Genomic DNA, 57671 nt, shown 5'->3' on the forward strand with positions numbered 1-57671 from the left:
AACCAAACAGCAGGTTTTAACATAGCCGCTTATCTTTGAAGCATCAGTTCGTATTTAATCCTCCGCCATTCAATCCTTCTTTGATATAGGCGTTGACTTGGCTATTAGAAAGCAATCCAATATGTCCAATGCCATACAGTTGGATGTTTCTGGCTCCTTGTAATCGAGACAAGCTATTGATGACAATTTCATCATTCAGACTGTAGATCGATGTATAGAGGATCTTTTGATTAGGATCTGTACCCGGCAGCGCAACAGATGACACTAAACCATTAGCCCCTCCGAGCGTGACAACATTTTGAATCTTATTGCCCCCGCCTAAATATTTTATAGCATACAGCGTATTGGCTCCTCCCATACTATGAGCCACAATATCTACTTTCTTAGCTCCTGTTTCTTTTAAAACGCGATCAATATATGCTGCAAGCTGCGGGCCGTTATTTAGGTTATTCCCTGTTTTATCATAAAAATCAATCGCATACAGTTTATTGCTTTGCCAGCCCTGAGAGATTAAGTAATTTTTAATAGCAAAAAAATTGTATGATGCACCGCTAATCCCATGAACAAGAACAACAGGGTTATGTGCTGTTTCTGCCTTCGCACTTGAAGGCGGAGCTGCTAGAATAGACAAAATCATTGATAGACAAATAGTTGATGCAATAAGTAATCTTTTCATTTGACGTTTCTCCTCAATTATGTATTTACCAGAATGATTATACAATTAAATTTAAACTTGGTAAATATAAACTTATCAGAATCTTCAATTTACCTATTATTTTGATTAAATCCTAATTCTGTCGATTGGCAGTTGTCTGCAGTACACTTGATCCATATACTCGAAAGAAACTTGAAAGGACAATAAGCGTAGGAGACATGCGGTTGTGTTCCCAGTCTCCCTTTCCTATAATATAGGGAACAGATGAAAGCTAAACATAAGATGGCATTCACTATTTTATATAGGACGAGTATCAAGAAGGAATTCAATTTTGTTTTCCGTATAAGAGAAAAGAACGATACGATTTTGCGGCAGGGCATTTAAAAAACTTCTGGTTTGCAAAAACAGCCATAGACACGGAGGACAGCATGAGAGTATTAAAATACGCCATATTAGGGCTTTTACGAAAAGGCGAATTGAGCGGATATGATATTACAAGTTATTTCAAAGCGGAGCTCGGCCAGTTTTGGAGCGCCAAGCACAGCCAGATTTATCCGGAGCTCAAAAAGCTGACAGATGAAGGCTTTATCACATTCCGGACAACGATTCAGGGCACAAAACTTGAGAAAAAAATGTATACCCTGACAGACAGCGGAAAACAGGAGCTTCACGTGTGGCTGACCCGCCACCACCCTATTCCGGAAACAGTGAAGGATGAATTTATGCTGAAGGCTTATTTCATTTCTTCTCTGTCACGCCAGGAGGCAGCCGACTTGTTTACAGACCAGCTGCTGAAGCGCAAGGAGAAGCTCGCTGATCTGCAAGGCAGTTATGAAAAGCTAATGGCCTCAGCGGAGCCAATGTCGTTTTCTTCACCGGATTTCGGCCACTATCTGGTACTGACAAAAGCACTGGAACGGGAAAAGAATTACGTATCCTGGCTGGAGCATATTTTAGCCATGATACAAGAGAATACCCAGGAGCGGCCTTAATCGAAGGTGACTGGCCGTCCGGCAAACAACACTTGGAACAAAGACTGAACCTGACAGAACACACGATATAATGATAAAAGCATCTGCCCGGAGGCGGATGCTTTTACGTTCGGAGCGCTTTCAGCCCCGCTGTGAAGGTGACGGCGGCAAAAGCAAGCAAGATGCCGCAAATGCCGAGTATATCCGTGATGGTTGCCCCGTTAGCGATAATTTCTGTCAGTCCGCTCATCGCCCACTTTTGCGGGAGAAAGTCAGCAATGGACTGCATCAGCTTCGGCTCAATTTCTATCGGCCAATACATTCCGCTCACCATACACGTCGCAATAACGAACAAGTTGCCGAAAGCAAGCTGCTGTTCTGGCGTTCTGACATGGGCAGCAATCATCAGCCCGATGCCAACGACTGCAAACAGAAAAAAGGATACTAACACGATCAGCGCAGCCGGATTGCCCCAGCTGATTCCAAACAGCCAATGGGATGCGAGAAGCAGCATTCCAAATTGAATCCAGCCAATCACAAAGAATGACAGCACATACCCCGCTCCGATTTCCGCGCGGCTGACAGACGCGGTGAGCAGTCTCGGCCAGACGCCGCTTTTTCGCGCTTCTAATATCGTGCCGGCTGCCCCCATTATTGTCAGCATCACAAACAGAATGGAAAAGCCTGCAGCTCGTGAAGCTGTGCCACTTACACCCTTGCCTTCTTTTTTATCATTGAGAGATTCCCGTTTTACAGCTGGGGCGCTATCTCCATGATCTTTGGCGATTACCGTTTTATAAGCCGATTTCCAGCTCTCCCCCGCCGCCTCGGCCGCTGTTTTTGCCGCGGTTACCTGAATGTTAAGCTTTGCCAGCTTGCTTTCGGCATACTGTTTAGCGACTGGCGCTTCTGTCAGCTCTGGACCGTGGCTGAAGACCAGCTCCGGCTTCTCTCCTTTTTCCAGCTTCTCTTGGAAAGAGCGGGAAATGGTGATGACTCCGGCAATTTTCTTTTGTTTCAGTTTTTCTGAAGCTTTGCTTTTAGTCATCGTTTGAAATGTATACATATCATCATGTTGCTTGAGCTCCCGGATATAATGCTGTGAAAGAAGCGTATCATCCTGATCGACGATCGCAAGCCGCATCTTATCATCATTTCCGCCGAGCAGACCGCCGAACACAAAAGTCAGCAGCAGCGGGGCAGCGAACATCATTAAATAGTTCTGCGGCTTCTTAAAAATGAGAGAAAGCTCAACGCCGCAAATGGCTATGATTTTTTTCACCGTGTTTTACCTCCTTATCTTGTGTGAAGCCTTCTGATGCCAACAGCCAGTGAACAAAGACCGATTGCCGCAAAAAGAAGGACCGGCGTTTGAAGTTCAGCCCAGCCTCCCCCTTCCATTAAGGAAAGAAAGCCTTCGAGCGCCCATCGATTTGGCACCGCCTTTGAAACAGATTGCAGAAAATCCGGAAATTGATAAAACGGAAGCATAGAACCGCCGAGAACGGCAAGCACCTGAATTCCAAAACCGCCTAAAACATCTGCTGACTTCATATCGCTGATGCACGAAGCAAGAAGCATTGAAATGCCGGATACAGCTGCTGCGTAGGAAAGCCCCAGCACGCACACAAACAAGAGATTGTCTCCCCAGTCCACATCAAATATATTGATGGTCACAATAAGAAAAATGAAAAATTGTATAATGGCAAACAAATAGGTTCCGAGCCACTTCCCGAAGAGAATGGCGTATTTTTGTGCAGGCGTCATCAGCAGTCTGGCAAGGGTTTCTGTTTCCTTTTCCAGCAAAAATGATTTCGCGCCGACCGTCATATGAAACAGCATAAACATGCAAAGCATTGCCGCCGAATAGTATTGAAAACTGGTAACTTCTTTTGCGCCGACTGATTTCTCCGTAACAGCAAGCCTGGCACCCGCTTCTTTTTCAAGCGTCTTAGCAAAATTTTCTGCAATGAGGGCAGGATTGAGCTTTCCTTGTTTTACAGCTTCCGTCTTGGTGACATATTCCATCGAGGCGGATGCCGCTTCTCGTACCGCCTTGTATTGATCTATAAAAGACACTGCAGCCGTTTCTATGATAGAGCCTTTTAATTCCTGATCAGTGCCAGCATAAACAGCGGCCGGTTTCTTGCCGGATCCCCAATGTGCCGGGACGGCAATTCCGACATCAATTTTCTTTTCCGCCAGCAGCTTTTTCATTCCCTTTTTACTGCCGGCTTCTGCGACCTTGATCATCTTCATTTTTTCAAGTACGTCTGTTTTAAACATCTTCGACGCGCCTGACTGATCAGACTGGACATAGCCGACTTTGATTTCATCAATCTCGCTGCCTCCGCCAAGGATTGATCCAAGAGCGGCCCCTAATATGGCTGTTAAAATCAGCGGCATTAGGATAAGCATCATAAACCCTTTTTTGTCCGTGATTCTGATTTTGACATCTTTCCATGCGATCCATATTGCTTTTTTCATCGCCGCCCCTCCTAATCCCGCAATGTGCGGCCTGTCAGATTCAGAAACAGCCGTTCCAGATTCGGTTCCTGAACCTGAAGAGACAGGAGATTCGTTTGATGGGCAGCGGCTTCCGCGAGCAGGCTGGTGACTACTTTCTCATGGTGCGCCGCAGCAACCTCAATTTTGAGCTCTGATTCATTCACTGTTACATCATTCACATGGGCAAGCGAGCGGATAGCTGAAAGAAATCCTTCATCTGCCCCGCTGACAGTCATCTGGATGATCGTGTCTCCTCCAAGACGGCTGCACAAGTCGTTTTTTGTGCCGATCGCAATCATTTCTCCCTGATCAATAATGCCGATCCGGTCACATAAATACTCGACCTCTTCCATGTAGTGACTCGTATAGATCACGGTCATGCCTGTTTCGTTGAGCTGTTTGACTGTTTCTAAAATATGATTTCTCGATTGAGGGTCGATGCCGACGGTCGGTTCATCCATGATAAGCAGCTCAGGCTTATGCATAAGGGCGGCGCCGATGTTAATTCTCCGTTTCATTCCGCCGGAGAATGTTTCGATTTTATCTTTAGCCCGTTCAGTAAGCCCTACATATTCAAGGACTTCTGCTGATCTTTTTTTGGCCTCTCCATGCGTGAGTCCATACATTTTCCCCCAGAATACGAGATTTTCTTGAGCCGTCAGTGTCGGGTACAGGGCGATTTCCTGCGGGACGATGCCGATTTTTTGTTTGGCTTTGTTCGTGTCTTTGCCGATGACATACCCGTCGACTGTAATCTCCCCTCCGTCAAGCGGCACAAGTCCGGAAATCATAGAAATGGTTGTGGACTTCCCCGCTCCGTTCGGTCCGAGCAGTCCGAACGACTCACCCTTTTTCAAGGAAAAAGAGATTCCTTTGACAATTGTTTTTTTTCCGTATGCCTTTTTGATATTTTCTGCTTGAAGCACGCCGATTCACTCCTTTTTTTATCCCATTGCCATTGTAGAAGAGATTGAGGCGTGAAACATGTGGCGCCGGATAGAACATCGGGCATAAAAAAAAGGCCTGTGACAGGCCTTTTCAAGGTAACGCATATGCCAAACGTCATCTATCAAAAGACAGATACGCCATGTCTGACGGAATAAATGGCGGCTTGGGTTCTGTCTCTGACCGACAGTTTGCTGATAATGTTTGACACGTGATTTTTCACTGTTCCTTCTGTAATGTACAGCTTTTCGGCAATTTCTTTATTGTTCAGTCCGTACCCGAGCTCAGCCAGCACTTCCATTTCACGCTCGGTCAGGTCGAGCAGTTCCTTCGGTTTTTCTTTCTCTTCCGTTCCTTTCAGCTGTTTTTCTCGTTTCCATTCATTCAGCATTTGGGCTGTGAGTTCCGGCGGGAGCACCATTCCTCCTGATTGAACAGTCATCACCGCTTTCACAATCGTATCGGCTGACATGTCCTTTAACAGGTACCCGCTTGCCCCTTCTTCAAGCGCTTCGGCAATCAGCTCTGAATCTTTAAAGGTCGTCAGCATCAGCACCTTTACGCCCGGCAGCGAGCTGGTGATCAATTTTGTTCCCTCCACCCCGTTGGACACCGGCATGCGGATGTCCATCAATACGATATCCGGTTCCAGCTCTTTCGCCTTTTCAAAGGCTTCCTGTCCGTTTCGCGCCGTGGCGATGACATCGAGCTCTTCCCGGAGCTGAAGCAGAGACGCCAGCCCTTCTCTGACGATATCCTGATCGTCGGTAATGATGATTTTAATCATGATAAACTCTCCTTTTGCTGTGCGGGCCCAAAGCTCCATTTTTTATTAGCCAAAGAAAATTCCGCAATCACGGTAAATCCTTGATCCCGCTCGCTTTCAAAACGGATCATCCCGCCATGCTCGGCCGCCCGCTTTTTCATATTCAAGAGACCAAATCCCAGCGCGGCCTCAGGATTTCCTTTTCCGTCATCTTTAATTAAAAGACTGACTGTTTCCGGTGAACACGTGAGCTGAATCGAGCAGGCAGTGGCGCCGCCGTGACGTTTTGCATTGGTCAGCGCCTCCTGCACCGTTCTGATCACAGTCGGATGCAGAGACAGCGGGACCAGCGCAGGATCGCCGCTGACCGTCAGTTCGGATGTGACGCCCGCATTTTTGTAAAAGTCTTCTGTCAGTTGTTTCAGCGATTCAATGAATGAGGGATCGTTCTCCGTTTGCAGGGTTCGGACTGATAAGCGGATATCGCCGAGTGCTTCACGGGCGAGCGTTTCACAGACGCCGACTGTCTCATCTGCTTTTCGGCTGTCTCTTTTTTGCCATTCACGCAGAAGCTGCAGCTGGACAAGAAGCGCCGTCATTTTGTGCCCTACTGTATCATGGATGTCCCGTGCCATTCTGTTCCGCTCGTGAATGGCAGTGAGTTCTTCGACCTGCTTCGCATATAAATGCAGCTCCTGGTGTGCTGCTGACAGCGCCCGATGCGAATCCGTCAGTTCCTGAAACTGCTGTTTTGCCGTTTCTTGTGCTTCAAGAAGTTTGCGGATTAATTTGCCGACCACCCCGCAGAACACCACAAATGTCATGCTGGTGATGTGATCCATGACGTATTCATTGCCGGCTAGCAGATATGTACGTATGAGGACAATTGAAAACAAAATTGAGCAAAGACATAACAAAAACCATGCCATTTTTCTATTGAACCCGCGCAGAAAAAATGCGACAGCTACCGGGCATAGCATAATAATGAACAAACCATTGCCGGGAAACATGAATCCAAACGAAAAGCCGACCGTAAGATCAATCAGACAAAACCAGACGTCATACTTCTCTGTTTTCAGCAGAAAATGATTGGCTGCATACACGGCAGCTCCTAACGCTATAAATAGATATTCAAACCAGTTATCATCCTTTACGAGGGACAGATACATCGAACAGCTCACCATCAAGGTGAAAATTCTTGTAAATAAAAGAGCCTTCACGCTCATCACTCCTATAAGCAATTCCTTTCTTATCATACCTGCCTCTTGTTATTTTTTACAGATGTTTCTGGAAAATAAAAACCGCATATGAACTTTATGTCATATGCGGCGCTTCCACTTATTTATTCGAATAATGGATGTAAAATGAGGCATTATTTTGCTCTATTTAAGGCGATTGTGCCCGTTACAAGATGGTTCAGTTCCATGTCAAACGCTTACAGGTTGATTCTCTCACCATAACAAGGCGGACAGAAATAAAAAATCCCCCTGCCGTTTTTTACGGCAAAGGGATGACAGTTAAATCACAAATTTGATATGTGTTCCGGAGACAGGGTCTTTCACAAGAAAATGGTTTTCCGTTTCTTCAAGCGAATATCCAGCGTTTTTGACTCGGTCCGCCACACGTTTGAGTTCCTCCTGATAAGGCAGGACAACGGTGTAATAGTCGAGCCCGCTCGCATTTGCCGGCTTAGGCGGCGCATGTTTCCCAGCCCAGATGTTTAAGCCGATATGGTGGTGGTAGCCACCGGCTGAAATGAAGAGAGCAGACATGCCCGCATAGTCTCCGACAATGTCAAAGCCCAGCACATCTGTGTAAAACGCTTTTGCTTCTTTCAGATCGCTGACATGCAGATGAATGTGCCCGATGACCGTACCGTTTGGAAGCGTTGTTTTCCGCTCTTCTCCGGCCTCTTCCAAAAGGCCCTCGGTGTCGACAGCAGTTGTTGTCATGACGTAGTTTCCTTCACGATCCCGCTGCCAAGTGCTGCGGGGACGGTCAGCGTACATTTCAATTCCGTTTCCGTCAGGATCAGAGAGATAGAGCGCCTCGCTGACAGCGTGGTCTCCCTGTCCGAGGGCAATCCCGTTTGCAATCAAGCGGGCGAGTGCGATACCAAGTTCCTTTCTGTTGGGAAGCAGAATCGCAAAGTGATAGAGGCCCGTTACCGTGCGTTCAGGCAAGACGACAGCGCTTGGATTTTCTTCCAAAATAAGCAGGGGGCGTTTTCCGTCAGCCGTTAATTCAGCTTGGCGGTCCGTCTTATTCAAGACTTGAAAGCCGATCACGTTGCAGTAGAACTGAAGGGAACGCTCCAGACTGCGGATTGTGAGTTTGACATAGCCAATGGTTGTATCCTCATGAATGCTGGTCATGCTGTATGCCTCTTTTCTTATGCTGATACGTTTTCGTTCTTTTTTGCTTTAAACACAAATGGGTCCAGTGCCAGGAATCTGCTTCCAGTAAGCGCCAGGTGAATGGATGTCAAAAGCAGAAGGTAATCAAATTCTGCATTGCCCATGAATGGCGCTTTCAGCTTCACTGTAATAATGGCTCCGATCAATGTGAGAGCAAACAGAACACCTACAATACGTGTAGCCAATCCGAAAAAGACGAGCACTCCGCCAACGAGTTCAATCGCTGCGATGACATACGCCATAAAGCTTGGAAGGCCTATGCTGCCGAAAAATTGGATGGTGCCCTCCATTGCCTGAAACTTTGATAAACCGTGAACAAAAAAGATAATACCTGTGATGACTCTTAAAAGTAATGTGCCAATTTCAAATGATTTATTCATTTTTATCCTCCTTGATAAATGTTATCACTTACTTAATGTAAGCTAGTATATATACATAACTTGTTTACGTCAAGTAATTTTGTTACATTTTACGAAATTGAAATAAAAGTACTATAAATCTGTAACAAAAAAGACCTTTGTGCAGGACAAAGGTCTTTTTCTTTATTTCTGAAATTGGCTTTCGTATAAGTCACTGTAAAATCCTTTTTGGCGTACCAGCTCATCATGGCTGCCTTTTTCAATCATTTCGCCGTCTTTTAATACGACAATCTGATCCGCTCTTTGAATGGTATTCAGCCTATGGGCAATGATAACGCTCGTTCTCCCCTCCATTAAGCGGGCAAGCGCTTCTTGGATTTTCACTTCTGTTACGGTATCAATGTTGCTTGTCGCTTCATCCAAGATGAGCAGAACCGGATCGGCCAGCACGGCTCTTGCTATGGAGATCAATTGTTTCTGTCCTTGACTGATGCCCGAGCCGTTTTGCGTCAGCACTGTATCATATCCTTTTGGCATCCGCTCAATAAAGCTGTGGGCATTCGCTGTTTTTGCTGCGGCCTCGACTTCCTGATCGGAGGCATCGAGCCTGCCGTAGCGGATATTTTCTCTGATCGTACCCTGGAACAAGAACGAGTCCTGAAGCACAAACCCCATATTTTTTCTCAGGCTCGCCCTTGTCAGCTTTTTAATATCAATCCCGTCAATTAAAATGCTCCCCTCATTGGGCTCATAAAAACGGGCAAGCAGATTGGTAATAGTGGTTTTTCCCGCTCCCGTCGGGCCGACAAAGGCGATTGACTGCCCGGCCGGCACTGTGAATTGGAGGTGTTTCAGCGTCTGATTGTTTTCCTCGTAGCCGAAGGAAACATTTCGGAATTCAATGCCGCCTGTTTGTATCGGCTGATGCAGGGCATTCTTTTCATCCTCACGCTCCTCTTTTTCATCCAGCACGTCAAACACCCGTTCAGCGCCGGCAATAGCGGACAGCATCGTATTAAACTGATTGGCCAGATCATTTAAAGGGCGTGTGAACTGTCTTGAGTACTCGGCAAAGACAACGATGGTGCCGATGGATATCCAGCCTTTCAGCGCAAACAGTCCGCCGATTGCAGCAATGATCGTAAAGCTTAAATTGTTTAAAGAGTTCATCACTTTCGGGATAAAGCCGGAAATCGTCTGTGCCCAGAAGCCTGAAGTCTTGAGTGCAGCGTTTTTTTCCAGAAATTCAGCTGTAATCTGATCTTCCCGTGAATACGCTTTGATGACCTTTGCGCCTGAAATGCTTTCTTCTATATATCCGTTCAGCTCGCCGAGGTTTTTTTGCTGTTCTTTAAACAGTTTTCCCGTACGGTTTGTGATCCATTTCAGACTCACCGCCATTACCGGAATGATCGTCAGCGTGATCACCGTCAGAAGCGGACTCATATACAGCATGACAGCAATCGTTCCGACGAAAGTGATGACACTCGACAGAATTTGAATCACCGACGTATTTAAAGTGGAGCTGACATTTTCGATGTCATTGGTCACCCGGCTCATCAGCTCACCATGCCGCTGTTTATCAAAAAACGGGATCGGCAGCTCATGCAGATGGGTGAACAGCTCGCTTCGCATTCTAAAAACTGTGCCTTGCGAAATCGTGATCATCCAATAGTTTTGAAACCAGAGTGATAAAGATTGAATGAGATATATGCCAAGCAGAATGAGCAGAACGGGAATAAGCCCGCTGACCGTCTGGCCGACGATGAAATGGTCGATGGCCTTTCCGATCACAAAGGGGCCGAGGAGGCCGAATATCGCGCTGATTACGACCATCAGCATAACGAGTATGAGCAGCCCTTTTCGTTCTGCCAGGTAAGACCAGATTCGTCTCAGGGTGCCTTTTGTATCCTTTGCTTTCGCCCTTTTTTTGGCGCGTTCTTTTTTATCGATTGGGATTTTGGGATATTGGAAAGGCTTGCGGATGTCTTTCAGCACGACTCGCTCCCCTCCCTTCCGAATTGTGACTCGTAAATGCGCTTATATAAATGTGAGTCAGAAAGCAGCTGGCTGTGTGTGCCTTTTTCTATCAGCTCTCCATCCTCGAGCAGCAAGATTTCATCAGCTTTCATGGCCGTTATTATTTTTTGTGTAATGATTAAGGTTGTGCACTCATATGTGCTGATGGCCTCAAGCAGATTCGCTTCCGTTTGCAGGTCAAGCGCGCTTGTGCTGTCATCCAAAAGAAGGATGGAGGGTTTTCTGATCAGTGCCCTTGCAATAGAAATCCGCTGCTTTTGACCGCCGGACAAATTGACGCCTCTTTGTCCCAGGACGGTATCATATCCCTTCGGAAGCTTCATGATCGTTTCATGGATTTGCGCATGTTTGGCCGCTTCCATTATTTCATCAAGTGAAGCATTTTCTTTGCCCCAAGCAATATTTTCTTTGATCGTGCCTGAGAACAAGAGCACTTCCTGGGGCACAAATCCGATTTGCTTGCGAAGGCCCTCCGCCGGAAAGTCATCAATAGGCTTTTCATCTATGTAAATGCTGCCCGAATCCGGCTGATAAAGCCGCGGAATGAGCTGAAAAAGCGTCGATTTCCCTGATCCTGTCGCCCCGAGAATCGCGATCGTTTCTTTCGGCTTTGCGGAAAATGAGACATTGCGCAGCGCTTCTCTGTCCATATCCGGATATCGGAAGGACACATCCTGAAAGTCAATTCGGCCTGACAAGCGAGATGAGAGTAATCCTTCCTCCTGCTCGTCACCTTCTGTTTCAAGCACCTCGCCGATTCTGTCGCCTGAGGCTTTTGCCCGGGTGAAAATCATAATCAAAAACGGGAACATAGAAAGCGCACCCGTAATTCGTGTCGCATAGTTAATAACCGCAACGACATCGCCGACTTGAGAACCTCCGCTTGTGATGCTGTGAGCTCCCGCCCATAAAATAAAAAGAATGCAGAGGTTCATCAGCAGCATCAGCACAGGCATCGTAAATTCTACAAGCTGAAATGCCGAGACCGTTTTTTGCATCAGCATCGTGTTTGCTTTGATAAATCTCTTGACCTCATGGCTTCCGCGCAGCAGCGCTTTAATCAGCTTGATCGCAGTTAAATTCTCCTGCATGATCGTATTCACCTGATCCAGCCGCTTCTGCACAGACCGGAACAGCGCCCCGCCCTTTTTCAGTACCCAAAGCAAAAACAAAATCAGGATCGGAATCGTCACAAGAAGAAAAAAGCCGAGCTTCACATTAACGGCGAGTGACAGCGCAATGCCGCCCAAAATCATTAACGGCGCACGCAGCATAAACCTCAGGCTCATAAAAATCAGGTTTTGCACCTGTGTTACATCATTTGTCAGCCTTGTCATATAGGATGAGGACGAAAACTGTCCAAATGTTGAATAAGAGAAGGACTGAATTTTTTGAAAAAGCCCTTTTCTCGTATCGTAGGAAAAGCTTTGGCTGACATGGGCAGCGTAAAAGGAATTCAGCATACCCGCCGCAAATGATAAAATGGTCAGACCGATCATGACCGCACCCCATATCCAAACGTGCCGCATGTCTTGCTTCAAAATCCCATCGTCGATGATTTTTGCGATCAATAGAGGCTGTACCAGTTCAACCGCGAGTTCCGTCAGCATGAGAATCAGCGCAATTCCCACCAGAAGTGAGTATGGTTTTAAATATGATAAAGCCTTTGACATGTAAAAGCCTCCAAATCCCTTTAGCAATATGTACTTTTTATTTTAATTGTTTGCGGGGCTTGATGAAAGAATTTTACTTTTAGGATGTGTTATGAAAGCAAAGAAAAAACTCTGAATCTAATATCGATTTAGAGACTGTGTTTTAAAAGGAGTTCGTCTGGCCGCAAAGAGACAATGCAGCATAGGAATGGAAAGTGAATTGAAAGGAAACCGTGCGAATGTTTTAAGAGCAGAGCAATCGGGCTTTATACGCTCCGAAAAGAGGCTTCTCAGTACCCATCGAGCCGAATGCAATAAAACCGATTGATGACAATACTCACCATTTGAGAGCATTTCCTGGCTGATCTCCATTCACTAAAAGCATATCAGTAATTTTACTCCACAGAAGTTAAGGTGCGGGATTGACTTAGGTCAATGAAAAGACACTAGAAAGATAACTTGAACTAAAGGAAAAATATAAAATAGAAATTTTAAAACGAAGACCTTTTTTGCGAGGAATACTTCTCTGATAAAAAATGAGGTGATACATTTCTGAAATCTTATTTAAAACCCTAAATAGAGTGCAAATTGAAGCACCTCTATTTAGGATCTGCACATTTTATATTACCTAATAAAAACTAAAGCCACTCCATATTCCTTGCTCTTGTCGAACTCTTTTATTACTCTCATGACCTGCCAGTTTTGTTTAGGAGATTCAGTTTTTGTTGCAATTCCGTTATGCGCTTGAATAAAGTCTCCAGCTTTTACTGTGCTGTCGCATCTTACATAAACCTGCCCTACAAGCCCCACAACATTCCATTCATCCCTCTCTTCCCTAGAAGCATAGTTCTTATCCGGCTTATATTCAGGGTTTTCTCTAGGTGCCATGACGAGCTGGCCATTAGCACCTTTCTGTTTCTCATAAATATATCCGCCAAAGTCATTCTTCAAGTATCTTCCGGACCAATGAAAGCTTGACTCACCAAGAATCACACCTGCTGTTTCAGAAATAACGCCAAGCATAATGTCACCTTTATTCGCAGGTCTAATCTTATCTCCTTCAAGAGTAACCAAGGTTCCTGTCGCAATTTTTTCACCGCTTAAACTCTCAAAGTACTCAGCGTAATCGGTAAACGTTTGGGAACTTTTTATGCTTCCTGAAGCCTTAATCGTTCCATCTTTTGCATGAAGTTCAATCTTTCTGTTTGCTGAGGATGGTGTGCTCCCGCTTGCCCATCCCAGAGCAACTGAGTCTGAATTCGGATTGATCGTATTATATGAGGCGATCACTGAAGATTGAGCAGCGCCAGTTGCTCTTCCCCGAACTGATCCGGCTACAAAATTATTATTTCCAGTAGCATGAGATTCACGAGAACCAATAACCCCGCTTCCTTTATGTTTAAACAAAAAGTACGGCGTTACGACTCCGCCAATTTTAAAATCGGTTTCATAGCCTGAAAAATCACAATTAGAAACATTGAGATCTGGATCAGTAGAATATATACCAACAGTACCACTGTTATTTTTAGGCGATCTTTGCCCCCATACATTACTAACTACAGACTCGTACATACCGCTCCCGAAAACAACACCCTTTTCGCCTGAATCAATTAAAGTCACACCATCAATCATTACTTTGCCGACAGAATTGTCGCCACCTACAATATAAATATCATTATCAGCAGTCTTAAATCCTCGAATCGTTATATTCTTCAAATTGATTAGGCGTCCTTTATAATACACACTTACTACTGAATTTCCCTTATAGTTAATTGATGAATCATCGCATATAGCATGAAAATTCACCACGTTGACACCATCGTAGCCTGAAATTTGCAGAGCATTCGGTCCGGTACCTTTATAAAGATCATTTGGCTTAGGGTTATATGCGATACAGTTAGCCAGCTGAACATCATGAGCTGATGCTGATTGAGGATCACTTGCTGTGTGGTGTCCTATATGCCGAATGCAAAAACTAATCGCATTCTCATAGGCACGGCAGTTCACGAGCTGAACTCTTTTCGCAGCCGGAGCATAGTCATGAGCTTTAATTTCAAATCCTCGAACTCCTCCAATTGCGATACAGCTATCAACCATTACATCCTGAGACCCATCATCAATTTCAAAACAGTTTGTATTTGAAGATCCATCATTTAACCCCATTGGATGATAGGATAGACAATGACTGAAAGTCGTATGCTTTCCAAAGTGACATGTGAAATTGTCATCACCCGAGCCTGTTGCTTCGCAATATGAAAAGGTTACAAAGTTGCAGCCACCAGGCTGATAAAAGGCAGGATCATCATTTTCTCCGTGTCTGTTATAATTTGGGCTTGTAGCATCGAATCCGTGAAGGCCGGCATTTTTTGCAAAAACATGCTCTACAAATGAGTAATCCACATTTGCAAAAAGCAAGCAGCTTGAGGTGGGGCCTTTAGGGATCTTCCACCCAGCAGGGCGCGTATCTTTGTTCCAGTCCAGTGTTACATGTCCAATATAGATATTTTCATTACCATTTGTATGATCACTATTGGTAAGTACAGAGTGACCCACTGGTGTGTCGTCTAATAACTTGATGATGGTTCTTTTCTTACCTGCTCCAACCAGCATTGTATTCGAAGGAACAAGCAATCCAGATACCCTAAATACGCCTGCAGGAACTTTTATCAGATAACCGCCCTCGGCCATCGCATCCTGAAATGCTTGCGTATCATCCGTAACTCCGTCTCCTTTGGCTCCATAATCCATTACGTTTCGTTCTTCATGATACTCAAATCTGTTTTCATACATTTTGAGTCGTTCATTTAAGTTTTCAAATGTTGTTGTTCCATCATAAAGCGCAGTCCCAATTTTACGATCGATTGTTTCAAAATTCTCAGCAAGCTTTGAATCAATCTCAATGCTTTCAATTTTTTCAGGTTTGTAAAGACCTAAAAATGTTGTATAATTCTCCATTTTTCTACCCCCTAATTTTCGATAAACATCCCTTGCACTTATAGGTGGCAAACGTATGACAAACAAAAATGCGCTGTCTTAAAACAGCGCACTGATAAACCTTGACTATTCAACTTAGTAATTTTTCCACACGCTCCCGCATCTGCGGCACACTCAATCCGATAATCACCTGAAACGCTTTCCCGTTTCTGACGACGCCGTGTGCGCCAAGCGCGCGGAAGACGCTGTCGGGTTCGACCTTTTTTTCATCCTTGACGCTGACTCTGAGGCGGGTGGCGCAGTTTGTGACCTCGGTGATGTTGTCTTTTCCGCCTAACGCTTCGATGTACAATGCAGCGGTTTCATCTGCCGTTTCTGCAGCGGAGGCTGTTTCGTCCTTTTTGTTTTTTCTTTCTCTGTATTCTTGTTTCGAATACAGCTTTGTTTCCTGCTGATCGTCAATTTCCCGTCCCGGTGTGGCAATATTGAATTTGAGGATCAGAAATCGGAAGACGAAAAAATAAATTGCAGTAAATGAGAGTCCAATCAGAATTTGATACACATACGTCATACCGTGGCTGCCAAAGAGCGGAATCCAGTTCAGGGTAACCGCCTCAATTAACCCGCCCCCCATGTTTCCGACAACACCGGCCATATACATGACCGTCGACATTGTCGCGGCGAGTACGGCGTGAACCGCAAATAGGAAAGGAGAGATGAATAAGAAAGTAAACTCAATCGGCTCTGTGATGCCGGCGACGATGGCCGTGAGTGTGACAGGAATCAGCAGGCCGGCAACGAGTTTTTTCTTTTCCTTTTTGGCTGTGACATAAAACGCGAGCGCAATCCCCGGAATGCCGAAGATTTTTGAATTGCCGTGAAGCGCGAATCCGCCTTGCGGGAACAGCTCCTTCAGCGGTTTGGCGCTTTGTGAATATTCACCAAGGTGCTGCGCCCAATACGTGACGATCCCGCCTTCCGCCACAGCCGGGCCGTAGATGAACGGCGTGTAAATAAAATGATGAAGACCGGTCGGAATCAAGATCCGTTCCAAAAATGTGTAAATCCAAACGCCCACCGCCCCGGAAGCGACAAGAAAGCTTTGAAGCGACCCGATTCCCGTTTGGACCATCGGCCAGATAAAAGACACGGCCAGAGCGACCGGAATCATAATGAAGAAGGAAATCATGACGATATACGTGGAGCCTTGAAAGATGCCGAGAAAATCAGGCAGTTTTTTATCAAAATAGCGGTTATGCAAAAATACGACAATGGAAGAAATAAAGATTGCCCCGATAATGTTGGTATCAAGCGTTTTAATGCCGGCAATCATCGTTAATCCGCTCGTTCCGCCGACCTCTTGATTCATATCGACGCCAAAGGCGCCTCCCCAGACTGTCAGGATCGAGCTGACAAAATAATTAAACGTTAAATAAACCGTAAGCGCTTCCAAACAAGCGCGTGCCTGAGCTTTTTTCGCCAAAGCGACTGGAATGCCGATGGCGAATAAAAGCGGCATTTGATTAAATACCGTCCAGCCGCCTTGCTCAATGATATACCAGCACTGATACCAAAACCCATCAGGATCAGCGAGCGGCCCCATCAGGGTTTCGTTTTTGAAAAGCGTGCTGACACCCACGATAATGCCGGCGAACGCAAATAATAATACAGGCACAAACATCGCGCTTCCAAAGCGCTGGACTTTTTGCATCATACCAAAACCCCCTGCTACTCAATGTCGTTTTTTTCAGCTTCTTTGTAATCAACATATGCGCGGAACAATGCTTCGCCAACGAGAAAAAACGGCGCAAAAGCGACAATTTCTTTTTTATCACTCAATGTCACGGGCTTGCTTGTCGCATAAAGATTATGCGGTGTGAGCTGGGCGAGGACATTGTTTTTCAAATTCGTAATGGAAATAAAGGGAACTCCCTTTGCGGAAAGCATTCTTGCCTGCGGAATCAGCTCAGGCGTTTCTCCGGACAGCGAAATGATGATAAACAGGTCATTCACCTTAAAATCATCCTGCATCTGGTCAAATTCATTTCTGCCCTCAATTAAAATCAGATACTTATTGAGAGGGATAAACATTCTTTGCAAATCATGGGCGCATATCTTTTGCGCCGTTCCGGACCCGTACACGAAAATGCGGTCCGCTTCATCAATCAGCTGGCACATGTCCGTCATGTCCTTTGTCCTTATAAACTTCAAATTTGCTTCAATATCATCCAGCAGCTTTTGAAAACTCATACTCTCGCCTTCTTCCGGCTGATCTTCCCACTTCAAAAAAACGCGAAATTCACTGTAGCCGCTGAAACCGAGCTTTTGGGCAAGACGCAAAATCGAGGAACGCGATACGCTGCATGCTTTCGCAAGGGCATCGATTCCAAGACGATAGCACGTGTTCTTGTGATTCAATATATATTTCAAAATATGAAAATCATTGTCATTTAATTTACTGTAATGCTGATTAATCAGTTCTTCGAGCTGCATATCAGATCCCCCCATTTTCTTTCTATTATATACAATATAGATTTCGAAAATGGGGGATTTTTCAGTTATGAGATACGGCTCGGGCTTTGATCAAGCTCAGGCCAGAAATCTTTGTTGGCCTCCAATAAATCTTCGAGAATAAGCCTTGCCACACGGGCGTTCGGCACTGTTTTTGAGAGAATGAGCGCCTGCCATAGCTTTTGGAAGGATTTTTCCGTCCACGCCTCAACTGTCAATTTTTCAACTGATACCTGCTGTTCCATCAGTCCTTTTTGGAACTGCGGAATGTTTCCGACTGTGATCGGTTCAGGCCCGTTTGAGCCGACGATACACGGCACCTCTACCATCGCTGTCGGGTCAAAGTTTGCGATTGCGCCGTTATTTTCAACGATTAAAAGCATTCTTTCACCTGTATTGTAGGCAATGGCGCGGGCAAGATCGACGATATATGACGCGTGATCGTCTATTTTGATTTCGCTGTTTTTAGAGGACTGCTCGCGTGCAATCATGTCGCATTGGCTGAAAATAAAGGCTTCGCGTCCTTCCATGACTTCGTTTGCCCGCGTATGGTTCGGATTTGATTTTTTCACCATGTCATCCGGGAACAGATAATATTGTAAATACGTATTCGGCAATGTGTACGGATCGGCGGCCTGCACGTCACGCGCTTTTGCGAACGTGTCATTCCAGCTCGCCTCCACCGCCTCGGACTCTGCGTTCGGAATATACCCGTACTGAGACACATGTTCCTTCAGCTTCGGCATTAAATCATTGCCCTCTTGATCCTGAATGGATGTCCACCAGCCGAAATGATTTAATCCATAATACCGGACCTTCATTTCTTTTCTTGAGGACAGGCCGAGAATTTGCGCCATACGGTCTTCGATACCGACCGGCATATCACAGATGTTGAGGATTTTCGAGTTCGGTCTGAGGCGTCTCGTTGCTTCCGCCACAATCGCCGCCGGGTTGGAGTAATTCAGCATCCACGCATCTGGCGAGTATGTTTCCATGTAATCTAATATTTCAAGCACGCCGCCAATTGAACGCATACCGTATGCGATACCGCCCGGTCCGCACGTCTCCTGGCCCACAACTCCGTACTTCAGCGGAATTTGCTCATCAAGCGCACGCATCGCGTATTTCCCTACCCTGATGTGTGCCATGACAAAATCAACGTCTGTAAAAGCTTCTTCCGGGTCAGTCGTCGCTGTAAATTCAATTTCGGGTGCTTTTTCTCTGATAAAAACGTCACAGGCCCCCGCGATCCGCTCCTGTCTTTCCTTATCATTGTCATACAGCTTCAGCTTTCTGATCGGAAACTCATCCAAATGGTCTAAGAGCATCAGAACAATCCCGGGAGTAAATGTGCTCCCTCCGCCCGCTATTACGATTGAGAATGATTTTTTCTTCATATGACGACCTCCTTGATAACGTTTACATTTTATTTATATCATGTGACAGCTTGTCTCGTAATGCTTTTGGCGCACTTAGGTCATTTGATCAGTTTTAGTTTTTTTTCCCATTGAGCGGGAAATTTCTCACTTATCTATCAGTTCAACAATTTGATTTTTTTACCTTTTTTGTAATCTCAAAGTCTCATCATCTGTGAAATTTGAGTGAATATACGCCCTTCCAATTCTTATGAAAAGGTTCTTTTGTACGATTCGGATACATGCCGAATTATTTATAATCATTTATATAAAACATCCATTTGTGCGTTAATTTAGGAAAGGCAGGGGACAAAAGTTGGACTCACATAAAGTCATCGAGCTTGCAAATCAGTACAGTGCAGCCGCAGAAGAGGTCAGAAGCTCAAAAATGCTCCTTGACTCCCGGTTATCTGCATTGGGCGATGCGTGGCAGGGAAAAGCAAGAGACACATTCGACCAGGATTTCGAGGAAACAAAAGCCGCCTACGATCAGTTCGAACAGGAGCTGCTTGAAACAAGCCAGGAACTTAAGGCAGCTGCCGTAAAAATAGAAGAACGAAAAGCTGAGATTGCCAGAATGGAAGAATTAGAAAGAAAAGCAAGAGAGGAAAGACATAAACTCGAGAGGTGAATAGCGTGTCAGGAAACATTGCAGTTGATCCGGATAAGCTTGAACAGCTGGCAAATGATGTGGTCACAGAATTAACTGATATGGAAAACAAATATAAGGATTTGCATGCGGAGCTGGGACAGCTGATTTTACAATGCGATCCCCGCTACAGCAGCTGTTTTTCGGGGGTTGGGGATGCTTGGAGCTCAGGAAAAGCACTCGTCAGCAAGCTGAGTGACAATGAGATATTCATTAGAAAAACGAGCGACAAATTTGTTGAGCAAGACAATATTTTACGAAAGCTTTATAACGCTTACGACAAATACGGAACGATGACAAGCTTAACCGCCCTGATGCTGACCCAGGGAAAATACTACGGATTAGGGCTTACAAAGTTTGTGAAACAGCCAAGCGGCTTACATACTGCACGGCATTCAAAGCTTCTATTGGACATTTCCAGAGCAGTAGACAGCTCCCGTTATCAAAAAGCAGCCAGAGTGCTTTTGAACCCAAAATATCTGTTTAAAAAGACAAACCGGCCATTTTCTGATTTGGTACATAAAAAGTTTACAAAATACTTTCCGCAGGACACGGTGGATTTTTCAAACAGCGTAAGGAGCTATACAAGAGGATTTGTTAATGAAGCCGGCGTACGCTCAACACTGAAGGATGTCGGAAAAACAGGCTTGAAATTCGCAAAAGGAAATGCCATTACAGCGACACTCATAACCGGAGCGACAGAAACGTTTGGAGCAGGCTTAAAGATCGCCGAAAATTACGCGAAATACGAAGACAAACCCGAAGTGCTCAAACGGGAAAATGCAAAAGCTGTTGGCAATGCAGTCAATAACACTATTTTTGTCGCTGGCGGCGCAACGGCAGGCGCTGTAATAGGCGGGGCGATCGGAAGTTTTGCAGGCCCTGTTGGTACTGTCCTCCTTGGCGCAGCTGGCTCTTATGTTGGCGGAGTGGTAGGAGAACAAATTGCCAAATTTACGGCAGGTTTCGCCGAAAAGGCAGCCTTAAAGCTGAAAGAACCGATTCATGCTGTTGTAAATACTGCCAAAAAAGGTCTGGAAGCTGCCGGTAAAGTCGTGAAAACGGTGAATGACGGCATAGATGCGGCCAATAAAACAATTCATAAAGGAATGGCCAAAGCAAAGAAAACGGCGGACTCGCTCATACACGGCGCAACTCATTTCCTTAAAGGCAAACTTTCATTCGGATAGGAGAATAAATCATGAATCAGTTTACGATCAGCTTAGAAGAGCTCATATTTTGTTTTTACAGCGAAGGCTTTTTTGAACAGGGCATGTCACTGAAGCAAGCCTATTTTCCTGAAATAGAGGATGAGCAGCTCGGATTTTTATTTGAAGCAGCCTGCCGTTCGCTTTTGGCGAAGGATGCTGCTGAATATCGGAATCATCAATACAGGTTAAAGGACGAGTATTGCCCGTTTATCCACGTATTAAATGACGCGGACTATACAGTGAAGCTTTCCAAGTTTGACGAGCAAGGCAGCGAACGGAATGTTTCCTGCCATGTTTCAAAATTTGGCACCTACTCCCATGAGCTTCTTTTTGATGAGCAAGTACATAGTATAAAAAAAATGGAATCAAGCGACGGATTACTTACAAAAACAGCGGAGTTTTTAAATATAATAGATACCGAGGATAAAAGCGAATCTATCCTGACTTTGACATCAAAAGAATTTGAAGCACTTCTGGAAGGTGCTTCCGAGACTCCCTCATACCTGAAGGAATTCCTTGGAAAGCACGACTACCAAGAGGACATTACCCGGTTTATAAATGATTTGTCATTACGTAAAGGAAAGATGGATACCCTGATGCGCCTGTCTTACGATAAAGATAACGCACCGGAAGTGGATGACATGGCTTTTATCCTGCCCGGCACCCGCCATACTTGGCTTGTAACGGGTATCACCCAGAATGAATTTACTGTCATGGCTGCTCATAAGGATGTTGTAAATCAAATCATTTCAAAACCGAACGAGAATCTGAATTGATAAAAGGAGAAGAGCATTGGAAAATCAAGTAGTCGAAGTCAAAAGCAGAATGTTCCTGAGAATATGGGCTTTTGTCGGATCTGCCGGTATGGGGCTTGCTTGTTTATGGCTGTTTTATATGGGGATTACCTTTCAAACGAAATATTATCTCCTAGCCATTCCAGCAGGTTTTCTATTCACCTTGTTTTGTTTATATTTATTTATCATCTTTTTTCCTGCCTTTACCCCTAGGGGAAATATCATCTTCCGTATTAAAACCGGAAAAGATGGTGAGATATTCACTGACAAAGCAGCTGTGAAATTTGCCGATATCAAGAAAATTGAAATGAATCGCAATAAATACCGCTTAAAAGGGATTTTTCAGGAAGATGTCATAATTCAAACAACTGACCACAAGACAATTCGCATTCCGACTTGGAACATCATTCCAAACCCTTTGTTTTTTGAAGCGGTTGAACGTTATATGCTGCCCCATATGACGGAAGAGGCGAAAAACAATTGGATCAGCCAGTTTACGGAGATTCAGCGCAGTGTGTATGTAAAGGAATTTGAAGAGAATCCAAAGCTTTAACGCCTCTCTCTCCTTTATAATGAAATGTAATTGAAGTTTGAGGGGTGCGCGTGATGCTGATGACCATTCTTTTATTTCTCGCGGCGGGACTTGCTGAAATTGGCGGAGGCTATTTGATTTGGCTGTGGCTGAGAGAAGCGAAGCCCGTCGGATACGGGGCAGCCGGGGCGCTGATATTGATTGTATACGGCATTCTCCCGACGTTTCAATCCTTCCCTTCCTTCGGCCGTGTATATGCCGCTTATGGAGGGGTGTTCATCGTACTAGCTGTCTTTTGGGGGTGGCTTGTCGATCGGAAAACTCCTGATCTGTATGACTGGATCGGCGCACTGATTTGTCTGATCGGGGTTTGTGTGATCTTATTCGCGCCGCGAGCATAACAAAATGGCCTGCTTATGAAAGCGGGCCATGTTTGTTTAATCCTCTTTTAAGTTGTTCAGCAGCACTTCATGCTCCTGCTGCGGTTCGTCCAGCGGATAAATTCTTGCTGTTCCGGTTTCTTCATTCACATGCTGAATGTAAATCGGAACTCCGTTATAAGTTACTTTCTTCATATCCGGTGATTCCACGATTTCTTTCGCTCTCTGTATATTCATCTCAACACCCTCCTTCACCCATAACGTTTCCATTTCTTGAAAGAAGTATGCTTTATGATCCAGCGGTCATATTAAATTTTTTCAATCGTTTGTAGAAGGTGCTGCGCGGAATGCCGCTGATTTTCGCGGCTTGGGAGACGTTTCCTTTTGCCGTTTCAAGCGCATTGATGAGGATATCTTTTTGAATTTGCTCACGGAGAGTAAGCGCCTTTGTTTCAGCCCCCTTTTCTTTTACGGGGCCGATCGGCAAGCCCGACGCTTCGAGCAATAAGGAAAGCGGCTCGTCACTCAGCCGTCCGTCCGGAAACCTGATGGAAAGGCGTTCAAAGACATTAAACAGCTCGCGGATATTCCCCGGCCACTTCCATTGCTTCAGTACGTCCAAAAAGGCAGGCGGAAGCTCTCCCGGCCATCCATTTTTCTGTGTGTAGCACGCAAAGAGGGCCTCAATATCTTCGAGGCGGTTCCGCAGCGGAGGAAGATGAATCGGGTAGACATGAAGGCGGTAAAACAGGTCCTCTCTGATTTTTCCGCTTTCTGCGAGTTCACGCAAATCACAATGTGTGGCTGCAATCACTCTGATATCAACCGGAATTTCTTTTGTCCCGCCGACCGGCGTAATCTTGCGTTCCTGAAGCACCCGTAAAAGCGCCACCTGCATCGAGTGAGAAATTTCTCCGATTTCATCTAGAAATAAGGTGCCGTGATTCGCTTTTTGGAAGGCGCCTTTGTAGCCATCTCGTTTCGCTCCTGTAAAAGCGCCTTCTGCATAGCCGAACAGCTCGCTTGCGATTAAATCCGACGGGATCGCTCCGCAATTCACGGCTACAAACGGGCCGTTCTTACGGTCGCTGTTTTCATGAAGCGCGCGGGCCGCGACTTCCTTGCCCGTGCCGGTTTCACCCGACAGGCAAACTGTCGCATCAGCCGCGGCCGCTCGTTCGAGGCTTTTGAGCATCGCTTGCGATTGCCTGCTTTGTCCGAGGACTCCATTGAATCGAAAGGCCGGCTTTTTCTTTTGTTCCGATAAATAAAAACAAGTGCCGCTGTCCCCCATGGTGACCGCTTTATCGATTGTAAAACCCCTTTCCTTCAACTCATAAAGATGCCGGCCTTGCCAATCCGGTATTGACGATCGTATCGGCAGGCTTGCGCCGATGATGTGCTGTTTGGCATTACAAAGCACGATCGGTACACGGGACGCTGTCCTATCAGCAAAGCGGCTGAGCAGTTCAAGCTCTTTCTCCCTGCTTTTGGCTGCCAATTCTCGTTCCGCGGCAAAGGCAATGGCCGCGGCAATGCCGAGCATATTTGGCTGTGCATGCGCTGCCGGGCAAGAGATATCAATCACCCCCGCAAGACTGCCGTCCTCATAATGAATCGGTGCTGCTGAGCAATTCCAGTGATGGGAGGCGACAGAATAATGCTCTGATCCTTGAATGACAACCGGCTCGCTAATGTGAAGCGCCGTTCCAATTGCATTTGTGCCAACCGCCGTTTCTGTCCAGCACGCGCCTTCGACAAAGTTAATGCGTTTGGCTTCATGCAGCGCGAGGCGATGGCCGTCAAGCGCCAGCACCATGCCGTCCGCATCAATTAATAGCGCCATCATTTCCATTTCTTTTATTGCGGGCAGCAGTTTTTCCAGGTAAGGCATTGCGGTAGACAGAAAGAATGAATGCTTGTTTGACTGCTGATCCAGTTCCGTTTGCTGCAAAACCTTCGGGCCTTTTTCTAAATAGGGGTTAACCTCAGCCTTTCTGCAGCGGTGCCAGGACTCGGCTATCCTTTTTCTTATTCGGGCTTCGTCCAGCACGCCGTCTTTCACAAAACGTTTCCAGGTTTGCAAATCGTTCGGGATCGAATTCATTCCTTGATCGTTCCTCCCTTACACGCCGTTTTCATCTATTGTAGGGGAAAAATAAAGCGCTTTCAACACAAAAAAGCCGGCGCATTCGCCAGCTTTTCTTTTTATGCATGCACCGCAAGCCCAATTGTGCTTAACAATGCTTCGTGCAGCGTTTCCGACAGTGTCGGATGGGCCGCGATAAAATGCTCTGCCATATCCGCCGTCATTTCTCCGTTCATGATGGCAGCCGCCTGGCCGATAAGCTCGGTCACATCCGGTCCGATCATTGAGACTCCGACGATTTCGCCGAACTCCGGTTCCGCCACGATCTTGACCTTTCCTTCCGCTTGGTGTTTGATGAGCGCCTTCCCGTTTGCGGAAAAAGGAAATTCACCAATCTGTACATCTCCGTAAACGTGTCTTGCCTGTTTTTCCGTCAATCCGATACATGCGATTTCCGGCGATGTGTAAATACATCGGGGCACGTTTTTTTCGTTCATTTTGACGTCGCGTCCTGAAGCGTGTGAAGCGGCGATGATCCCTTCATGGAAAGCTGCATGGGCCAGCTGAATGCCACCGATCGCGTCCCCGCATGCGTAGATATCAGGCACATTGGTCTGCATCTGCTCATTTACGGGAATACCTTTTTGGGAAAAATCAATTCCCGCCTGGTCAAGCTGTAATCCATCCAGACGAGGTTTTCTGCCGATCGCCACCAGCACATAATCGGCCTTCGTCTTAAACTCACGCTGTCCGCTTTTCCATATCGCCGTTTTGGCTGCTTGATCAACACGCTCTAACCGGGAGGAGGTGTGAACTTCAACTCCGTCTTCCTCAAGCTTTTCCTGAAAGAGACGGGCGATATCCTCGTCCTCTGCCGGGATCAGCTGGCCGGCCGTTTCAATGATCGTCACCTTCGTTCCAAGTCTGGCGAACAATCCGGCATACTCGCAGCCGATCACACCGCCGCCAACAATCACAAGCGAAGCGGGAATGTCTGAAAGGGCGAGTGCGTCTTTGCTGTCAATAACCCATTCGCCGTCAAACGGGGCAAAGGGCAGCTCGATCGGCTCTGATCCGGTTGCGATCAATATTTGTTCCGCCTCTCTGATTTCTTTGCCGTTCTCCCCTTCGATCAAGAGCTTCTTGTCAGAAAGAAAGGAGGCCTCTCCCTTCACAACTTGTATTTGATTTTTTTTCATTAAGTACTGTACGCCTTGGACAAGCTGGCTGACAACCTGCTGTTTTCGGCTCTGCATTTTGTCCCAATCAACCGATATTGCACCGGGCGGAAGTTCAATGCCGAAGCGCCCGGCATGTTTGATTTTATCGAGCACATTTGCGCTTTCTAACAAAGACTTCGTCGGAATGCAGCCTTCATTCAGGCAGGTTCCTCCAAGTGAGCCTTTGTCAATGAGCAGCACCTTTTTTCCCTGCTGTGCCGCTGAGACTGCTGCCGCATAGCCCGCTGGTCCCCCTCCGATAATGGCTAGTGCCATGTTCTCACCTGCTTTTCTATAAAATTAACGTTGCCGGTTCCTCCAAATATGTTTTGATCGTCTTCAGAAATTCAGCTGCCGGAGCGCCGTCACAGGTTCTGTGATCAAACGTCAGGCTGAGCGGCAGTATCGCACCTCTGACAATCTCCTCCCCTTGAAAAACCGGCGTGTCATAGCTTGCTCCGATGCCGAGAATGCCTGTTTCGGGCGGATTTAATATCGGCGTAAAATGCTCCACGCCGGATGCGCCAAGGTTTGTGATTGAGAAGGTCGAGCCTTGCAATTCTTCGCTTCCCGCCCGTCCCTCGCGTGCTTTTTTGGCATGTTCTGAGATGGATTGAGCCAGTTCGATCAGCGATTTCTTTTCAGCATGGCGGATCACAGGCACAACCAACCCTTTTTCAAGAGCAACAGCCATTCCAAGATGAACATGAGGATGTGTGATAATGCGCTCATTTTTGTAGAAGCTGTTCAGCATAGGGTGTGATTGTAGAGCGAGCACCGCAGCTCTTGAGACAAAATGAGTGATCGTCAATTTCGCGCCGTGCCGTTCCTCAGCTGTCGGCGAAAGCTGTTTTTGAAGAGCTGCCAGCTTAGTGATATCAGCCTTCATTGTAATCGTCAGCTGGGCGCTGTTTGCCAAGCTTTCCTGCATTCTGGATGCGATCACTTTTCTCATGCCTGTAACTGGCGTTTCCTGCGCCTTTTGCTCAGAAACCGGCTCTGTCTGCTCTTTTTTCTGTTCAGCAAGCGCCTTTGTTACATCGTCTTTCACGATTCGCCCGCCTGGTCCTGTGCCTTTCAGATGTTTCACGTCTAATCCCGCTTTTTCCGCGATTTTCCTGGCGACTGGAGATATTTTGATTCGTTCTTTTTTACCGGCTGCGGGTTTGTTTTCTTGTTTTGAAGGCTGGACGGCTGGCGGCTCACTATCTTCTGCAGCAGGCTCTTTCGCCTCTTCCTGCACCGATTCATTGGCGTTCCCGATATAGCAGATGGCTGTGCCAGGCGGAACCTCTTCCCCTTCTTTCACCTTAATATCAATCAGCGTGCCCTTTTCAGGCGCTTCGATTTCCATTTCAATTTTCTCCGACTGAATGCTGGCGATGCTTTCTCCCTTTTCAACCGGATCTCCCACTTTTTTGTTCCAAATCGATACTTCTCCTTGTTTCATGGCCATTCCCAACTTTGGCATCACTACTTTGACCGCCATATGTGTCCCCCCTTTAATTCACTGCCGGCTCGCCAAGCAATTCAAGCGTGACGCTGACGATTTTATCTGGTGTCGGCAAATATTGGTCTTCAAGCACTGGCGAAAACGGCACAGGTGTGTGCGGCGCTGTAATCCGCTTAATCGGCGCATCCAGCAGATCAAAGCCTTTGTCGGCCACAATCGCGGCTATATCTGTGGCTATGCTGCATCGCGGATTGGCTTCGTCAATGATGATCAGCCGGTTTGTTTTTTCTAACGATGTGAAAATTGCTTCCTCATCCAGAGGAGACAGACTGCGCGGATCAAGAACTTCGGCTTCAATGCCTTTTTCTGATAATTGTGCTGCCGCTTCGAGTGCGGTATTGACCTGCTTGCCGATCGCAAACAGCGTAATGTCGCTGCCCTCGCGTTTGATGTCCGCTTTTCCGAGCGGAATTGTGTAATACTCTTCCGGCACTTCGCCTTTCATGTTGTAGGACGTTTTGTCTTCAAAAAAGAACACCGGATCGTTGTCTTCGATCGCCGCAAGCAGCAGACCTTTGGCGTCATACGGATTCGACGGAACAACCGTCTTCAGCCCCGGAATGCTTGTGAAAAGGCCGTACAGCGTCTGGGAGTGCTGTGCCGCAGCCCGGAAACCCGCTCCGTATGTGGTGCGGACGGTAATCGGCACTTGCGCTTTTCCGCCGAACATATAGCGGAATTTTGCCCCTTGGTTGATGACCTGGTCAAAGCACGTGCCGATGAAATCGTTAAACATCAGCTCCGCAATCGGTCTCAGCCCTGTTGATGCCGCAGCCATAGCGGCGCCCATATAGCCCGCTTCAGAAATGGGCGTATCCAGCACCCTGCTCCGTCCAAATTCCTGAACGAGCCCTTTTGTGACGCCTAATACGCCGCCCCATGCTTCGTCATCCTGCAAATGATCGACTGCCGCTCCTCCGGCTACATCCTCACCGATCAACAGCACATTTTCGTCCCTTCTCATCGCAAGTTTCATCGCCTCGTTGATCGCGTCTGACATGCTTATGACTCTTGCCATCTTACATTCCTCCTTTTTCGTATGAGACATATACATCTGCCAGCAGCTCTGATTCTTTCGGATATGGGCTGTCTTCGCTGAAGGAGACTGCTTTTTCAATCGATTCGCTGACACGCTGTTCAATGTCTGACAGCTTATTAGCATCTGTTTCTTTTAAAAGGTAGTTTTTAAAACCTTGAATGGCATCTTTTTCTTCAAGGTGCTCAACTCTTTCATTCTTTGTTTTATAGGTTTGGGCATCTCCTTCGAAATGGCCGTAGTTTCGGTAGGTCATGCATTCAATCAAAGACGGGCCTCCGCCGTTTCTTGCTCGTTCAATCGCTTCCTCCGCTGCCTGATAAACTGCTAAAATATCTTTTCCGTCCACGGTTACTCCCGGCATGTTATAGGCAGCTGCCCGATCAGCGATTGAATCACAGGCTGACGCGTACTCAAATGGCGTGGCTTCGCCGTAGCCGTTGTTTTCAGCGATAAACACAACTGGAAGATTCCATACAGCCGCTAAGTTGAGGCCTTCATGGAAGGTTCCTTGATTATTTGCTCCGTCTCCAAAAAAGCAAACGCTTACATTATTGGTCTGTTTATATTTAGCCGTGAGCGCTGACCCGCATGCGAGCGTAAATCCGCCCCCGACGATTCCATTTGCCCCTAACATACCTTTATTGAGATCGGCAATGTGCATAGAACCGCCCTTGCCTTTACACAGTCCGGTCGCTTTCCCGAATATTTCCGCCATCATGCCATCCAGATCACAGCCCTTGGCGATACAATGCCCATGCCCTCTATGTGTGCTTGTAATGCTGTCGCCATCATCTAAGTGAGCGCACACGCCTACAGCTACAGCTTCTTCACCGGCATACAAATGGACGAATCCGGGAAGCACTCCCTCTGCGAACAGTTCATGCACTTTGTCCTCAAAGCCCCTGATTTCCAGCATCTTTTGGTACATCCACAGCGCTTTTTCCTCAGTTAATGACAAGCCTTCTCGTTTTAACAGTTCCATTGTGTGTGCCTCCTTCTATTTAGGGTTCGCATTAATGAATGCAAGAAGTGTGCCAGCTATTGGATGCCTGTAAAATCAGTCTTCTATGTTGATACCATGAGACAGTTTGAGACAGGTGTCTCATTTTGTCTCGATATGAAACCATGTGTCTCGTTTTATTCCAAATAAAAAAGACCGGTCACCAGCCCGGTCTTTTGACGTCGATCGACATATTTATTTCCTCGGAAATCTTATCAACTTCCTAATGCCTCTGCATCGTTTTTCTGAATGGCGATTTCAGGAGTAAAATCAATTGAATATTTTACATAACCAAAGCCGCCGTCCCCATCCTTCTGCATGCAGTCTATCGTGCCTCTGAAATATGTATACCCTTTTTGATTAAGCGTTTTTCTGACGGTTTCCGCTATCGCCGCGGCATCTGTTTTTGTTTTTCCGCTTGCATCTAACTGTATCGTCAAACTTAGCGGCGCTCTTTCAGCCAATTGCTTGCTCCAGCTTGTCTCTAATGTGAACTGGGCGTTTTCAACGCTGATATCTGCTTCGGCTTTTATAAGTTGCGGAACGGCTTTTTTCAAATCTGTTTCGATTTCCTTTGATGCTTCTTGATTTAGATGTTTTGCAACAGACTCGGTATAGGCTTCTTCAATTCCATCGCAGGTTACCTTAGGATGGAGAAACCCCATCGCGCACATTTGGTAGCTTTGAGATTGGGTGTTTGCTTGAAACACATATTCCGAGATTTTCGCGTTATAAACTCCATTCGTGATCTTGATTTCTTTTTGAGGATAGGTCTGTTTCACATATGATGTGAGCTTTTGCTCTGCGGCATTTTTGGAAAATGGATCACCGAATAAAAAATGATAGATATAAAAGCCGCTTCCACATACCGCAATGGCAAGGAAGCCAAACACCATTCTTTTCATTTTCACACCCTTTTCGGGTTATGTACGTATTACAGTTCTTGTTTTTCTTCAACCGCCCTGTTCAGTGCCTGAAGCATGTAACCAATGCCTTTGTACGGTGCCAGCGGCCAGCTGATATGCTGATGATCTCCGACGACCGTGCTCAGGACTTTACGATATTTTTTCCCGCCGAGCATGACGAGCTCTTCTTTTTCAAGAAAACCCTTTTCACGATATTGACGGCTTAACTTCTCCTCTGTCATAATCTCTGGATGACCGCTCCCGAATGCCACATCGTAGTTTTCCGGCACGATGTCATCAGGACGCAGGAACCCGTGCTTCGCCGACAAAATGACCCACTCGTCAAAAAAAGCTTTTGCATACCGCTCGCACGCCTGATGAAACGGGCTCAGGTAAGTGTCTTCCGCCCTCGTCGGCCCCGCATCAGGCTGAATATCCCAGATTTTTTTCGCGCCGCAGGGGATGATGCATAGTCGTTTCATATTGATTTTCGAACTCCTTTTGTCTTCTGGACTATCACAAAGATTAAAATCCCGATCATGATCGCACAACCAACAGCGAACGTAATCAACGGATACAAAAGAGGAAATATGACATTGGGAATCACTTCATACATATCAGAATGATACCCCATTGAATTTCCTCCAACGTATGAAAAATTGAGCAGTTTTACACTCAATGGATCCTTGCTTCTATCAGAATAGCTTAGAAGCTTCTCCTTTACAGTCCCATCCTGATGAATCCTGATTATTTTCCATTTGCTTTTTTCAAGACTTATTTGATCGTCAGTTATTCTCTGAACAATGTAAACCAGATTTTGATCAGTCTTTCGATCCTTTACCGTTAATATTTCAAGCCATGAAAAGTATCTTCCTCCTCTTTCTCGATTAGAAAGCCATACTTCAGAAGGTGATGAGAGATCTCGGCCGTCTAATTGATACTGTATGTTAACAATCTCTCCGGCAGGGACGTTTTCGTCTTTATCCCAGCTTGTCAGGGGCGCATGTTTTCCTGTTTTGGCCTCAATAATCCTAATATGATGATTAAATATGTTGATATTTTGAGTATCTATCGCAGGTTCATAACCTTGCTTGTCTTGATATGCATAATGAATGTCATAACGATTTGTTACGTTGTGATCTATTATATTTTCTCTCAATAGTACAAAGATAGGATAGGCTGAAATCACGATCAGCAGCAGGCCTATACCTGTACAAAAATGCATTCTCTTCATTTGATTCTCCTCTTTTTTTTATACCTATCAATGTACCATAAATCCAACAAATCGTCTCCTTTATTTGGAAAGCGTTTCGAATGACATAAAAAAAGAGGGGATCCCCCTCTACTTCAACAGCTTCAATGCCGCTTGCTTCAGCAGCTGTACGCTTCGCGGAAGAATATCTTCCTGGATATCGAACTTTTCATGATGATGCGGGGCAGCGATGTCGGTGCCAATGATCATATATGTCCCTTTTCCTCCCCGCTCCTGAACTCTTTTGATCATATAGCTTGCGTCTTCACTTCCTCTTGAGCCGGTCTGGATGCCTTGCAGTGAGGAAAATCCGCCAACCTCTCCAGCAGCTTCTAGCACGGTCGAAACCATTTCCTCGTCACATTTGATCGGAATCGCTCCGCCGATGATTTCGACCTCATGTTCAAGCTCATGCATGGCTGCGCTGTGGGCGATGATCTTTCTCACCCGCTCTTCCAGATCGCGGTTGACCTCTTCTGAATCTGACCGCGTTTCAATGATCATTTTCGCGTGCTGCGGGATGATATTGGCCGCTGTTCCGCCTTCAAGCACGCCGACATTGATCCGGGTATCGCCCGAGCTGAAACGCGGAATGGCATGTATATTTAAAAGCGCCGTCGCCGCCCCTAGCAAAGCATTTCTGCCATGCTCAGGAGCCGCTCCTGCATGTGAGGAGACGCCCCGGAAATGAACAGCCATTTTCGTAGTGGCCAGGAATCCTTCTGCACCGCCGTATACTTCCCCAAGCGGCACATTGGTCCCCAGATGATGGCAGAGGAGATAATCAACATCGTCCAGCATGCCTTTCTCAGTAACGGCATACGCTCCGCGGACACCCTCCTCAGCGGGCTGGAAAATCAGCTTCAGAGTACCTGCAAAGTTTCGATGTGCCAGCGCTTCAGCAACGCCTAGCCCGATCGCGGTATGTCCGTCATGGGCGCATGCGTGCATATTTCCTTCAAATGCAGAACGGAAGCCCTTGGCGTGAGGACCATGGTCAGCATCTGCGCTTTCTGTAATCGGAAGTGCATCCATATCAAAACGAAGCGCAACGACGGGTCCCGGCGTATTCCCTTCAAGTCTTCCGATGACAGCGGTATATCCGCCTTTCATCGGTGCAATGATATCAGGATCGGCTCCATTTTCAATTGCACGGTCAAAAGCGCGCTTCAGTTCTTTTTCTGAAGGAACGCCTCTGCGGGCCTCGCCATCCATTGCGTCCTTGCCATATGTCACGTGATATCCCAGGGTTTGAAGGGTTTCCACAACCTTTCCGGCTGTGCGAAATTCTGTGAAGCCCAGTTCGGGATGCCGGTGAAAATCTCGTCTTATTTGAATCATATCCATATGTCTCCCACCCTTTGCCATTTTTATTTTGCATAAACGCCCGGTCCGATCGGCCAGCCGAAAGCGTACCAAATGAACATCATGAGAAGCCACGCCAAGAAGAACAGAACCGTATACGGAATCATGGTTGATATCACAGTTCCGAAGCCCGCATCTGATTTGTAGCGCTTATAGTAAGCCATCAGCATCGGCAAATACGGATTCATCGGCGTAATGGTGTTTGTCGCGGAATCCGCAATCCGATAGGCAATTTGAATAAACGCGGGATGAAAATCCAGCAGCATCAGCATCGGGATAAACACAGGGGCCAGCAACGCCCATAAAGCAGAGCCGCTCGTAATAAACAGACTGACGACACAAGTCAGCAACGAAAATCCGATTAATACAGGAAACCCGGTTAAATGGATGGATTCCAGAAAGTCCGCTCCTTTTACAGCCATAAAAATTCCCATATTGCTCCACGTGAAAAAAGCGATAAACTGTGAAATAACAAAGACAAGCACAATAAAGCCTGACATGCCTTTAATGGAATCTCCCATCAGCCTCGGGACGTCTGTCTGATCCTTAATGCGTCCGGCCACGATGCCATAGACAACCGATACAGTAATAAAGAACAGCAGAATGATGGGGATGATGCCTTTCAGAAAAGGCGAGGAAAGAATTGATCGGTTTTCAGGATCACGCAGGAGCGCTCCCTCTGGAACGACTAATAACGCAATGACTCCAGCATATAAAAGAGCCGCTGCCCCGGCCGCCTTCAGTGCTTTGATCTCTTTTCCCGTTAACGCCGCCATTTCAGGCTTGTATTCTCCGCGGTAGCTGCCAAGCCGGGGTTCAACGATTTTATCAGTAACCCATGCACCGATAAAGGCTAAAACAAATACGGAGGCCGCCATGAAAAACCAGTTATCGACAGCCGATACCTGAGCATTTTTATCGACGGTTTGTGCGACCTGTGTGGTAATGCCGGAAAGAAGCGCGTCTGTCCCGGCGATCATCAGATTGGCCGTAAATCCTGACCCTACACCTGCCGCAGCGGCCGCAAAGCCGGCAAGCGGATGACGCCCGGCTGCCATGAAGATCAGGGCGCCAACCGGCGGGATAATGACCCATGCCGCATCAGACGCCAGATTCCCTAAAATCCCGACAAATACGACGGAATAGCTGATGATCGCTTTCGGAACATGCGCCATCATCTTTTGCAGCACAGCCTCGATCAAACCGACGCGTTCCGCCAGCCCGATGCCGAGCACCATCGTGAGCACAAGTCCGAGAGGCGGAAATTGAACAAAGTTGTTCACCGCTTCCGTCAGCATCCAGTGAATGCCCTCGGTGCTGAGCAAACTCTTAACGGCTACCTCTTTCCCGTCTCCCGGATGTGTCACTGCGTTTCCTGCCAGCAAAACAGACATGGCAATGATGATCATCGATAAGTAGATAAATAACATAAAAGGATCAGGCAATTTGTTTCCGACCTTTTCGATCCACTTTAATATTCCTTTATGCTCGATTTTTTGTAAAGAATCAGCGGTCATGACTTCCGGCAGATGTTTAGCCATAGCGCCCTCCTATAATCGGTTTTAGTTGATCTTCATTGAAATCGATTCACGGGAATGCAGAATGAAATAGACTGAATTTACAAATAATTTAACACCTGCTGATAACGCTTTTTCATCGAACATGAATTTAGGATGGTGATGCGGATAGATCATCTCCCCGGTTCCCGCTCCCAAAGCGATATAACAGCTAGGCACTCGTTCAGAAAACGCGGAGAAATCCTCTCCGCCCATCATTGGCGCTAACGGAAATACCTGATCCTTCCCCCACAGATTCTCTGCTGCTTGTCTGACCAGTTCGGTTACGTTCGGATCGTTTACCACAGACTTGTATCCATGGCGGTAATCAAAATCATACGACGCGCCATGGGCTTCAGTTACGCCTTTTATAATGGTTTCCATGAGCGCTTCCGTATTTGCCCGGACTTCCTTTCGAAACGTCCTTACCGTCCCTCCAAGCGTCACAGTATCGGGGATCACATTGTAGGCGGAGCCCGCATGACACATGGTAACAGAGAGCACCAGTCTTTCGGCAGGATCTGTATGTCTTGAGGCAATGCTTTGCAAATGAGTAATGACTTGTGAGGCAATCACAAGCGGGTCAATACACTGTTCAGGCTGAGAGGCATGCCCGCCTTTTCCTTTAATCGTGATATCAAAGCGATCAGAGTTAGCTGTGACCGGGCCTGATGCCAGTCCGATTTTTCCTAAAGGCATGGCAGAAAACAGATGGATGGCTATGCATAGATCAAGATGGTCCGCAACACCAGCCTTCACCATTTCCTGCGCTCCGCCAGGATGAACCTCCTCGGCATGCTGAAAAATAAAGTAGACTTCGCCGCTAAGCTCATCCTTTTTCCGAGACAAAATCTCAGCCGCCCCAAGTAGCATGGCGGTGTGCCCATCATGCCCGCACGCATGCATTACACCTGGATGGCGGGAGCGAAAATGACTGTCATGCTCCTCTTGAATCGGCAGCGCATCCATATCAGCGCGCAGCCCAATTCGTTGCCCGGCCGAGCACCGCTCAGCCGGGCAACGACACTTGTCCTTGTCGGGCGGCTGATCTCAAGATTTTCAAAAGAAGAGAGCGTATCATATACAAATTGAGCTGTTTTTTCTTCTTGAAAGGACAGCTCCGGGTATTGATGAAGATGTCTCCTCCATTCAATCACGTTCTTATATATACTGGCGTATTCATCCATCATGCTTCCAGCCTCCATTCTGTTTTAGAAACTCTTGCATTTACTTTATTGATTATATGGGGCTGGTTCAATTGGAATGTCAGACAATCTGACTTATTGAATCAAAAAAGAAGAGGAAATCTGACAGATTCCTCTTCGTCTGTTGTATTTTTGCACAGTGAAAATAAACTTTTCCTAAATAACTAACTTATAAAGCAAAAAGAGCGTCCCGCTCCGCTTTTACCTTGAATTAGGAAACATCTACTGTTGCTCCGCCCCATCAAGATACTTACTCTCAAAGTCATCGAGCAATGCACGCACTTCATCTGTTGACTTAGTGTTCATGCACTGGTTTCTTAATTCACTTGCTCCGCGGAATCCTCGGAGGTAAATTTTGAAAAAGCGAGGAAGAGGCTTGTATGGACGCGCTTCTAATGCTGAATATTTATCATGAAGATCCAGATGCAGCCGTAAGAGATCAAGCAATTCCTTGCTGCTATGCTCTTTCGGCTCCTTTTCAAAGGCAAATGGATTTGTAAAAATACCGCGCCCTATCATAATTCCATCGACACCGTATTGTTCAGCAAGTTTTAATCCAGTTTGACGGTCAAGAATATCCCCATTGATCGTCAACAGTGTATCTGGCGCTACCTCATCACGAAGTTTCTTAATCTCCGGGATGAGTTCCCAATGCGCATCCACTTTGCTCATTTCCGCTCTTGTGCGCAAATGAATGGAAAGATTAGCAATGTCCTGTTTCAATACGTGTGTCAGCCAGCCGCGCCATTCATCTATATCCGTGTAACCAAGTCTCGTTTTCACGCTTACTGGCAATCCGCCTGCTTTTGCTGCTTGTATTAGTTCTGCTGCAACCTCTGGACGACAAATAAGGCCGCTTCCCTTTCCATTTCCCGCAACATTAGGTACAGGACAGCCCATATTGATATCTAGACCCTTAAACCCTAGTTCCGCCATACCAATACTCATTTGGCGAAAGTTCTCAGGCTTGTCTCCCCATATATGAGCTACCATTGGCTGTTCATCCTCCGTGAAGGTCAAACGGCCGCGCACACTATCCTTCCCATCCGGGTGACAATAGCTCTCCGAGTTTGTAAATTCCGTAAAGAACACATCAGGTCTTCCTGCTTCACTCACTACATGGCGGAAAACAACATCTGTCACATCTTCCATTGGTGCCAGTACAAAAAATGGCCGTGGTAATTCACGCCAGAAATTATCTATCGTCATTACATTCAAATCCTTTCATTATGGGATACGGCTACACCTTTATCCCAAAATTAAAAAGCTGACCATGCTTCTTTTACACTTATAGCATGCTTAAGCACTTCTTATCAAACGATAGTAAATTTTGAACATTTACATCTTTACTAGTCACACATAAAAAGTGACAAAGTAAACCGACTAGAAAAGCAGTTTGAGTCATAGGGTTAGGTACATGATCCAAGTTTCAGTGTATGTTCCTGCAAATTTTCTTTCAATAGCTTGGGTGGGTTGCGCATGAAAAAGACCCAGAAATCGGCAATGTTCATTCTACCGAAATCCAGATCTGATTAGGACTTAATGAGACGATTTCAATACAAGCTGCGCCACTGCTTCAACGTGAGCCGTCTGCGGAAACATATCGACAGGCTGAATATATTCCACGCGATAGTCTTTCGACAGCGCCTGCAAATCTTTCGCAAGCGTGGATGGATTGCAGGAAACGTAGACAAAGCGTTTCGGTTTGACTTTTTTGATCGTATCCAGGAACGTGCTGTCACAGCCGGTTCTTGGCGGATCAACGATGACGACGTCCGGGCGGAAGCCTTCTTTCGTCCATTTCGGGAGCCAGTGCTCGGCTGTTCCTGTTACGTACGTGGCGTTTGTCATGCCGTGTTTTTTGGCATTTTTCTTGGCATCGTCAATCGATTCTTTGATGACGTCCATGCCGCGGACTTCCTTCGCTCCGTCCGCCACCCACATGCCGATGGTGCCGACGCCGCAATAAGCGTCAACGACTTTTTCTTTTCCGGTCAGCTGCGCCGCTTTTTTCACTTCATCATACAGCTTGACGGTTTGCTCCGGATTGAGCTGGAAGAAGGCGCGGGCGCTCAATTCAAAAGATACGTCGCCGAGCACCTCTTGAATCACGGTATGTCCGGCGAGGGGTTTTGATTTCTCACCGAAAATAACAGAGGTTTTCGCTCCGTTTACATTTTGAATAATGGATTTCACCTCAGGCAGGCGCTTTTGGATCGCTTTGACGATTTCTTCCTTATGCGGAAGCGTTTCTTTTGCTGTTACAAGCACGACCTGCACTTCGCCTGTTTCAAAGCCGACTCTCGTCACTATCGTGCGAACGTCGCCTTTTCGTTTTCTTTCATTATAAACAGACACATTGAAGTCCTCTAAGATGCGGCGGACGATGCCTGTTGTTTTGTTGGTTGCCGGATGCTGAACGATGCAGTCTTTGATCGGCACGATATCATGAGAATCAAGGCCGTATAAGCCGGCGATGATGCTGCCGCTTTGTGAGCGTCCGATCTGGAATTGGCTTTTGTTGCGGTAATTCCATGGGTTGTCCATGCCGACCGTTTCTCTGATATCCATGTTTTCGACTTTAAACTTCGTATGGCGCTCCAGAGACTGGATGACGATGTCTCGCTTTTCCCGAAGCTGCTGGCTGTAAGCAAGATGCTGAAGCTGGCAGCCGCCGCACTGCTCGTAGACAGGGCAAGGCGGTGCCACCCGATGCTCCGAAGCCTTGCGAATCTTCTTGATCCGTCCCTCCGAAAACTTCGGCTGCACTTTCGTCGCTTGGACAACAACCTCTTCACCAGGAAGCGCGCCGGGCACGAACACGACTTTTTTCTTGAAATAGCCGACGCCTTCCCCATTAATTCCGAGACGTTTAATCGTCAGCGGAAAGGTCTGTCCGACTTTCAGTTCGACGGGCGCCTTTTTGTTTTGTTGGTTCACGTTGTTCTCTCCGTTTCTATATGAAGCTTTCTGCAGATAGCAGAAAGTGAAATGTTTTTTTCACATCTTTCTAGTATAACACGTTTGCACGATTTCCTTCACTGTCAGACGAATTATTCTATACTCCTCCACAAATACAACGACGCATAGCTCAAATAAGGCTCCCACTCCTTGCTCATCGCGAGCATAACATCCTTTGCCGGTTTGTCGTCTAAATTGAAGTGGCGTTTGATCGCGTTTTGCAGTCCGATATCGGCCAGCGGGAATAAATTGCGTCGTCCGAGCCCAAACATCAGCACGTTTTGTACCGTCCATGGGCCGATGCCTCTGATTTTGATCAGTTTCTTCATGATGTCTTCATCCGTCAGTTGGGGCAGCTCTGACAAGTCGAGCGAACCTTCGGCGATCATTCGCGACGTATCAATGGCGTATTCCGCTTTTCTCATGCTGAATTGGAGCTCGCGGAGATCTTGATAATCCAGCGCCGCAATCGTTTCCGGCTTCGGATAGCACCACACGCCGTCCTTCTGCTCGCCGAACGTATGGACAAACCGTTCTGTCAAGGTGTACGCAAAAGATAGATTCAGCTGCTGGTGCACAATGCATTTCATGATACAGTTGTACACGCTGTAGTCTAATACCAGCGGCGTGCCTGCATGCTCTTCAAAAATCGCGGAAAGATTCGTTTTTGAGAAATGATCAAGGACATGCTGCAAATCATTTTCCCATTGAAAAATCCGTTTGATTTCCTTCATCATGTCTTCCTGCTCTGTTTCCCCGCTGACGAGAAACTCGGGCTCGTCCGCATGGCCTAACGCCTGCACCTTCACAATACATACGTCACCGGCCTTATTTCTGATCGGCACTCTTATGTCCCGCGCTTTCAAATCAACTGCATTAAGAGGATCTAACGACAGCCTGTCGAGCACACGGTCAAAATGGTACGGCGGTGTGACCGATACTTTTTCTTTCCACATATGATCAGCCCTTTTTCCGTTTTTTGTTCAGTATACCATGCAGCTGGAAATCGGTAGAAAACACTGTATACTTTTCTGAAAAAGGCTGCATGATATAATGGCAGGTGGAGGGTTGTTTATGATCAACATTACCGCTATCACAACACAGCATCAGCTTTTGAAAAATATACCGATCGAACGGGTTGAACAGCCGGATATAGCGTGGTACTGGGTTGATTTTTACGGCCCGGAGGAAACGGAAACCGCGTTATTGAGAGATTTTTTTCATTTTCATCCGCTTGCGATTGAAGATTGCTTTCAGCATATGCAGCGTCCGAAGCTTGACCATTACGACGGCTATCGCTTTTACGTGCTTCATGCGCTGAATCAGGAAACACTTGAGACCGAGGAAGTCGATATCTTTCAGGGCGAAAAATTTGTCGTCACCTTTCATTTACACGAAACGCCCGGTATCGCCAAAGTCCGGGAGCGTTTATATGCTTCACCGGACATGTTTAAAAAAGGGCCGGGGCATATTTCTTACATGATCATGGATCAGCTTGTTGATGAATATTTTCCTCTGGTGTACAAAATAGAAGACCGGCTGAATGAGATTGAAGACAGCCGCAGCCACAAAACATACGGGACGCTGATGAGCGAGGTGTTTGAGCTCAGAACTGACCTATTGCATCTCAGGCGGACCATTATTCCGATGCGTGATTTGCTGTATCGGATTTTAAGCCTTGACCATGTGAAAGAGCAGCGTGAAACAAAGGCATACTTCAGCGATATTTACGATCATTTATTAAAGCTTTCAGAAATTGTGGAATCTAACCGCGACATGACGTCCGATTTGCGTGACAGCTACGTGACACTGAATTCGAACAGGATGAATGCGATTATGATGACATTGACCATCGTGTCTACGATTTTTATCCCGCTCACGTTTATCGCCGGCGTTTACGGCATGAACTTCGACAACATGCCGGAGCTTCACTGGAAATACGGATATTTCGCCGTGCTTGGCCTAATGGCCGCTCTTGTGGCCGGCATGCTGATATGGTTTGTACATAAAGGATGGTTCAACATCTTTAAATGAGGACAGCGTGAAGCTGTTCTTTTTATTTTGGTAAGCCGATTTCCAGCATATCCTGTTCATTTTGTATATAATGAAAAAAATGTTCAGGGAGTGATCATATTGAAAATCGCTGTGATCGGACTCGGCAATATGGGACAGCCCATTGCCCGGAACGTGCTTCAAGCAGGCTATCGTTTGACAGTATACAATCGGACGAAAGAAAAGACGGAAGAATTCGCATCCCAGGGCGCCCAAGTGGCAGAAACGCCGCGCCAGGCGGCCGAGACCGCTGATATTGTCGTGACAATGCTTTCCGATGACAATTCTGTCAGCAACGTGACGTTCGGCAAAGACGGATTGATTGAAGGGTTATCAGAGAATGGCATTCACATTTCGATGAGCACGATCAGTGTGGAGTTCTCAGAAAAACTTGCGGCCGCCCATGCAGAAAAAGGACAATCCTTCCTTGCGGCTCCTGTGCTGGGAAGACCGGATGCCGCCGCAAAAGCCGCGCTTCGCATTATAGCGGCAGGACCCGCGGAAGCAAAAAAAACAGCAAAACCTCTGCTCGAAAGCTTGAGTCAGCAAGTGTTTGACGTCGGCGAAGAAAGCAAAACAGCAAACGCAGCGAAAATCAGCATCAATTTCCTGCTCGTATCCATGCTGGAGGCGTTATCTGAATCATTCCTGATGATGGAGAAATACGGATTAGAGCAAAAACAATTTTTAGAGATCGCCAACGCGCTTTTCGGCTCCCCTGTATATCAAAATTACGGAACGATCATGGCCGAGCAAACATTTGAGCCGGCGGGCTTTAAAATGTCATTAGGGTTGAAGGACACCAATCTGGCGCTCGCCGCCGCGGAGCAGGTTTCTGCAAACCTCCCTCTTGCCGAGCTGGCGAAAGGCCATTTTGAAAGCGGTATTGAAAAAGGGCTTGGAAACCTAGATTGGGCCGCTTTAATAAAATGCATAGAAAAATAGTAAAAGCCTCTCCATTGCGGAGAGGCTTTCATGTTTACAAAGACGGCAGCTTCATTTCTTTCTCAAACATCAAGTCATCAATGCTTTTAAAGGTATAGCCTTGTTTTTTCAGGTCGGTAATCGCATCGTCCAGCGCCTCGGCATTGTCCTTGGAGACAGTGTGAAGCAGGTAAATCGCACCCGGATGCGCCTGTTTGATCATGTGGTCGTAGGCGTATTTTTTCCCTTTTTGATGATTGATTTTCCAGTCGACAAAAGCGACGGACCAGAAAACGGTTTGATAGCCCATGCGTTTTGTTTCTTTCAGCACATATTCACTGAACACGCCGCGCGGCGGCCGTAAGTATAGGTTGTCCTGCTTTCCCGTGATCTTATAAACTTCCTCGTTGACTGAATCAAGCTCGTCCTGAATTTGGTCTGCTGTTTTTGTCGTCAGATCCGGATGGTGAAAGGAGTGGTTGCCGATGATATGCCCTTCATCCGACATCCGTTTGATCAGCTCGGGCTGATCCTTCACGAAATGCCCGGTGACAAAAAACGTTCCTGTCACGTGATGTTTTTTTAAGACATCAAGCACCTTTGGCGTATAGCCATTTTCGTAGCCGTTATCAAATGTTAAATAAATTGTTTTTTCTTTTGTATTGCCTAAATAAAACGCGTCATATTTTTTGATCAGGCTGTTCAGCTGTTTTCCCGCATCTGGCGGCTGATGATTAACGCTTCGCTTAAAGCCCCAATTAATCGGCTCATTCAGTACCGCATCTGCCTGTTTTGCTCCTGCTGCAAGCAGGACGGCGGCGCAGCATATTGCACACATCCACTTCATGGCCAGCGCTCCTTCTGCATTTTTTCTTATTTTACAGAAAGGCGCCCTGTTTTATACTGACGCTTTATGCCAATATAAAAAACCGCGGCATGCGCGGTTTTATTCCCAGTCTTTTTTAAATCGTTCATATTTGGCTTCCAGGTCATCCAGCATGCCGATGAGCCTGTCTATATCTTCAACGTCTGTTGCTTCAGGGTCTAATGAATCGATGACGTTCATAAACATGTCTAGTCTGTTCTTTAAATAATCAAGCTGCTGATCTTTATTGTTTACTGCGTTCCCCATTCTGCGCCTCCATTCATTTTTTATTATGGTAGCTCATTTTTTGCCGTTTTTCAATCGCCCCGCTACTTGCGATCTTGGCAAATCAGGTCTAAAATTAACTGTTGGCAGCGTTAGTATGCCTCATTTATAAAGGAGTTAGATAGTCATGACACAAAACACGAAGCTGCGTCCGATTACACCTGAGTTCGACCCTTGGGAAGCCTATATGGATGTCGACCAGTATGGAGATATGCAGCTGACGAACGTTGAATTTACAACGACGACACTGTGCAATATGAGATGCGAGCATTGCGCTGTAGGCTATACATTGCAGCCCAAAGACCCGAATGCTCTGCCAATAGATCTTCTGTTAAAACGGCTGGAGGAAATTCCCCGCCTCAGATCCATCAGTATTACAGGCGGAGAGCCGATGCTTTCATTAAAATCTGTAAAGGAATATGTCGTGCCGTTATTGAAATACGCCCACGAGCGCGGGGTGCGGACCCAAATCAATTCAAACCTGACTCTCGATATCGAGCGATACGAATGGATTATTCCGTATCTTGATGTGTTACATATTTCTCATAACTGGGGAACGGTTGAAGAGTTTGCGGAAATCGGTTTTGCTATGATGGACAGAAAACCGACCTTCGAGCAGCGCGCGCGCTATTTTGATAAAATGATCGAAAACAGCCGCAAGCTAGTGGATGCTGGAGTGATGGTATCAGCGGAAACGATGCTGAACAAACGCACACTTCCGCACATTGAGCATATTCACCACCAAATCACAGAAGATATGAAATGTCAGCGTCATGAAATCCATCCGATGTATCCGAGTGATTTTGCGAGCGCCCTTGAATCTCTCAGCCTGAAGGACATGAGACAGGCGATTCACCGTTTGCTAGATATTCGTGATGAAAAGACATGGATGCTGTTCGGCACACTGCCGTTTTACGCATGCAGTCCTGATGAAGAGGATCAAGAGCTGCTTCGCCGGCTTCGCACGGCGAAAAACGTGACAGTGAGAAATGACCCTGACGGCCGGTCGCGCCTGAATGTCAATATTTTTGACGGGAATATTATTGTGACCGACTTTGGCGATACACCGCCGCTCGGCAATATACAGACGGACAGCCTGCCTTCCGCCTATCAAAAGTGGAGAGAAACAAAGCTGGCCAAAGAACTGAACTGCCACTGCCCGAATGTCCGGTGCCTCGGACCAAACGTTCTCGTCAAAAACAGCTACTACCAGGATACAGATTTTTCAAAACGTCAAGCCAGGAGTTAGATGCGGATGGAAGAAACACTTACGGAGATTTTTCAGAATAAAATCGTTGATATTCTCCTCGTCGCCGTCATTTTGTGGATCGGTGTTTTTATCATTAACCGATTGGTGCAGTTATTTTTTAAACGGACGGACTTTATTGAAGAAAGAAAAGAGAAAACCATTGAAAGCCTTGTCCGTTCTATCACCCAATATATGGCGACGATCGGTTTTATCTTTTATGTTATTTCTTTATTTGTGCATGATTTCGGCAAGATTTTAGCCGGGGCGGGCGTAGCCGGTATCGTCATCGGTTTTGGCGCCCAATCACTGATTAAGGATGTGCTGGCGGGTGTGTTTTTAATTTATGAACGCCAGCTTCATAAAGGCGATTATGTGACGGTAAACAATTTATTTAACGGCACCGTCGAAGAAATCGGCCTGCGCTCGCTGCAAATCCGTGAATGGAGCGGAAAGCTTCTCACCATCAGCAACGGCGAGGTCAGACAAATAGAAAATTATAATATTGATTTTATGCGGATTACCGAATCTTTTCTCATCAGCTTTAAAGAAGATCCAGACCGTGTATACAGTGTGCTGGAGGAAGCGTGCGACATGCTGAATGAAGAGCTTCGCGATTCACTGAAGCGGGATGAATTCGGAAACCCGACAGAGCCTTTTCAAATACACGGCATCACCGCTTTGAATAAAATCAACCGCGGGGTTGAATTTACCGTAAAGGGCATGGTCCGGGATGAAGATTATTTCAGTGCCAGCCTTGCCGCCAGACGGGTTCTCGTTCGCCAGCTGTACCAAAACAATGTGCAAATGCTTGAGGAAGCTGTAAGAATTGAAAGAACCCAATAAAAAAACTGATTCCATTATAGGAATCAGTTTTTTATTTATCTTGGCTGTGAGGAAAGCTGGAAGCTAAACGTGACATGGTCTTGAACCGGAATCCACGCGCCGATTCCCTGTGACGTGACATTTTTCACAACAAGTTTTCGTTTATTGCCTTTGAGCACTAAATAGACTTCTCCGTAAGTCACTTTCCCTTTTTCATTCACAGCCGGAGCATATGCGTTTAAATAACCGAGTTTTTTCGGAGCGACTTTATAAATTTGGTCTCGTTTTGTTCCCGCTCCGATGACCGTTTCAAATGCAAGCGGAAGATTTGTTTTTTTCATCGCCTTCAGCATCATCATGCTTTTGACATCTTCCGTGTTTGGAACTTTTGCTGTCAGGCCGCCCGTTACTCTATATTGCTGCTCTTGGGCATAATGCATTTCAGCCGTTTGTTTTCCGCCGCGGTTATCCGCGCGGTTTGTATTGATTTTTTTATATTCCCAGTTGGCGACTGTTTCATTCGATTCATATCCAAGCGCCCATTTCCCGAGAAATATTGTGGCCCGGTAGCCGACCGCAAGCGGTGTGCCAGAGACCGTAGACTCGTTCAGCATTTTGATAAGGTGCGGATTTTCGATCTGTACCTCTGATGAACTCAGCAGTTCCTTAGCCAGTTTGCTCGGCTGAAGCATCGGCTGATCCTGTGAAGCATTCGGATACGTGTTTTCTTTCGAAATGCTTGCTACAGAATTTGGCACCTTAAACTGCTTCTTCGCGTGGATGGGCTGAACGCCGAAAAAACTAAAGAATAACAACACAATAAGTGTGGAATGAAATAGCTTTTTCATCATATCACTCTTTCTATCGCATTTTCCCTTAGTCTTTTCATCCCGCTTTGTTGTTATCCATCATTTTTTCAGGTTAAAGAAGGAAAAAGCCGATTGCCATAATGACATAAGCCGCTAGCAGCGTGGCACCTTCAAACCAGTTGGAATCACCATCATTCGAAATGGCAATCATCAAGAGAACGGAAGACACCATCGCGACAAGCTCCGGCAGTGTAAACACAAGCGGCATGCTTACCGGGAAAAAGATGGAACAGATCACAAGAACCGGTGCGACAAACATAGCAATCTGCAGCGTCGAACCGACTGCAATTTCAACTGCAATATCCATTTTATTTTTATAGGCCATAATGATGGCTGACGCGTGTTCCGCCGCATTACCGACAATCGCAACGATGATGACCCCGATAAACAGCTCGCTCCAGCCGAACTGTTCAGCAACCGAGTGGAATGTGTGCACCAGGTTTTCGGATATGTACGCCACGACAATTGTTGCTGCAAACAAAACAATCGTGGCAACCTTCCCTGACCATTCCGGCTGCTCCTCTTCCTCAGGCTGGACAGCATTGTTCGGCTGATATACACCGCGGTGCGTGACAAGCTTAAAGTACAGAGCCGCCACATATAACAGAATCAAAATGATGCTGATCCCGATGCTTAAATTAAGCTTGCTTGTATCCCCCATTCCAACCGAAAACACCTCAGGAATTACGAAAGCCACAATAATGGCGAAAATCAAAAGCCCTGAATTATGGCGTGCATCATGGATATTAAACTCCTGCCGCTTGTATTTTAAACCGCCGACAAAAAACGATAAGCCCGCAACCAGCAGGAGATTTCCCAGCACTGAACCTGTTAAAGAGGCAAGCACGATTCCTGTAAGGCCTTCCTTTAATGCAAATAGCGAAATAATCAGCTCAACCGCATTCCCGAAGGTGGCGTTCAACAAACCGCCGATCCGCGGCCCGGCAATAATGGACAGCGATTCTGTCGCTCTTCCCATATAGCTTGCCAGAGCAATAATTGTTACACAATAGACTGCAAAGAGAATGGCAGAAGGCCAATGCATCAAACTGCCGATAACAGAAAGCGGAACACCAGCCGCCACTAATATAAAAAAGATACGATTCATAGTGAATTGACTCCTTTTGTATGACTTGTTTTATTTTTATTCTTCACAAAAATCATCATGATTACACGAGGTCAAATGTTTGCGCGCGATATAGGCTTTTTTCAGGTTGCCGGCTTTTGGAAATCGGTGTACGATCAACATAGATCTCACAAAGGAGAACAGACACGATGTCACGAATGCATTTTTTTATTCTGGTTTTGCTCGTTTCCATATCCGGGTTTTCACAAGGCATGCTGCTGCCCGTCATCTCAATTATCTTTGAAACAAATGGTGAATCAGCGGCGATTAACGGCCTGCATGCGACTGGACTCTACATCGGAGTGCTATTGGCTTCTCCGTTTATGGAGGCCCCGCTTAGAAAACTGGGTTTCAAACCGCTGATCGTCATTGGCGGAAGCATCGTCATTTTAAGCTTGTTCGGGTTCATTTGGCTTCAGTCGGTTTGGATGTGGTTCCTGCTTCGTCTTTTCATCGGGATCGGCGACCATATGCTTCACTTTTCTACGCAAACGTGGGTGACCTCCATGTCGTCAAAGCAAAACCGCGGGAGAAATCTTTCCATTTACGGACTCTCCTTTGGTCTTGGTTTTGCTGCGGGCCCGTTTATGGTCCCGTTTGTTAAGCTGAGTCCGGCACTGCCTTTTATCGTGTCAGGCTGCATCAGTTTGCTTGCGTGGCTCTTTGTTTTCTTGCTACAAAATGCATACCCGGAAACCAGCCCTCACGAAACCAAATCAGACAATAGTTTCAGACGCTTTTACCAGGCTATGCTGTTTGCATGGGTGGCGTTTATGCCTACGTTCGGGTACGGATTTCTGGAGACTGCATTAAACGGCAGCTTTCCTGTGTATGCGCTGCGTCTGGGTTTATCTGTGGACGCCGTCGCTTTGATTCTTCCTGCATTTGCGATCGGTAGCATTATTTTTCAATTCCCGCTCGGCATTCTCAGCGATAAATACGGAAGACGGAATGTGCTGCTTGTGATTTTGCTGACGGGGGCCTTTTGCTTTCTCATCGCTGGCGTGTTCCCTTTTCCTTACGTGATCGGCTGCTGCTTCTTTATTGCGGGCATGGCAGTCGGGTCAACCTTTACACTCGGCATCAGCTTTATGACAGACCTTCTTCCGTCCCACCTGCTTCCGGCGGGGAATTTGCTGTGCGGCATTTCATTCAGTCTCGGCAGCATTTTCGGGCCGATTGCAGGCGGCTGGTATATGCAAACCTTCGAAAGCGCTAACTTGTTTTATTTGATTACCCTCATTCTGGCCGCTGTCTGGCTCGCTATCGCTTTAGGCAAACCAAAAAGCTGGCCAGCTGCTGAGACCTATTCTTCCTCTTCATAAGAAAAAGCCTCCTGACACAAAGTCAGGAGGCTTTTGTTCTAATGATAGCCGTTTTGTCCGTTGGCACTTCCGCTTGTTTTATGACTCGATTTGCTCTTTGAGTTCTGTTTGTTATGGCTTCCGCCTTTTTTCGTATGCTTTGTCATCACGTTTTGCCCCCCGGATCATTTTTGAACTGAAGTTCCTTTATAGGGTGCGCTAATTGTAGGGATTTTCATCAGGAAGCTTTTTACGTTTATGTAAAAGCGCGTTGATTTCTCCCCCTAAAATAATTAAAATCCCGCTTAAGTAAAACCAGATCATCAGGACGATGATCCCCCCAATGCTTCCGTATGTGGCGCTATAGTTCGCAAATGTACTGACGTAAAACGAAAACAGGGTGCTGACGACAATCCAGCCGATGGCCGCAAACAGCGCACCCGGCATTACAAAGCGAAGCGACAGCTTTTTGTTAGGCGCGATGACGTACAAAGCGGAAAAAACAATCAGCAGCACAAGCGGGCTGACTCCCCAGCGGATCGCAGTCCAGATGGATAAAAACAGGTCCGAAGCGCCGACAAAGTCTGCAGCAAGCATTCCGATCTGCCGTCCGAATACCGGCAGAAGCAAGGCAACTAAAATGGTAAACACCATGGCGATCGTCAGAAAAATTGAGGTTAGACGTACAATGATAAAAGAGCGGTTTTCCTCCACTTCATACGCGTGGTTTAACGATCTGACGATGGCATTCATTCCATTAGACGCAGACCATAACGCCGCGATGATCCCGAATGACAGCAATCCGCCGTTTCGGTCATTTAATGTTTGGTGGGTAATGGATTCAACGAGGGACATCGCACTTCCGGGAGCGTATTGTTTTACAACCCCCAGCACGTCATCTGTAGAAATCGGAAGATACGCGGTGAGCGTCAGCATAAAAATCAAAAACGGAAACAGCGATAACAGAAAAAAATACGCCAGCTCCGCAGATTTGCTTTGCCCCTCATGAAGGGTGTATCTGCCGAACAGCTCTTTCAGAAAGTTCATGTCGTCTCACCTCGAATGTTTGATCATTTATCTTTTGTAAAATGTTCCTTTGTTTCCTGTACCAGCTCCATCACTTTCGGCGTTGTTTTCTTCAGCTCTTTGACTTGCTGATTAACGAAGCCGACTTCATCTGACAGCGTCTGGGCCAGCTGTTTTGCTTCATCAATTTTTGTCATGACATTGTTTTTCAATAGTTCAGGATTGTTTTTGTACAGAGACATTTTATGCTTGCACGTCATCCATCTCATGCCGCAGGCCTGTCTTGTCGGCTTATGGAGCAAGGATAGCGCCGCACCTGCCGCAGCTCCGAGAATGACACCTTTCAGCAACCAGCGTTCATTGTTCATGATGAACTCTCCTTTCCCTTACAATAGTTTTTCTTCTTGAATGGATGCAAGCAGATGCTCACAGCCTGATCTGATCAATTGATAGACCTCGTCAAAGTTCCCAGTGTAGTAAGGGTCGGGAACGTCCGCAAGATCTGAATCATCAACGTAGTCAAGCAGCCTCTTGATCTGTGCGGCTTTTTTAAAACCCGCCATGCTTCTCAGGCTTCCGATATTTTCTGCATCCATCGCAATGATGTAATCAAAATCGGTTAAATCCTGTTCGCGCACCTGGCGCGCCAGCATGCCTTCAAAGCTGATTCCTTCTCTGCGCAATATCTCCTGCGTTCCTTCATGCGGAGGATTGCCGATGTGCCAGCCGCCGATGCCGGCTGAGTCTGTTCTGATTTTCCCCTCTAATCCTTTTGTTGCTGCCAAGTCCCGAAATATCGCTTCCGCCATTGGAGACCGGCAAATGTTTCCCAAGCAAACAAATAATACGCTGATCATGTTGTGCAACCTCCCTATTCTTTGCCCATATTTCTCTAAAAAGAAACCTTTACCGCTATCTTAGTAGGATGTTCAATCACTTTTCAACTGATGTCACCACTTTTTTGAAATAAATGGACGAAATGAGAATAGGGTTTTTTTCTGATGGAATTCTGTTAGAATAAAACATACCAAATGACGCGAAAGAAAGGATGTAATCATTTGTCCAGCCAAAATACAGAAACATTAACTCAAATGATTGAAGAGATTTCACAAAAACTGAACATGCTGAATGTCGGGGTTATCAAAGCAGAAGACTTCAGCGACGAAAAAATAGAGGACCTCACCTACCTGCATAAAATGGTGATGAAAAAAGAAGCATTCAGCCCGAGCGAAATGCAGGCGATCGCTCAAGAACTTGCATCACTTCGAAAATAATGGGGCTTGCCGGCATCCGGCAAGTCTTTTTTCTTATTGATGAAGATGATTCTTTTTGCTTTCGTTTATTAGGGAGCCGGAAAGACGCGCAGCAAGGCGCCGCGCTTCCTGAGACCGGCGAATACAGCAAATGGCCGAATAAGATTTTGAAGGAGTACTAGAATGAAAACGAAATACGTCAAAACAGCAACCGGAATGTACATCAACTACTTCTTGCTCGGAATGGTCAATATCATTCTCGCATCCAACATGTCCTCCTTAACGAAACAGTGGAATACCGACCCGACAGGCATCAGTTATGTGATTGCGGCTATCGGATTCGGCAAGCTGCTGACATACGGAATATCTGGCGTTTTATCAGATAAAATAGGCAGAAAACCGCTCATTGTGGCTTCCGCCGGAATGATGGCTGTCTTTTTAATCGGTATTCCATTATCACCGAGTTATGAACTTGCGTTTGTGTTTGCTTTATTAGCCGGAGTCGCAAATTCGGCCATGGACGCAGGAACATATCCGGCTTTAACGGAGCTCTTCCCAACTGCTCCCAGCTCGGCGAATGTCTTGGTAAAAGCTTTTATGTCTCTCGGGGCCGCTCTTTTGCCGCTCCTGATTACAGTTTTGGCAGACCATAGCCTATTCTACGGATATGCATTTTATTTGCCGGCAGCTGTCTATGTGCTGAACATCCTTTGCTTATCAGCGGTTTCGCTGCCAAAAAAACAGAAACAACCCATCAGCACCGGGCAACAGGGATCTCCTGCTTTCTTATCTGAACCCGACATGAAGAAAGAAGGCGCCGCGCTGATTATCATTGGTTTTACATCAACGGCTTTATTTACAGTCTCTCAAATCTGGCTTCCAAGCTTCGCCCAAAAGGCTGTAGGGTTAGCTGAATCAGCTTCCGTACAATTGCTGAGCTACTATAGTATAGGCGCTTTGGTATCTGTTTTATTATTAGCCCTTCTGCTGAACAGATGGGTAAAACCGGTGATGATTACACTGCTGTACCCGGTTATTACATTATGTACGCTTGCCGTTATGCTGACAGTTCACGTCCCAGCTGTACTGGACATCACAGCCTTTTTCTTAGGATTTTCAACCGCGGGTGTGTTTCAAATTACCGTTACATTAATGACAGAGCTTTTCTGGAACCGCAAAGGCACTGTCACCGGAATTGTTGCGACAGCTTCAAGTATTGCGTCGATTCTGCTGCCGATTGCCACCGGGCTCATCGCAAAAGCGGGAGGCATAGCCCATATCTTTATGTTCGACTTCGGCATTGCCGTCATCGGAACAGCAGCTGCTGCCTTTTTGTATTACAGATACAATAAACTGACCGCAGGTTCCAAGCTATCATGAAAAAACGGACGTCCCCGCAGGGCGTCCGTTTTTGTTATTTTTCAAGCAGTGCCAAAGATTCGCGGTTAAATGCAGGAATGTCATCCGGCGTGCGGCTGGTGACCAATTGATTTTGGCAAACCACGACTTCCTGGTCAACGACATCGGCCCCAGCGTATTCCATATCTACACGAATGGACGTATAGCCTGTCGCTTTTCTGCCTTCCAGCGCTTTAGCAGTAATCAGCAGCTGCGGGCCGTGACAAATCGCAAATACCGGCTTTTTGTCCGTCATAAACGCTTTTGTAAACTGGACGAAACGCTCATCGGCACGAAGCTGGTCAGGTGAAAAACCTCCCGGAATTAAAAGCGCGTCAAAGTCGGAAGGGTTTACGTCATCAATGGACGCATCGACTGTGACTTGCGCATTTCCCTGCTTGCCTTTTACGGTTTTCCCTTTTTCATTTTCAATAACGGTCAGCTCATGCCCCGCTTCTTTAAATGCTTTTGCTGGTTCAGTATACTCGCTGTCTTCGAAATAATCTGTCAGCACAACTGCGATTTTTTTACCCATGATTGATAACCTCCCCCTTAATATGTCTACATAAAACACTCTACCCCAGCCACAATATAATAAACATTTTGCAGAGCTGACAAACGATAAGCATAATGACCCAATTCACATCACCCAAAGATGATACATAATACTTATTTTTCTCCCTTTTACAATAATCATAAAGAAACATCTACAAATGCTTACAAAATATTCTTACAATAGAACCAGTAACACAAATTTCGTTGAAAGGTGGAGAACTGGTGAGAATACAGAAAAGACGAAAAGACGTCAGTAACATTCTCCGTATTCTGCTGCCCCCAATTATGATACTTAGCCTAATCCTCCCAACACCGCCCGTTCATGCAGAAGAAAACATGGCTCCTCAAGTGAATCTCAGTATTTTGGCTACAACTGATATTCATGCCAACATGATGGATTACGATTACTATAGCGACAAAGAAACGACAGAATTCGGGCTTGTCAGAACGGCACAGCTGATCCAAAAGCACCGCCAGGAGAACCCAAACACCCTGCTCGTGGATAACGGTGACTTGATTCAGGGAAATCCGCTGGGCGAATACGCAGTGAAATACGAAAAAGACAACATTATCTCCGGTGCAAAAACCCACCCGATCATCAGCGTCATGAACGCGCTGAAGTATGACGCAGGAACACTTGGCAATCATGAATTCAATTACGGGCTCGACTTTCTCGACGGCACGATCAAAGGAGCCGATTTCCCGATTGTAAACGCCAATGTTAAAACAACTGGCGGCGTACACCGTTATACGCCATATGTTATTAACGAGAAAACAGTCACAGATGAAAACGGAAACGAACAGAAGATCAAAGTAGGCTACATAGGTTTTGTCCCGCCGCAAATCATGACCTGGGACAAAAAGAATCTCGAAGGACAGGTTCAGGTGCAGGATATCGTCGAATCTGCCAATGAAACGATTCCGAAAATGAAGGCAGAAGGCGCGGATGTCATTATTGCCCTTGCCCACACTGGTATTGAAAAGCAGGCGCAATCGTCAGGTGCAGAAAACGCTGTTTTTGACCTGGCCACGAAAACAAAGGGCATTGATGCGATTGTCTCGGGCCATCAGCACGGACTCTTCCCTTCCGCAGAATATGCGGGTGCCGCTCAGTTCGATGTTGAAAAAGGAACCATTAACGGCATTCCGGTCGTCATGCCAAGCAGCTGGGGCAAATACTTAGGCGTCATTGACCTCAAGCTTGAAAAAACAGACGGCTCGTGGAAGGTCGCAGATTCCAAGGGCAGCATCGAATCAATTTCCGGCAGCGTCACATCCAGAAACGAAGCCGTCACAAAAGCCATTCAGCAAACACATCAAAACACGCTGGAATATGTCAGAAAGCCTGTCGGAAAAACAGAAGCCGACATTAACAGCTTCTTTGCACAAGTCAAGGACGACCCTTCTATTCAAATTGTGACAGATGCGCAAAAATGGTACGCGGAAAATGAAATGAAGGATACCGAGTATAAAGATCTTCCGATTTTGTCAGCAGGCGCGCCGTTTAAAGCCGGCGGCAGAAACGGAGCCAATTACTATACAAACATTCCGGCCGGGGATCTTGCGATTAAAAACGTCGGAGACTTGTATCTGTACGATAATACCCTCCAAATCGTGAAGCTGACCGGTAGCGAGGTGAAGGACTGGCTCGACATGTCAGCTGGCCAATTTAATCATATCGATCCGTCAAAAGGCGGCGATCAGGCCTTGCTGAATGAGAATTTCCGCTCCTACAACTTTGACGTGATTGACGGCGTCACCTATCAGGTCGATGTCACAAAACCGGCTAAATACAACGAAAACGGAAAAGTGATTAACGCGGATTCAAGCCGGATCATCAACCTTTCCTATGAAGGCAAACCGATCAGCCCGAGCCAGGAATTTCTCGTAGTCACGAATAATTACCGGGCCTCCGGCGGCGGCGGTTTCCCTCATCTGACGAGTGATAAGATTGTCCACGGCTCCGCAGTTGAAAACAGACAGGTACTGATGGATTACATTATTGAACAGAAAACATTAAATCCAAAAGCCGATAACAACTGGTCGATTGCACCGGTTTCCGGCACGAATTTGACGTTTGAATCTTCGCTTTTAGCCAAGCCTTTTGCGGACAAAGCCGATGATGTCGCTTATGTGAGACATTCTTCAAATGAAGGCTATGGCGTGTACAAGCTTCAATTTGACGACGGTTCAGATACCGATCCTCCTGAAGGCGGATTATGGGATCTTACCGTCATGCATACAAATGATACGCATGCGCACCTTGATGACGCAGCCAGACGAATGACGAAAATCAGCGAAGTAAGAAACGAAACAGACCACAACATCCTGCTTGACGCGGGAGATGTGTTTTCCGGCGACCTGTATTTCACGAAATGGAACGGTTTAGCCGACCTGAAACTGATGAACATGATGGGTTATGACGCCATGACCTTCGGAAACCACGAATTTGATAAAGGTCCGTCCGTTCTTTCTGATTTTCTCAGCGGGAACAGCACAACTGTCGATCCGGCGAATCGCTATCACTTTGAAGCGCCTGATTTCCCAATCGTCAGCGCGAATGTGGATGTATCAAATGAACCTAAGCTAAAATCATATGTCAAAAAGCCGCAGACCTTTACTGCGGGAGAAAAGAAAGAGCCGGGCATCCATCCGTACATTCTGTTAGACGTTGACGGCGAGAAAGTGGCCGTGTTCGGACTGACAACAGAAGACACAGCCACAACATCAAGCCCGGGCAAAAGCATTGTATTTAACGACGCATTTAAAACTGCGCAGAACACCGTGAAAACGATTCAGGAAGAAGAAAAAGTAAACAAAATTATCGCGCTCACCCACATTGGGCATAACCGCGATCTTGAGCTAGCCAAAAAAGTGAAGGGCATTGACTTGATCATCGGCGGACACACCCACACTCTCGTGGACAAAATGGAGGTCGTGGAAAACGACGAACCGACAATCGTGGCGCAGGCAAAAGAATACGGCCAATTCTTAGGGCGTGTCGATGTCGCATTTGATGATGACGGCGTCGTTCAAACAGACAAATCAAATCTAAGCGCACTGCCGATTGATGAGAATACTGAAGAAAACGCGGAAGTAAAAGAAGAGCTCGATCAGTTCAAAAAAGAATTAGAGGACGTCAAAAATGAAAAAGTCGGCTACACGGATGTAGCCCTTGACGGCCAGCGTGAGCATGTGCGCACGAAGGAAACCAATCTCGGAAACTTCATCGCGGACGGCATGCTTGCAAAAGCGAAAGAAGCATCCGGCGCCAACATTGCGATTACAAATGGCGGCGGCATCAGAGCAGGCATTGACAAAGGCGATATCACTCTCGGCGAAGTACTGAACGTGATGCCGTTCGGCAACACGCTTTACGTGGCTGATTTGACCGGAAAACAAATCAAAGAAGCTCTTGAACAAGGATTAAGCAATGTGGAGAACGGAGGCGGGGCCTTCCCTCAGGTGGCTGGAATTGAATATACCTTTACATTAAACAACGAACCTGGACACCGTGTTTTAGACGTGAAAATCGAATCGCCTAACGGAGACAAAGTTGATCTGAATACAGATGATACCTACCGCGTCGCAACAAATCATTTTGTCGGCGGCGGTGGAGACGGATACTCTGTCTTTACGGAAGCTTCTCATGGTGAAGACCTCGGCTACGTAGATTATGAGATTTTCACCGAGCAGCTGAAAAAGCTTGGTGACAAGGTCTCTCCTAAAATGGAAGGACGGATCAAAGAAGTATTCCTGCCGACAAAGCAGAAGGATGGCAGCTGGACACTCGATGAAGACAAATTTGCGATTTATGCCAAAAACGCCAACAAGCCGTTTGTCTATTATGAAACGTCTGAAGGATCACAAGAGAAACCAATCAATCTAAAAATGAAAAAAGACCAGGTCAAGCTATTGAAGGATAGAGAATTAGATCCTTCCCTGACGGTGTTCAACTACTGGTACAGCATGAAGCTTCCAATGGCGAACATCAAAACCGCGAACACTGAAATCGGAATCAAATCTAAGGGAGAATTAAACGTCTCCCTATCAAATGTATATGACTTTACAGTGAAGCAAAAAGGAAAAGAAGTGAAATCATTCAAGGAACCGGTTGAGCTATCGCTTCGGATGTTTGATATTGAAGAAGCTCACAACCCTGCCATTTACCATGTCGACCGGAAAAAGAAAACTTTTACAAAGACAGAAAAGGGATCAGTTGACGACGATATTGTAACAGGATACACAAACCACTTCAGCGAATACACGATCTTAAATTCCGGTGCTCACGATAAACCGCCGGCGTTCCCGTCCGATCAGCCGACAGGCGGCGATGACGACGGCAAGAATGGCGGAGGGTCCGACAATCCAGGCGGAAAGCAGCCGAATGATGGCAAAGGCGGCGATCAAACACCCCCCGGCACTGAACCAACAAATGGATCGGGCGGATCGGGAACCGATGGACCGGCTGGCGGCTTGCTTCCTGACACAGCCACCTCCATGTATTCCATCCTGCTGGCCGGATTTCTGATCAGCGCACTCGGAACAGCATTATATTTGCATCAGCGAAGAAAACAGAACAGAGCGAATGAAGCATAAAAAAAGCTGCTCGTTATCGAGCAGCTTTCTTTTTTATACCCACTTCACAACATCTTCAACAGCAGATCTTGTTTTCGGACGAGGGTCTCGCACACGGTAGCCGAACGCCACCATAACAGAAATATCAAAGCTTCCGTTTTCCAGAAGGCCTTCCTCTTCAAGGATGCGATGAATTTCATCATATTGGAAGCCTTCCACAGGGCAGGAATCAACGCCGATTTGCGCAGCGGCTGTCATCATGTTGCCAAGCGCAATATAGGTTTGTTTGGATGCCCAGTCAAACAGGGTTCTGTCGCTTTCAAGCAAATGCAAATCGTGCTTCTGGAACTCCTCTGTTTTGCTGAGATAGCCTTCATACACGTCTTGCGGCATTTGTTTTACTTCTTTTAAATGACGTTTGATGTAGTCCGCATTATATTTCATATCCTTCGCTGTACGCGCCAGAATCAGGACGAAATGGCTTGCTGTCGGAAGCTGCTTTTGCGCGCCCCATGTGTATT

At 46.4% G+C, this 57671-nt stretch carries 51 protein-coding genes and 2 pseudogenes (1 of these 53 running past the window's edge); 14 read left to right on the forward strand and 39 right to left on the reverse strand.

All coding sequences use genetic code 11. The features are described from left to right. Positions 1-43: 43 nt before the first annotated feature. On the reverse strand, positions 44-676 hold the full coding sequence (locus tag CJU60_RS18685; RefSeq protein ID WP_095714599.1) for an esterase EstB: 633 nt from the start codon (positions 674-676) through the stop codon (positions 44-46). Between the two features lie 407 nt (positions 677-1083). Between CJU60_RS18685 and CJU60_RS18690 the strand changes: the two genes are divergently transcribed. Continuing rightward, positions 1084-1647, forward strand: coding sequence for a PadR family transcriptional regulator (locus CJU60_RS18690; RefSeq protein ID WP_095714600.1), 564 nt, complete (start codon positions 1084-1086; stop codon positions 1645-1647). 103 nt (positions 1648-1750) lie between these two features. On the opposite strand, the gene lnrN is transcribed toward CJU60_RS18690, so the two are convergent. From lnrN to glvA, 14 genes and pseudogenes are all read right to left on the reverse strand, one after another. Next, positions 1751-2908, reverse strand: coding sequence for a linearmycin resistance permease LnrN (lnrN, locus tag CJU60_RS18695; protein ID WP_095714601.1), 1158 nt, complete (start codon positions 2906-2908; stop codon positions 1751-1753). A 14-nt stretch (positions 2909-2922) separates the two neighbouring features. Beyond that, positions 2923-4113, reverse strand: a complete 1191-nt coding sequence (locus CJU60_RS18700; protein WP_095714602.1) for an ABC transporter permease — start codon at positions 4111-4113, stop codon at positions 2923-2925. Positions 4114-4124: 11 nt separating this feature from the next. Beyond that, a complete protein-coding gene (locus CJU60_RS18705) occupies positions 4125-5060 on the reverse strand; it encodes an ABC transporter ATP-binding protein (protein ID WP_095714603.1) in 936 nt (311 codons plus the stop codon). A 143-nt stretch (positions 5061-5203) separates the two neighbouring features. Further along, complete coding sequence (lnrK, locus tag CJU60_RS18710; RefSeq protein ID WP_095714604.1) at positions 5204-5866, reverse strand: two-component system response regulator LnrK; 663 nt, start codon at positions 5864-5866, stop codon at positions 5204-5206. Beyond that, a complete protein-coding gene (locus CJU60_RS18715) occupies positions 5863-7065 on the reverse strand; it encodes a sensor histidine kinase (protein ID WP_038954171.1) in 1203 nt (400 codons plus the stop codon). The genes lnrK and CJU60_RS18715 overlap by 4 nt, the downstream gene beginning before the upstream one ends. 130 nt (positions 7066-7195) lie before the next feature. Continuing rightward, a pseudogene (locus tag CJU60_RS22255) lies at positions 7196-7271 on the reverse strand (hypothetical protein); the annotation flags it as partial. Between the two features lie 91 nt (positions 7272-7362). Next, a complete protein-coding gene (gene catE / locus CJU60_RS18720; protein ID WP_095714605.1) occupies positions 7363-8220 on the reverse strand; it encodes a catechol 2,3-dioxygenase in 858 nt (285 codons plus the stop codon). A 17-nt stretch (positions 8221-8237) separates the two neighbouring features. Continuing rightward, complete coding sequence (gene catD, locus CJU60_RS18725; RefSeq protein ID WP_024120620.1) at positions 8238-8642, reverse strand: DoxX family oxidoreductase CatD; 405 nt, start codon at positions 8640-8642, stop codon at positions 8238-8240. 162 nt (positions 8643-8804) lie between these two features. Further along, a complete protein-coding gene (locus CJU60_RS18730) occupies positions 8805-10619 on the reverse strand; it encodes an ABC transporter ATP-binding protein (RefSeq protein WP_095714606.1) in 1815 nt (604 codons plus the stop codon). After that, positions 10613-12334 carry an ABC transporter ATP-binding protein gene (locus tag CJU60_RS18735; protein ID WP_095714607.1) on the reverse strand — a complete coding sequence of 574 codons (1722 nt, stop codon included), beginning with the start codon at positions 12332-12334 and terminating at the stop codon, positions 10613-10615. The genes CJU60_RS18730 and CJU60_RS18735 overlap by 7 nt, the downstream gene beginning before the upstream one ends. Before the next feature lie 603 nt (positions 12335-12937). Continuing rightward, positions 12938-15268 (reverse strand): peptidase G2 autoproteolytic cleavage domain-containing protein, encoded by a 2331-nt coding sequence (locus tag CJU60_RS18740; protein ID WP_095714608.1) that lies wholly within the window; start codon positions 15266-15268, stop codon positions 12938-12940. A gap of 109 nt (positions 15269-15377) precedes the next feature. After that, complete coding sequence (gene malP / locus CJU60_RS18745; RefSeq protein WP_059353376.1) at positions 15378-16961, reverse strand: PTS maltose transporter subunit IIBC; 1584 nt, start codon at positions 16959-16961, stop codon at positions 15378-15380. A 14-nt stretch (positions 16962-16975) separates the two neighbouring features. Continuing rightward, a complete protein-coding gene (locus tag CJU60_RS18750; RefSeq protein ID WP_024120616.1) occupies positions 16976-17740 on the reverse strand; it encodes a MurR/RpiR family transcriptional regulator in 765 nt (254 codons plus the stop codon). A gap of 65 nt (positions 17741-17805) precedes the next feature. Beyond that, positions 17806-19155, reverse strand: coding sequence for a maltose-6'-phosphate glucosidase (glvA, locus tag CJU60_RS18755; protein WP_024120615.1), 1350 nt, complete (start codon positions 19153-19155; stop codon positions 17806-17808). 334 nt (positions 19156-19489) lie between these two features. On the opposite strand from glvA, the gene CJU60_RS18760 reads away from it, so the two are divergent. From CJU60_RS18760 to CJU60_RS18780, 5 genes are read left to right on the forward strand one after another with little or no spacing between them, the layout of a single operon-like run. Then, positions 19490-19804: a WXG100 family type VII secretion target gene (locus tag CJU60_RS18760; RefSeq protein WP_024120614.1), complete on the forward strand. Its 315-nt coding sequence runs from the start codon at positions 19490-19492 to the stop codon at positions 19802-19804. A gap of 5 nt (positions 19805-19809) precedes the next feature. Then, entirely contained in the window at positions 19810-21012 is a 1203-nt protein-coding gene (locus tag CJU60_RS18765; RefSeq protein WP_024120613.1) for a hypothetical protein, read from the forward strand. An 11-nt stretch (positions 21013-21023) separates the two neighbouring features. Next, positions 21024-21809, forward strand: a complete 786-nt coding sequence (locus CJU60_RS18770; protein WP_059353378.1) for a hypothetical protein — start codon at positions 21024-21026, stop codon at positions 21807-21809. Between the two features lie 16 nt (positions 21810-21825). Continuing rightward, the gene (locus CJU60_RS18775) at positions 21826-22380 is read left to right on the forward strand and encodes a YfjD family protein (protein ID WP_095714609.1); all 555 of its coding nucleotides are present in this window, start codon (positions 21826-21828) and stop codon (positions 22378-22380) included. Positions 22381-22430: 50 nt separating this feature from the next. Further along, positions 22431-22760, forward strand: a complete 330-nt coding sequence (locus CJU60_RS18780; RefSeq protein ID WP_081638253.1) for a YnfA family protein — start codon at positions 22431-22433, stop codon at positions 22758-22760. 36 nt (positions 22761-22796) lie between these two features. On the opposite strand, the gene CJU60_RS18785 is transcribed toward CJU60_RS18780, so the two are convergent. From CJU60_RS18785 to CJU60_RS18855, 15 genes and pseudogenes are all read right to left on the reverse strand, one after another. Then, complete coding sequence (locus CJU60_RS18785) at positions 22797-22976, reverse strand: small acid-soluble spore protein H (protein ID WP_010333419.1); 180 nt, start codon at positions 22974-22976, stop codon at positions 22797-22799. A gap of 52 nt (positions 22977-23028) precedes the next feature. Next, positions 23029-24846 (reverse strand): acetoin dehydrogenase operon transcriptional activator AcoR, encoded by a 1818-nt coding sequence (acoR, locus tag CJU60_RS18790; RefSeq protein ID WP_095714610.1) that lies wholly within the window; start codon positions 24844-24846, stop codon positions 23029-23031. 101 nt (positions 24847-24947) lie between these two features. After that, complete coding sequence (lpdA, locus tag CJU60_RS18795; RefSeq protein WP_095714611.1) at positions 24948-26324, reverse strand: dihydrolipoyl dehydrogenase; 1377 nt, start codon at positions 26322-26324, stop codon at positions 24948-24950. Positions 26325-26340: 16 nt separating this feature from the next. Next, positions 26341-27537: a dihydrolipoamide acetyltransferase family protein gene (locus tag CJU60_RS18800; protein ID WP_095714612.1), complete on the reverse strand. Its 1197-nt coding sequence runs from the start codon at positions 27535-27537 to the stop codon at positions 26341-26343. 13 nt (positions 27538-27550) lie between these two features. Then, on the reverse strand, positions 27551-28579 hold the full coding sequence (acoB, locus tag CJU60_RS18805) for an acetoin:2,6-dichlorophenolindophenol oxidoreductase subunit beta (protein ID WP_095714613.1): 1029 nt from the start codon (positions 28577-28579) through the stop codon (positions 27551-27553). 1 nt (position 28580) lies between these two features. Next, positions 28581-29582, reverse strand: coding sequence for an acetoin:2,6-dichlorophenolindophenol oxidoreductase subunit alpha (gene acoA / locus CJU60_RS18810; RefSeq protein WP_095714614.1), 1002 nt, complete (start codon positions 29580-29582; stop codon positions 28581-28583). Between the two features lie 233 nt (positions 29583-29815). After that, positions 29816-30505 carry a YfjL-like protein gene (locus CJU60_RS18815; protein WP_095714615.1) on the reverse strand — a complete coding sequence of 230 codons (690 nt, stop codon included), beginning with the start codon at positions 30503-30505 and terminating at the stop codon, positions 29816-29818. 29 nt (positions 30506-30534) lie between these two features. Then, positions 30535-30987, reverse strand: coding sequence for a DUF6884 domain-containing protein (locus CJU60_RS18820; protein ID WP_095714616.1), 453 nt, complete (start codon positions 30985-30987; stop codon positions 30535-30537). Continuing rightward, a complete protein-coding gene (locus tag CJU60_RS18825; protein WP_095714617.1) occupies positions 30984-31739 on the reverse strand; it encodes a hypothetical protein in 756 nt (251 codons plus the stop codon). Before CJU60_RS18825 ends, CJU60_RS18820 begins: the two co-directional genes overlap by 4 nt. A 108-nt stretch (positions 31740-31847) precedes the next feature. Next, on the reverse strand, positions 31848-33104 hold the full coding sequence (locus CJU60_RS18830; RefSeq protein ID WP_095714618.1) for an amidohydrolase: 1257 nt from the start codon (positions 33102-33104) through the stop codon (positions 31848-31850). 23 nt (positions 33105-33127) lie between these two features. After that, positions 33128-34663, reverse strand: coding sequence for an AbgT family transporter (locus CJU60_RS18835; RefSeq protein WP_176471092.1), 1536 nt, complete (start codon positions 34661-34663; stop codon positions 33128-33130). 21 nt (positions 34664-34684) lie between these two features. Beyond that, positions 34685-35868: pseudogene (locus CJU60_RS18840) on the reverse strand (M20 metallopeptidase family protein). A gap of 237 nt (positions 35869-36105) precedes the next feature. After that, a complete protein-coding gene (locus tag CJU60_RS18845) occupies positions 36106-37092 on the reverse strand; it encodes a tRNA dihydrouridine synthase (RefSeq protein ID WP_095714619.1) in 987 nt (328 codons plus the stop codon). Positions 37093-37422: 330 nt separating this feature from the next. Continuing rightward, on the reverse strand, positions 37423-38823 hold the full coding sequence (rlmD, locus tag CJU60_RS18850; protein ID WP_024120595.1) for a 23S rRNA (uracil(1939)-C(5))-methyltransferase RlmD: 1401 nt from the start codon (positions 38821-38823) through the stop codon (positions 37423-37425). 113 nt (positions 38824-38936) lie between these two features. Then, positions 38937-39800 (reverse strand): DNA-3-methyladenine glycosylase family protein, encoded by an 864-nt coding sequence (locus CJU60_RS18855; protein ID WP_095714620.1) that lies wholly within the window; start codon positions 39798-39800, stop codon positions 38937-38939. Positions 39801-39918: 118 nt separating this feature from the next. On the opposite strand from CJU60_RS18855, the gene corA reads away from it, so the two are divergent. Both corA and CJU60_RS18865 read left to right on the forward strand, forming a co-directional pair. Then, positions 39919-40878, forward strand: a complete 960-nt coding sequence (gene corA, locus CJU60_RS18860) for a magnesium/cobalt transporter CorA (protein ID WP_095714621.1) — start codon at positions 39919-39921, stop codon at positions 40876-40878. A gap of 99 nt (positions 40879-40977) precedes the next feature. Beyond that, the gene (locus tag CJU60_RS18865; protein WP_095714622.1) at positions 40978-41841 is read left to right on the forward strand and encodes an NAD(P)-dependent oxidoreductase; all 864 of its coding nucleotides are present in this window, start codon (positions 40978-40980) and stop codon (positions 41839-41841) included. Between the two features lie 34 nt (positions 41842-41875). Here the strand turns inward: CJU60_RS18865 and pdaA are convergent, their stop codons facing one another. Together pdaA and CJU60_RS18875 are read right to left on the reverse strand one after the other, a co-directional pair. After that, complete coding sequence (gene pdaA, locus CJU60_RS18870) at positions 41876-42667, reverse strand: delta-lactam-biosynthetic de-N-acetylase (protein WP_095714623.1); 792 nt, start codon at positions 42665-42667, stop codon at positions 41876-41878. Between the two features lie 99 nt (positions 42668-42766). Then, on the reverse strand, positions 42767-42952 hold the full coding sequence (locus tag CJU60_RS18875; protein ID WP_010333401.1) for an SE1561 family protein: 186 nt from the start codon (positions 42950-42952) through the stop codon (positions 42767-42769). A gap of 145 nt (positions 42953-43097) precedes the next feature. Between CJU60_RS18875 and yfkAB the strand changes: the two genes are divergently transcribed. Together yfkAB and mscC are read left to right on the forward strand one after the other, a co-directional pair. Beyond that, on the forward strand, positions 43098-44219 hold the full coding sequence (yfkAB, locus tag CJU60_RS18880; RefSeq protein WP_095714624.1) for a radical SAM/CxCxxxxC motif protein YfkAB: 1122 nt from the start codon (positions 43098-43100) through the stop codon (positions 44217-44219). Next, entirely contained in the window at positions 44220-45062 is an 843-nt protein-coding gene (gene mscC, locus CJU60_RS18885; RefSeq protein ID WP_081638252.1) for a mechanosensitive ion channel protein MscC, read from the forward strand. A 35-nt stretch (positions 45063-45097) separates the two neighbouring features. Here the strand turns inward: mscC and CJU60_RS18890 are convergent, their stop codons facing one another. Together CJU60_RS18890 and cax are read right to left on the reverse strand one after the other, a co-directional pair. Further along, positions 45098-45892, reverse strand: a complete 795-nt coding sequence (locus CJU60_RS18890) for a YfkD famly protein (RefSeq protein WP_081638251.1) — start codon at positions 45890-45892, stop codon at positions 45098-45100. Between the two features lie 70 nt (positions 45893-45962). Next, positions 45963-47018: a calcium/proton exchanger gene (gene cax, locus CJU60_RS18895; protein WP_024120588.1), complete on the reverse strand. Its 1056-nt coding sequence runs from the start codon at positions 47016-47018 to the stop codon at positions 45963-45965. A gap of 167 nt (positions 47019-47185) precedes the next feature. Between cax and CJU60_RS18900 the strand changes: the two genes are divergently transcribed. Further along, positions 47186-48361 carry an MFS transporter gene (locus tag CJU60_RS18900; RefSeq protein ID WP_095714625.1) on the forward strand — a complete coding sequence of 392 codons (1176 nt, stop codon included), beginning with the start codon at positions 47186-47188 and terminating at the stop codon, positions 48359-48361. A 198-nt stretch (positions 48362-48559) separates the two neighbouring features. Here CJU60_RS18900 and CJU60_RS18905 read toward each other — a convergent pair whose 3' ends face one another. Genes CJU60_RS18905 through CJU60_RS18915 form a run of 3 tightly spaced genes read right to left on the reverse strand, consistent with a single transcriptional unit; the run spans position 48560 to position 50223 of the window. Continuing rightward, a complete protein-coding gene (locus CJU60_RS18905) occupies positions 48560-49387 on the reverse strand; it encodes a YihY family inner membrane protein (RefSeq protein ID WP_024120586.1) in 828 nt (275 codons plus the stop codon). A gap of 23 nt (positions 49388-49410) precedes the next feature. Next, a complete protein-coding gene (locus CJU60_RS18910) occupies positions 49411-49734 on the reverse strand; it encodes a hypothetical protein (protein WP_095714626.1) in 324 nt (107 codons plus the stop codon). 18 nt (positions 49735-49752) lie between these two features. Beyond that, entirely contained in the window at positions 49753-50223 is a 471-nt protein-coding gene (locus tag CJU60_RS18915) for a low molecular weight protein-tyrosine-phosphatase (protein ID WP_010333392.1), read from the reverse strand. Positions 50224-50424: 201 nt separating this feature from the next. Between CJU60_RS18915 and CJU60_RS18920 the strand changes: the two genes are divergently transcribed. Beyond that, positions 50425-50640, forward strand: a complete 216-nt coding sequence (locus tag CJU60_RS18920) for a DUF1128 domain-containing protein (RefSeq protein ID WP_010333391.1) — start codon at positions 50425-50427, stop codon at positions 50638-50640. 162 nt (positions 50641-50802) lie between these two features. Continuing rightward, on the forward strand, positions 50803-51999 hold the full coding sequence (locus CJU60_RS18925; RefSeq protein WP_095714627.1) for an MFS transporter: 1197 nt from the start codon (positions 50803-50805) through the stop codon (positions 51997-51999). A 34-nt stretch (positions 52000-52033) separates the two neighbouring features. Here CJU60_RS18925 and CJU60_RS18930 read toward each other — a convergent pair whose 3' ends face one another. Beyond that, entirely contained in the window at positions 52034-52552 is a 519-nt protein-coding gene (locus tag CJU60_RS18930) for a type 1 glutamine amidotransferase domain-containing protein (protein ID WP_059336024.1), read from the reverse strand. A 242-nt stretch (positions 52553-52794) separates the two neighbouring features. Here CJU60_RS18930 and CJU60_RS18935 point away from each other — a divergent pair, with 242 nt between their 5' ends. Further along, positions 52795-57171 carry a multifunctional 2',3'-cyclic-nucleotide 2'-phosphodiesterase/3'-nucleotidase/5'-nucleotidase gene (locus CJU60_RS18935; RefSeq protein WP_095714628.1) on the forward strand — a complete coding sequence of 1459 codons (4377 nt, stop codon included), beginning with the start codon at positions 52795-52797 and terminating at the stop codon, positions 57169-57171. A gap of 33 nt (positions 57172-57204) precedes the next feature. Here the strand turns inward: CJU60_RS18935 and CJU60_RS18940 are convergent, their stop codons facing one another. Next, positions 57205-57671: the 3' portion of an NAD(P)H-dependent oxidoreductase gene (locus CJU60_RS18940; protein ID WP_038954167.1), read on the reverse strand. It continues 199 nt past the right edge of the window; 467 of the gene's 666 nt are visible here — the last part of the coding sequence; the start codon falls outside the window, past its right edge; its stop codon occupies positions 57205-57207.

The sequence above is a fragment of the Bacillus sp. 7705b genome (assembly GCF_002289525.1).
GTDB classification, from domain to species: domain Bacteria; phylum Bacillota; class Bacilli; order Bacillales; family Bacillaceae; genus Bacillus; species Bacillus halotolerans.

Excerpts from the sequence above, each read along its gene's own strand:
- CJU60_RS18685 (WP_095714599.1), bottom strand. The coding sequence starts at position 676 with ATGAAAAGATTACTTATTGCATCAACTATTTGTCTATCAATGATTTTG.
- CJU60_RS18690 (WP_095714600.1), top strand. The coding sequence starts at position 1,084 with ATGAGAGTATTAAAATACGCCATATTAGGGCTTTTACGAAAAGGCGAA.
- CJU60_RS18700 (WP_095714602.1), bottom strand. The coding sequence starts at position 4,113 with ATGAAAAAAGCAATATGGATCGCATGGAAAGATGTCAAAATCAGAATC.
- lnrK (WP_095714604.1), bottom strand. The coding sequence starts at position 5,866 with ATGATTAAAATCATCATTACCGACGATCAGGATATCGTCAGAGAAGGG.
- catE (WP_095714605.1), bottom strand. The coding sequence starts at position 8,220 with ATGACCAGCATTCATGAGGATACAACCATTGGCTATGTCAAACTCACA.
- catD (WP_024120620.1), bottom strand. The coding sequence starts at position 8,642 with ATGAATAAATCATTTGAAATTGGCACATTACTTTTAAGAGTCATCACA.
- CJU60_RS18735 (WP_095714607.1), bottom strand. The coding sequence starts at position 12,334 with ATGTCAAAGGCTTTATCATATTTAAAACCATACTCACTTCTGGTGGGA.
- CJU60_RS18740 (WP_095714608.1), bottom strand. The coding sequence starts at position 15,268 with ATGGAGAATTATACAACATTTTTAGGTCTTTACAAACCTGAAAAAATT.
- malP (WP_059353376.1), bottom strand. The coding sequence starts at position 16,961 with ATGATGCAAAAAGTCCAGCGCTTTGGAAGCGCGATGTTTGTGCCTGTA.
- CJU60_RS18750 (WP_024120616.1), bottom strand. The coding sequence starts at position 17,740 with ATGCAGCTCGAAGAACTGATTAATCAGCATTACAGTAAATTAAATGAC.
- glvA (WP_024120615.1), bottom strand. The coding sequence starts at position 19,155 with ATGAAGAAAAAATCATTCTCAATCGTAATAGCGGGCGGAGGGAGCACA.
- CJU60_RS18770 (WP_059353378.1), top strand. The coding sequence starts at position 21,024 with ATGAATCAGTTTACGATCAGCTTAGAAGAGCTCATATTTTGTTTTTAC.
- CJU60_RS18785 (WP_010333419.1), bottom strand. The coding sequence starts at position 22,976 with ATGAATATACAGAGAGCGAAAGAAATCGTGGAATCACCGGATATGAAG.
- acoR (WP_095714610.1), bottom strand. The coding sequence starts at position 24,846 with ATGAATTCGATCCCGAACGATTTGCAAACCTGGAAACGTTTTGTGAAA.
- lpdA (WP_095714611.1), bottom strand. The coding sequence starts at position 26,324 with ATGGCACTAGCCATTATCGGAGGGGGACCAGCGGGCTATGCGGCAGCA.
- CJU60_RS18800 (WP_095714612.1), bottom strand. The coding sequence starts at position 27,537 with ATGGCGGTCAAAGTAGTGATGCCAAAGTTGGGAATGGCCATGAAACAA.
- acoB (WP_095714613.1), bottom strand. The coding sequence starts at position 28,579 with ATGGCAAGAGTCATAAGCATGTCAGACGCGATCAACGAGGCGATGAAA.
- acoA (WP_095714614.1), bottom strand. The coding sequence starts at position 29,582 with ATGGAACTGTTAAAACGAGAAGGCTTGTCATTAACTGAGGAAAAAGCG.
- CJU60_RS18815 (WP_095714615.1), bottom strand. The coding sequence starts at position 30,505 with ATGAAAAGAATGGTGTTTGGCTTCCTTGCCATTGCGGTATGTGGAAGC.
- CJU60_RS18820 (WP_095714616.1), bottom strand. The coding sequence starts at position 30,987 with ATGAAACGACTATGCATCATCCCCTGCGGCGCGAAAAAAATCTGGGAT.
- CJU60_RS18825 (WP_095714617.1), bottom strand. The coding sequence starts at position 31,739 with ATGAAGAGAATGCATTTTTGTACAGGTATAGGCCTGCTGCTGATCGTG.
- CJU60_RS18830 (WP_095714618.1), bottom strand. The coding sequence starts at position 33,104 with ATGGATATGATTCAAATAAGACGAGATTTTCACCGGCATCCCGAACTG.
- CJU60_RS18835 (WP_176471092.1), bottom strand. The coding sequence starts at position 34,663 with ATGGCTAAACATCTGCCGGAAGTCATGACCGCTGATTCTTTACAAAAA.
- CJU60_RS18845 (WP_095714619.1), bottom strand. The coding sequence starts at position 37,092 with ATGACGATAGATAATTTCTGGCGTGAATTACCACGGCCATTTTTTGTA.
- CJU60_RS18855 (WP_095714620.1), bottom strand. The coding sequence starts at position 39,800 with ATGTGGAAAGAAAAAGTATCGGTCACACCGCCGTACCATTTTGACCGT.
- corA (WP_095714621.1), top strand. The coding sequence starts at position 39,919 with ATGATCAACATTACCGCTATCACAACACAGCATCAGCTTTTGAAAAAT.
- pdaA (WP_095714623.1), bottom strand. The coding sequence starts at position 42,667 with ATGAAGTGGATGTGTGCAATATGCTGCGCCGCCGTCCTGCTTGCAGCA.
- CJU60_RS18875 (WP_010333401.1), bottom strand. The coding sequence starts at position 42,952 with ATGGGGAACGCAGTAAACAATAAAGATCAGCAGCTTGATTATTTAAAG.
- yfkAB (WP_095714624.1), top strand. The coding sequence starts at position 43,098 with ATGACACAAAACACGAAGCTGCGTCCGATTACACCTGAGTTCGACCCT.
- mscC (WP_081638252.1), top strand. The coding sequence starts at position 44,220 with ATGCGGATGGAAGAAACACTTACGGAGATTTTTCAGAATAAAATCGTT.
- CJU60_RS18890 (WP_081638251.1), bottom strand. The coding sequence starts at position 45,892 with ATGATGAAAAAGCTATTTCATTCCACACTTATTGTGTTGTTATTCTTT.
- cax (WP_024120588.1), bottom strand. The coding sequence starts at position 47,018 with ATGAATCGTATCTTTTTTATATTAGTGGCGGCTGGTGTTCCGCTTTCT.
- CJU60_RS18900 (WP_095714625.1), top strand. The coding sequence starts at position 47,186 with ATGTCACGAATGCATTTTTTTATTCTGGTTTTGCTCGTTTCCATATCC.
- CJU60_RS18905 (WP_024120586.1), bottom strand. The coding sequence starts at position 49,387 with ATGAACTTTCTGAAAGAGCTGTTCGGCAGATACACCCTTCATGAGGGG.
- CJU60_RS18910 (WP_095714626.1), bottom strand. The coding sequence starts at position 49,734 with ATGAACAATGAACGCTGGTTGCTGAAAGGTGTCATTCTCGGAGCTGCG.
- CJU60_RS18915 (WP_010333392.1), bottom strand. The coding sequence starts at position 50,223 with ATGATCAGCGTATTATTTGTTTGCTTGGGAAACATTTGCCGGTCTCCA.
- CJU60_RS18925 (WP_095714627.1), top strand. The coding sequence starts at position 50,803 with ATGAAAACGAAATACGTCAAAACAGCAACCGGAATGTACATCAACTAC.
- CJU60_RS18930 (WP_059336024.1), bottom strand. The coding sequence starts at position 52,552 with ATGGGTAAAAAAATCGCAGTTGTGCTGACAGATTATTTCGAAGACAGC.